Annotated in this window: 46 protein-coding genes and 2 pseudogenes; 17 read left to right on the top strand and 31 right to left on the bottom strand. The window is 68.1% G+C overall.

The features are described 5' to 3' along the window. Window positions 1-15 precede the first annotated feature (15 nt). From MRAB57_RS08850 to MRAB57_RS28520, 3 genes are all read right to left on the bottom strand, one after another. Entirely contained in the window at window positions 16-264 is a 249-nt protein-coding gene (locus MRAB57_RS08850) for a hypothetical protein (protein ID WP_077087229.1), read from the bottom strand. Between the two features lie 171 nt (window positions 265-435). Continuing rightward, window positions 436-1,587 (bottom strand): BTAD domain-containing putative transcriptional regulator, encoded by a 1,152-nt coding sequence (locus MRAB57_RS08845; protein ID WP_077087228.1) that lies wholly within the window; start codon window positions 1,585-1,587, stop codon window positions 436-438. A 108-nt stretch (window positions 1,588-1,695) separates the two neighbouring features. Continuing rightward, a complete protein-coding gene (locus MRAB57_RS28520) occupies window positions 1,696-1,851 on the bottom strand; it encodes a hypothetical protein (RefSeq protein WP_157900584.1) in 156 nt (51 codons plus the stop codon). Between the two features lie 169 nt (window positions 1,852-2,020). Between MRAB57_RS28520 and MRAB57_RS08840 the strand changes: the two genes are divergently transcribed. After that, window positions 2,021-5,341, top strand: coding sequence for an arabinosyltransferase domain-containing protein (locus tag MRAB57_RS08840; RefSeq protein ID WP_077087227.1), 3,321 nt, complete (start codon window positions 2,021-2,023; stop codon window positions 5,339-5,341). Further along, a complete protein-coding gene (locus MRAB57_RS08835) occupies window positions 5,338-8,556 on the top strand; it encodes an arabinosyltransferase domain-containing protein (RefSeq protein WP_077087226.1) in 3,219 nt (1,072 codons plus the stop codon). Before MRAB57_RS08840 ends, MRAB57_RS08835 begins: the two co-directional genes overlap by 4 nt. On the opposite strand, the gene MRAB57_RS08830 is transcribed toward MRAB57_RS08835, so the two are convergent. Then, window positions 8,553-9,839, bottom strand: coding sequence for an Rv2253/PknI dimerization domain-containing protein (locus tag MRAB57_RS08830; RefSeq protein WP_077087225.1), 1,287 nt, complete (start codon window positions 9,837-9,839; stop codon window positions 8,553-8,555). The genes MRAB57_RS08835 and MRAB57_RS08830 overlap by 4 nt on opposite strands. A 236-nt stretch (window positions 9,840-10,075) precedes the next feature. Between MRAB57_RS08830 and MRAB57_RS08825 the strand changes: the two genes are divergently transcribed. Further along, entirely contained in the window at window positions 10,076-10,582 is a 507-nt protein-coding gene (locus tag MRAB57_RS08825) for a hypothetical protein (protein WP_077087224.1), read from the top strand. On the opposite strand, the gene MRAB57_RS08820 is transcribed toward MRAB57_RS08825, so the two are convergent. The 5 genes from MRAB57_RS08820 to MRAB57_RS08800 form a co-directional block, all read right to left on the bottom strand. After that, window positions 10,547-11,608 carry an NAD(P)H-dependent amine dehydrogenase family protein gene (locus tag MRAB57_RS08820; protein WP_077087223.1) on the bottom strand — a complete coding sequence of 354 codons (1,062 nt, stop codon included), beginning with the start codon at window positions 11,606-11,608 and terminating at the stop codon, window positions 10,547-10,549. The genes MRAB57_RS08825 and MRAB57_RS08820 overlap by 36 nt on opposite strands. A 10-nt stretch (window positions 11,609-11,618) precedes the next feature. Then, window positions 11,619-12,164 carry a nuclear transport factor 2 family protein gene (locus MRAB57_RS08815; RefSeq protein WP_077087222.1) on the bottom strand — a complete coding sequence of 182 codons (546 nt, stop codon included), beginning with the start codon at window positions 12,162-12,164 and terminating at the stop codon, window positions 11,619-11,621. After that, entirely contained in the window at window positions 12,154-13,035 is an 882-nt protein-coding gene (locus tag MRAB57_RS08810; protein WP_077087221.1) for an SDR family NAD(P)-dependent oxidoreductase, read from the bottom strand. Before MRAB57_RS08810 ends, MRAB57_RS08815 begins: the two co-directional genes overlap by 11 nt. Continuing rightward, window positions 13,028-13,591, bottom strand: coding sequence for a nuclear transport factor 2 family protein (locus tag MRAB57_RS08805; RefSeq protein WP_077087220.1), 564 nt, complete (start codon window positions 13,589-13,591; stop codon window positions 13,028-13,030). The genes MRAB57_RS08810 and MRAB57_RS08805 overlap by 8 nt, the downstream gene beginning before the upstream one ends. Window positions 13,592-13,745: 154 nt before the next feature. Next, entirely contained in the window at window positions 13,746-15,035 is a 1,290-nt protein-coding gene (locus tag MRAB57_RS08800) for an aromatic ring-hydroxylating oxygenase subunit alpha (protein ID WP_077087219.1), read from the bottom strand. Between the two features lie 152 nt (window positions 15,036-15,187). Here MRAB57_RS08800 and MRAB57_RS08795 point away from each other — a divergent pair, with 152 nt between their 5' ends. The 4 genes from MRAB57_RS08795 to MRAB57_RS08780 all read left to right on the top strand — a co-directional run bounded on the left by MRAB57_RS08795 (window position 15,188) and on the right by MRAB57_RS08780 (window position 18,615). After that, window positions 15,188-15,775, top strand: a complete 588-nt coding sequence (locus MRAB57_RS08795) for a TetR/AcrR family transcriptional regulator (RefSeq protein ID WP_077087218.1) — start codon at window positions 15,188-15,190, stop codon at window positions 15,773-15,775. Window positions 15,776-15,800: 25 nt separating this feature from the next. Further along, complete coding sequence (locus MRAB57_RS08790; RefSeq protein ID WP_077087217.1) at window positions 15,801-16,514, top strand: SDR family NAD(P)-dependent oxidoreductase; 714 nt, start codon at window positions 15,801-15,803, stop codon at window positions 16,512-16,514. Between the two features lie 71 nt (window positions 16,515-16,585). Further along, window positions 16,586-18,367, top strand: a complete 1,782-nt coding sequence (locus tag MRAB57_RS08785; protein WP_077087216.1) for an acyl-CoA dehydrogenase family protein — start codon at window positions 16,586-16,588, stop codon at window positions 18,365-18,367. Then, entirely contained in the window at window positions 18,364-18,615 is a 252-nt protein-coding gene (locus MRAB57_RS08780; RefSeq protein WP_077087215.1) for a hypothetical protein, read from the top strand. The genes MRAB57_RS08785 and MRAB57_RS08780 overlap by 4 nt, the downstream gene beginning before the upstream one ends. 2 nt (window positions 18,616-18,617) lie before the next feature. Here MRAB57_RS08780 and MRAB57_RS08775 read toward each other — a convergent pair whose 3' ends face one another. From MRAB57_RS08775 to glf, 12 genes are all read right to left on the bottom strand, one after another. Further along, the gene (locus tag MRAB57_RS08775; RefSeq protein WP_077087214.1) at window positions 18,618-19,988 is read right to left on the bottom strand and encodes a tetratricopeptide repeat protein; all 1,371 of its coding nucleotides are present in this window, start codon (window positions 19,986-19,988) and stop codon (window positions 18,618-18,620) included. A gap of 36 nt (window positions 19,989-20,024) precedes the next feature. Then, a complete protein-coding gene (locus MRAB57_RS08770; protein WP_077087213.1) occupies window positions 20,025-21,599 on the bottom strand; it encodes an acyl-CoA carboxylase subunit beta in 1,575 nt (524 codons plus the stop codon). Then, window positions 21,599-26,947 carry a polyketide synthase Pks13 gene (gene pks13, locus MRAB57_RS08765; RefSeq protein ID WP_077090488.1) on the bottom strand — a complete coding sequence of 1,783 codons (5,349 nt, stop codon included), beginning with the start codon at window positions 26,945-26,947 and terminating at the stop codon, window positions 21,599-21,601. Before pks13 ends, MRAB57_RS08770 begins: the two co-directional genes overlap by 1 nt. 92 nt (window positions 26,948-27,039) lie before the next feature. Further along, a complete protein-coding gene (gene fadD32, locus MRAB57_RS08760) occupies window positions 27,040-28,932 on the bottom strand; it encodes a long-chain-fatty-acid--AMP ligase FadD32 (RefSeq protein ID WP_077087212.1) in 1,893 nt (630 codons plus the stop codon). Window positions 28,933-29,181: 249 nt separating this feature from the next. Then, window positions 29,182-30,222, bottom strand: a complete 1,041-nt coding sequence (culp6, locus tag MRAB57_RS08755) for a carboxylesterase Culp6 (RefSeq protein ID WP_077087211.1) — start codon at window positions 30,220-30,222, stop codon at window positions 29,182-29,184. 132 nt (window positions 30,223-30,354) lie between these two features. After that, a complete protein-coding gene (locus MRAB57_RS08750; protein ID WP_077087210.1) occupies window positions 30,355-31,266 on the bottom strand; it encodes an esterase family protein in 912 nt (303 codons plus the stop codon). 159 nt (window positions 31,267-31,425) lie between these two features. Next, a complete protein-coding gene (locus MRAB57_RS08745) occupies window positions 31,426-32,460 on the bottom strand; it encodes an esterase family protein (protein ID WP_077087209.1) in 1,035 nt (344 codons plus the stop codon). A gap of 330 nt (window positions 32,461-32,790) precedes the next feature. Beyond that, complete coding sequence (gene aftB / locus MRAB57_RS08740; RefSeq protein WP_281254370.1) at window positions 32,791-34,755, bottom strand: terminal beta-(1->2)-arabinofuranosyltransferase; 1,965 nt, start codon at window positions 34,753-34,755, stop codon at window positions 32,791-32,793. Next, the gene (locus MRAB57_RS08735) at window positions 34,742-35,653 is read right to left on the bottom strand and encodes a decaprenyl-phosphate phosphoribosyltransferase (RefSeq protein ID WP_077090487.1); all 912 of its coding nucleotides are present in this window, start codon (window positions 35,651-35,653) and stop codon (window positions 34,742-34,744) included. The genes aftB and MRAB57_RS08735 overlap by 14 nt, the downstream gene beginning before the upstream one ends. A gap of 13 nt (window positions 35,654-35,666) precedes the next feature. Next, a complete protein-coding gene (locus tag MRAB57_RS08730; RefSeq protein WP_077087207.1) occupies window positions 35,667-36,188 on the bottom strand; it encodes a phosphatase PAP2 family protein in 522 nt (173 codons plus the stop codon). Further along, complete coding sequence (locus MRAB57_RS08725; protein WP_077087206.1) at window positions 36,181-38,097, bottom strand: glycosyltransferase; 1,917 nt, start codon at window positions 38,095-38,097, stop codon at window positions 36,181-36,183. The genes MRAB57_RS08730 and MRAB57_RS08725 overlap by 8 nt, the downstream gene beginning before the upstream one ends. Then, a complete protein-coding gene (gene glf, locus MRAB57_RS08720) occupies window positions 38,094-39,293 on the bottom strand; it encodes a UDP-galactopyranose mutase (RefSeq protein ID WP_077087205.1) in 1,200 nt (399 codons plus the stop codon). Before glf ends, MRAB57_RS08725 begins: the two co-directional genes overlap by 4 nt. Window positions 39,294-39,541: 248 nt before the next feature. Here glf and MRAB57_RS29120 point away from each other — a divergent pair, with 248 nt between their 5' ends. Together MRAB57_RS29120 and MRAB57_RS08705 are read left to right on the top strand one after the other, a co-directional pair. Further along, window positions 39,542-40,495 carry a PirG gene (locus MRAB57_RS29120; protein WP_245835880.1) on the top strand — a complete coding sequence of 318 codons (954 nt, stop codon included), beginning with the start codon at window positions 39,542-39,544 and terminating at the stop codon, window positions 40,493-40,495. A 138-nt stretch (window positions 40,496-40,633) separates the two neighbouring features. Next, entirely contained in the window at window positions 40,634-42,307 is a 1,674-nt protein-coding gene (locus tag MRAB57_RS08705; protein WP_245835879.1) for an LGFP repeat-containing protein, read from the top strand. Here MRAB57_RS08705 and MRAB57_RS08700 read toward each other — a convergent pair. Genes MRAB57_RS08700 through MRAB57_RS08685 form a run of 4 tightly spaced genes read right to left on the bottom strand, consistent with a single transcriptional unit; the run spans window position 42,304 to window position 45,508 of the window. After that, on the bottom strand, window positions 42,304-43,134 hold the full coding sequence (locus tag MRAB57_RS08700; RefSeq protein WP_077087201.1) for a Cof-type HAD-IIB family hydrolase: 831 nt from the start codon (window positions 43,132-43,134) through the stop codon (window positions 42,304-42,306). The two genes, MRAB57_RS08705 and MRAB57_RS08700, sit on opposite strands and share 4 nt — an antisense overlap. A 46-nt stretch (window positions 43,135-43,180) precedes the next feature. Continuing rightward, on the bottom strand, window positions 43,181-43,966 hold the full coding sequence (locus tag MRAB57_RS08695) for a lysophospholipid acyltransferase family protein (RefSeq protein WP_077087200.1): 786 nt from the start codon (window positions 43,964-43,966) through the stop codon (window positions 43,181-43,183). 15 nt (window positions 43,967-43,981) lie between these two features. Further along, entirely contained in the window at window positions 43,982-44,734 is a 753-nt protein-coding gene (locus tag MRAB57_RS08690) for a lysophospholipid acyltransferase family protein (protein WP_077087199.1), read from the bottom strand. A 6-nt stretch (window positions 44,735-44,740) separates the two neighbouring features. Further along, entirely contained in the window at window positions 44,741-45,508 is a 768-nt protein-coding gene (locus MRAB57_RS08685) for a lysophospholipid acyltransferase family protein (RefSeq protein WP_077087198.1), read from the bottom strand. Window positions 45,509-45,605: 97 nt separating this feature from the next. On the opposite strand from MRAB57_RS08685, the gene MRAB57_RS08680 reads away from it, so the two are divergent. Then, window positions 45,606-47,156, top strand: a complete 1,551-nt coding sequence (locus tag MRAB57_RS08680; protein WP_077087197.1) for an MBL fold metallo-hydrolase — start codon at window positions 45,606-45,608, stop codon at window positions 47,154-47,156. Next, window positions 47,153-47,491 carry a hypothetical protein gene (locus MRAB57_RS08675; protein ID WP_077087196.1) on the top strand — a complete coding sequence of 113 codons (339 nt, stop codon included), beginning with the start codon at window positions 47,153-47,155 and terminating at the stop codon, window positions 47,489-47,491. The genes MRAB57_RS08680 and MRAB57_RS08675 overlap by 4 nt, the downstream gene beginning before the upstream one ends. A gap of 10 nt (window positions 47,492-47,501) precedes the next feature. Here MRAB57_RS08675 and MRAB57_RS08670 read toward each other — a convergent pair whose 3' ends face one another. Both MRAB57_RS08670 and MRAB57_RS08665 read right to left on the bottom strand, forming a co-directional pair. Continuing rightward, window positions 47,502-49,064 (bottom strand): phytoene desaturase family protein, encoded by a 1,563-nt coding sequence (locus MRAB57_RS08670; protein ID WP_077087195.1) that lies wholly within the window; start codon window positions 49,062-49,064, stop codon window positions 47,502-47,504. Between the two features lie 48 nt (window positions 49,065-49,112). Then, window positions 49,113-49,736 carry a TetR/AcrR family transcriptional regulator gene (locus tag MRAB57_RS08665; RefSeq protein WP_077087194.1) on the bottom strand — a complete coding sequence of 208 codons (624 nt, stop codon included), beginning with the start codon at window positions 49,734-49,736 and terminating at the stop codon, window positions 49,113-49,115. Between the two features lie 69 nt (window positions 49,737-49,805). Between MRAB57_RS08665 and MRAB57_RS08660 the strand changes: the two genes are divergently transcribed. Beyond that, entirely contained in the window at window positions 49,806-50,291 is a 486-nt protein-coding gene (locus tag MRAB57_RS08660; protein ID WP_077087193.1) for a DUF2834 domain-containing protein, read from the top strand. On the opposite strand, the gene purT is transcribed toward MRAB57_RS08660, so the two are convergent. Both purT and serS read right to left on the bottom strand, forming a co-directional pair. Beyond that, window positions 50,288-51,493: a formate-dependent phosphoribosylglycinamide formyltransferase gene (gene purT, locus MRAB57_RS08655; RefSeq protein WP_077087192.1), complete on the bottom strand. Its 1,206-nt coding sequence runs from the start codon at window positions 51,491-51,493 to the stop codon at window positions 50,288-50,290. The genes MRAB57_RS08660 and purT overlap by 4 nt on opposite strands. Beyond that, entirely contained in the window at window positions 51,490-52,752 is a 1,263-nt protein-coding gene (gene serS, locus MRAB57_RS08650) for a serine--tRNA ligase (RefSeq protein WP_077087191.1), read from the bottom strand. Before serS ends, purT begins: the two co-directional genes overlap by 4 nt. Before the next feature lie 112 nt (window positions 52,753-52,864). On the opposite strand from serS, the gene MRAB57_RS08645 reads away from it, so the two are divergent. From MRAB57_RS08645 to MRAB57_RS08635, 3 genes and pseudogenes are all read left to right on the top strand, one after another. Beyond that, window positions 52,865-54,343: a septum formation family protein gene (locus tag MRAB57_RS08645; RefSeq protein WP_083743345.1), complete on the top strand. Its 1,479-nt coding sequence runs from the start codon at window positions 52,865-52,867 to the stop codon at window positions 54,341-54,343. After that, window positions 54,283-54,676 (top strand): annotated as a pseudogene (locus MRAB57_RS08640) (metallopeptidase family protein). Before MRAB57_RS08645 ends, MRAB57_RS08640 begins: the two are co-directional and overlap by 61 nt. Window positions 54,677-54,696: 20 nt before the next feature. After that, a complete protein-coding gene (locus MRAB57_RS08635; RefSeq protein WP_077087189.1) occupies window positions 54,697-54,888 on the top strand; it encodes a hypothetical protein in 192 nt (63 codons plus the stop codon). Between the two features lie 3 nt (window positions 54,889-54,891). Here MRAB57_RS08635 and MRAB57_RS08630 read toward each other — a convergent pair whose 3' ends face one another. Together MRAB57_RS08630 and pheA are read right to left on the bottom strand one after the other, a co-directional pair. After that, window positions 54,892-55,587 (bottom strand): histidine phosphatase family protein, encoded by a 696-nt coding sequence (locus tag MRAB57_RS08630; protein ID WP_077087188.1) that lies wholly within the window; start codon window positions 55,585-55,587, stop codon window positions 54,892-54,894. Next, the gene (gene pheA, locus MRAB57_RS08625; protein WP_077087187.1) at window positions 55,584-56,540 is read right to left on the bottom strand and encodes a prephenate dehydratase; all 957 of its coding nucleotides are present in this window, start codon (window positions 56,538-56,540) and stop codon (window positions 55,584-55,586) included. Before pheA ends, MRAB57_RS08630 begins: the two co-directional genes overlap by 4 nt. Window positions 56,541-56,632: 92 nt before the next feature. Here pheA and MRAB57_RS08620 point away from each other — a divergent pair, with 92 nt between their 5' ends. Continuing rightward, complete coding sequence (locus MRAB57_RS08620) at window positions 56,633-57,424, top strand: DUF2470 domain-containing protein (protein ID WP_077090486.1); 792 nt, start codon at window positions 56,633-56,635, stop codon at window positions 57,422-57,424. Between the two features lie 58 nt (window positions 57,425-57,482). Continuing rightward, a pseudogene (locus tag MRAB57_RS28910) lies at window positions 57,483-57,671 on the top strand (hypothetical protein); the annotation flags it as partial.

The following is a 57,671-nucleotide window of genomic DNA, read 5'->3' as shown; positions in this document are numbered from 1 at the left end:
GCAGCACCGGCCAATCTACGGGACCAGCGCACGAAGGGGATGCGACAGAGCCCAGGCCGGGTCGATGACGTTGGCCGCGTAGTGGCGGAACGGGTGCAGCGGTCCGCTCCACGGAACATACGGGTCCGCGGACGCGACGGCCGGCAGCAGTGAGCCGGCGATCGACAGGCCGATGGTGGCCAGCCCGACGCCCGCAGCGATGCGGAGCTTGGACACCTTCTGCGGCTTGGTGTCTGCTTTGGTTTCGGTGACGTTCTCGTTCATGGCGTGCTTCCTTACCTTTGACCGTAGGTATCCCGAGCCAGGGGAAGTTCGAACCTGAGGGGATCCCTGGTTGGGGCCGGTCGCGCTGGCCGGCTTACTTAGACTCGCTTAACGCCCTTGCCGGACGGTCGAGGAATTCTTGCGAAATTCTTGCGTTTGCGCCAAGGGCGCTCAGTGCGAGCGGATTTCGAACATGAACTCGTGGGCGCCGATGCGGATACTGTCGCCGTCGGCCAGCACCGCGGTGGGGCGGATGCGCCTGCGCTGCACCTTGACGCCGTTGGTCGAGCGCAGGTCGGTGATCACGAAAGACGTTCCGGTGTCGGCGATTACGGCGTGGTGCCGGCTGACCTCGGTGTCGTCGAGGACGATGTCGTTGTCGTCGAGCCGACCGATCCGGGTGGTCGCGCCGTTGAGCCGGTACAGGCGCCCGGCCTCGTCCCGCAGCCGGGCGACCACGGGTTCGCTGACGACGGCGATCTCCAGCGAGGCCGACTTGGGCCCGGCGGAGCGCTGCGCGCGGGTGGTCAGCGGCGTCGCCCGGGTCCGCCGGCCCGCGATCGGCTCCTGTCGCAGGATCCGCTCGTGCAGCGCGTTCACCGTCGGGCCGGGATCGATGCCCAGCCCGTCGGCCAGCTCCGTCTTCAGCCGCCGGTACGCGCGCAGCGCGTCCGATTGGCGCTCGGTGACGTAGTAGGCGGTGATCAGCTGCGCCCACAACGGTTCGTGATGCGGATAGCGGGAGACCAGCACCTCCAGCTCGCTGATCACCGCGCCCGGCCGGTCGCACGCGATCTCGGCCTCGGCCCGCGCGGTGTGGGCCGCCAGCCTCTCCTCCAGCAGCGCGGTGGCGTACGCGTCGACGAACGAGAAGCCACTCAGGTCGTCGAACACCGGCCCGCGCCATTCGCTCAACGCGGCCGACAGGCGGCTGCTGGCCTCCTCGCAATCGCCCGCCGCGGCGGCCGCAATGCCCGCGGTCTTCGCGGCAAGGAACCGGCCGACGTCGCATTCGGCGTCGGCGACGTTGAGCTGATATCCCGGCGGCGCGCTCGCCAGCACGGTGTTCGGGTTGCCGCCGGCGTCCCGCAGCAGCCGGCGCAGCGTCGACACGTAGGACTGAATGCTGGTCCGCGCCGCCGGCACGGGATCGCCGTCCCACACGGCATCGATCAACGCCTCGACCGACACCGGCCGATTGCGCCGGATCAACAGCATGGCCAGCACCGCCCGCTGCTTCGCCGGGCCCAGCGGCACCGCGGTTCCGTTGGCGGTCAACAGCAACGACCCCAAAGCGCCAAACCCGAGACCTGGGGTTTTCATCGCGCTGGCCAGCCTTCCGGGGGTGCTCGCGGCCGCGTTGCGGGCCTTCGCCCCTTATTTTGAACGCACCACCTGTACGCAGCCTGTTACGACAGGCGGGCCGGGCGGTCAGAACGCGGGCAGCGCGCCCTCGGCGACGATCTCGTTGAGCGCGTGCACCAGCTGATCGAGCCGGTTGGCCTGCGCGCTGGACCGCTTGGCGCAGACCCAGTCGAGAAGGCTGACGACACCAACCTCGGACGGGTGCTCCGTCGGTGCGCTCACGGCTGGCCTCCCCGTTCAATGCGCAGGCGCGCAGTGAAATTGTCCGGCCTTGACGGAGTTTTCGTGCGCGAATGGCAAACGTCGCCAAGACGCGGGGCACCGGGCCGACGGCCGTCGCGCGGCCCCGCGTCCGAACCGCGCTCACCCCCGTCGCTTACCATCGGACCCCGTGCCCCACGACGAAAGCGAGCGATCGCAGCGGTTGCCGCGGCTGGTCGCCCTCGTCGCAGGAACCGTGGGCCTGTTGCTCTGCGTCCTGGTCCCGCTGCTGCCCGTTCGGCAGACCACCGCGACGGTGCTGTGGCCGCAGGGCACCGTGGACGGGCACGTCAGCCAGATCACCGCTCCGCTGGTGTCCGGGGCGCCCCGCGCGCTGGACATCTCCATTCCCTGCCCGGCCATCGCCACCCTGCCGGCCAGCGGCGGGCTGGTGGTCTCGACGCTGCCGACCGGCGGCGTGGACCCCGGCAAGAACGGGCTGTTCGTCCGCGCCGACAAGGACGTCGTCGTCGTCGCGTTCCGCGACACCGTGGCCACCGTCGCGCAGCGCTCGGCCGTCACTGCGGGGGCCTGCAGCGTGCTGCACGTCTGGGCCGACGCGGGCGCGGCAGGCGCGGACTTCGTCGGCATCCCCGGCGCCTCCGGGGTGCTGCCCGCCGAGAAGAAGCCGCAAGTCGGCGGGATCTTCACCGACCTGAAGGTGCCCGCCCAGCCGGGCCTGTCGGCCCGCGTCGACATCGACACCCGCTTCATCACCGCGCCCACCATGCTGAAAAAGCTGGGGATGACCGTCGGTGTGCTGGCGGTGGTGGTCGCGATCTTCGCGCTGGCCGTGCTGGACCGGCACAGCCGTGGCACCACGCTGATCAACTGGCGCTCCCCGGTCGGCTGGCTGTCCCGGTATCGCCAGCGCGGTGACCGCGGCCGGCGGCGGATCGGCGCCGCGACCCTGCTGACCGACACGGCGGTGATCGGCACGCTGCTGCTGTGGCACGTCATCGGCGCCACCTCGTCGGACGACGGCTACAACCTGACGATCGCCCGGGTCGCGCCGAAGGCCGGCTACGTCGCCAACTACTACCGCTACTTCGGCACCACCGAGGCGCCGTTCGACTGGTACTTCGCGGTGCTGGCCAAGCTGGCCGCGGTCAGCACCGCCGGCGTGTGGATGCGGCTGCCGGCCCTGCTCGCCGGCATCGGCTGCTGGCTGATCATCAGCCACTGCATGCTGCGGCGGCTGGGCCCCGGCAAGGGCGGCCTGGCCGTCAACTGGGTCGCGATCTTCACCGCGGGCGCGGTGTTCCTGGCCGCGTGGCTGCCGTTCAACAACGGCCTGCGGCCCGAGCCGCTGATCGCCCTCGGCGTGATCGTCACCTGGATCCTGGTCGAGCGGTCGATCGCGCTGCGGCGGCTGGCCCCGGCCGCGATCGCCATCGTGGTCGCGATGCTGACCGTGACGCTGGCGCCGCAGGGACTGATCGCCGTCGGCGCGCTGCTGACCGGCGCCCGGGCCATCGCCGGCACGATCCGGCGTCGCCGCGACACCGACGGGCTGCTGGCCCCGCTGGCCGTCCTGGCCGCCTCGCTGTCGCTGCTTCTGGTCGTGGTGTTCCGCAGCCAGACGCTGGCGACCGTCGCCGAATCGGCCCGCATCAAGTACAAGGTCGGCCCGACGATCGCGTGGTACCAGGACTTCCTGCGCTACTACTTCCTGACGGTCGAGTCCAACGCGGACGGGTCCATGACGCGGCGCTTCGCCGTGCTGGTGCTGCTGCTATGCCTGATCGGCGTGCTGGTGGCGCTGCTGCGGCGCGGCCGGGTGCAGGGGCTGGCGCGCGGCCCGGTGTGGCGGCTGATCGGCACCACCGCGCTCGGCCTGCTGCTGCTGCACTTCACGCCGACGAAGTGGGCCATCCAGTTCGGCGCGTTCGCCGGGCTGGCCGGCGCGCTGGGCGCGGTCACCGCATTCGCCTACGCCCGGATCGGCCTGCACAGCCGCCGCAACCTGACCCTGTACGTGACCGCGTTGCTGTTCGTGCTGGCGTGGGCCACCTCGGGCATCAACGGATGGTTCTACGTCGGCAACTACGGGGTGCCGTGGTTCGACATCCAACCCGTCGTCGCCAGCCACCCGGTGACGTCGATGTTCCTGGCGCTGTCGATCGCGACCGGCCTGCTGGGCGCCTGGCAGCACTTCCGGATGGACTACTCCGGGCACACCGAGGTCAAGGACAGCCGGCGCAACCGCGTGCTGGCGTCCACTCCCCTGCTGGTGGTCGCGACGATCATGGTGCTCGGCGAGGTCGGCTCGCTGGCCAAGGGTGCGGTGTTCCGCTACCCGCTATACACCACCGCCAAGGCCAACCTGACGGCCCTGGAATCGGGCCTCGCCCCGACCAGCTGCGCGATGGCCGACGACGTGTTGACCGAACCCGACCCGAATGTCGGCCTGCTGCAACCTGTTCCGGGCCAGACGTTCGGGCCCGACGGCGCGCTCGGCGGGGTCAACCCGGTCGGCTTCAAGCCCGACGGCGTGGGCAACGACCTGCGGTCGTACCCGGTGGTGACCAAACCGGGCGTGGTCAATTCCGACGCGTCGCCCAACAAGCCGAACGCCGCGATGAGTGACTCCGCGGGCACCGCCGGCGGCAAGGGCCCCGTCGGGATCAACGGGTCCAACATCGCGCTGCCGTTCGGCCTCGACCCGGCCCGCACGCCGGTGATGGGCAGCTACGGCGAGAACTCGCTGGCGGCCACCGCCACCTCGTCCTGGTACCAGCTGCCGCCGCGCACCGCCGACCGTCCGCTCGTCGTGGTGTCGGCGGCCGGCGCGATCTGGTCGTACAAAGAAGACGGCACCTTCACCTATGGGCAGTCGCTGAAACTGCAGTGGGGTGTCGCCCGACCCGACGGGACCACCCAGCCGCTCGGCGAGGTGCAACCCATCGACATCGGACCGGAGCCGGCGTGGCGCAACTTGCGGTTCCCGCTGACCTGGGCGCCGCCGGAGGCCAACGTGGCGCGCATCGTCGCCTACGACCCGAACCTGAGCGAGGACCAGTGGTTCGCGTTCACGCCGCCGCGAGTCCCGGTGCTGCAGACCCTGCAGCAAACGATGGGATCGCAGACACCCGTGCTGATGGACATCGCGACCGCCGCGAACTTCCCGTGCCAGCGGCCGTTCGCCGAACACCTTGGCGTTGCCGAACTTCCGGGCTTCCGCATCCTGCCCGACCACAAGCAGACGGCGGCGTCGTCGAACGGGTGGGAAGCCAGCGAGACCGGCGGCCCGTTCCTGTTCACCCAGACGCTGCTGCGCACCTCGACGATCTCGGCGTACCTGCGCGGCGACTGGTACCGCGACTGGGGATCGGTCGAGCAGTACTACCCGCTGGTGCCCAGTGATCAGGCCCCCGACGCCGCCATCGAACAGGGCGTGATGACCATGTACGGCTGGAGCCGCCAAGGACCGATTCGGGCACTGCCATGACCGTCACTGAAGAACAAACAGTCACCCGCACCCGGGACAGGGTCAAGGTCACCCGGTGGGTCGCCACGATCGCCGGGCTGATCGGCTTCGTGCTGTCGGTCGCGACTCCGCTACTGCCGGTGGTGCAGACGACCGCGACGCTGAGCTGGCCGCAGAACGGCCAGCTCAATAACGTTACGGCCCCGCTCATTTCGCTGAGCCCCGTCGACGTGACGGCCAGCGCGCCGTGCTCCGTGGTCCGCGGCCTGCCGGCCGACGGCGGCGTCGTGCTGAGCACGGCGCCCAAGAAGGGCAAGGACGCGGCGCTCAACGCGCTGTTCGTCGTGGTCAACGGCAAGCGCGTCGACGTCACCGACCGCAACGTGGTGATCGCGAGCGTGTCACGCGAGCAGGCGGAATCCGCGCAGTGTCAGCGCATCGAGATAACATCTACGCGCGCTGGCACTTTCGCGACGTTCGTCGGGCTGACCGACGCGGCGGGCAAGCCGCAGTCCGGCGGCTTCAACGACCCCAACCTGCGCCCGCAGATCGTCGGGGTGTTCACCGACCTGACTGGTCCGGCGCCGCCCGACCTGAAGTTCTCGGCCACCATCGACACCCGGTTCTCCACCACCCCAACCACATTGAAGCTGCTGGCGATGGTGGGCGCGATCCTGTCGACCATCGTCTCGCTGGTCGCGCTGTGGCGGCTGGACCAGCTCGACGGCCGCCGGATGCACCGGTGGATCCCGACCCGCTGGAAGAAGTTCACCCTCGCCGACGCCACGGTGACCTTCGGGTTCGTGCTGTGGCACGTGATCGGGGCGAACTCGTCTGACGACGGCTACATCCTGGGCATGGCCCGCGTCGCCGACCGCGCCGGCTACATGTCCAACTACTTCCGCTGGTTCGGCAGCCCCGAGGACCCCTTCGGCTGGTACTACAACCTGCTGGCGGTGATGACCCGCGTCAGCGACGACAGCCTGTGGATTCGCTTGCCCGACTTGATCGCCGGGCTGGTGTGCTGGCTGCTGCTGTCGCGCGAGGTGCTGCCCCGGTTGGGACCGGCGGTCACCAAGAGCAGCGCCGCGAACTGGGCCGCGGGCCTGGTGCTGCTGACCGCGTGGATGCCGTTCGACAACGGCCTGCGGCCCGAACCCATCATCGCGCTCGGTTCGCTGATCACCTACGTGCTGATCGAGCGCTCGATGTGCGCCTCACGGTTGACCCCGGCGGCCCTGGCGGTGGTGACCGCGGCGTTCACACTGGGCGTGCAGCCCACCGGCCTGATCGCGGTGGCCGCGCTGGTCGCCGGTGGCCGCCCGATCCTGCGCATCCTGGTCAAGCGGCATCGCCTGGTCGGGACCTGGCCGCTGGTGGCCCCGATGCTGGCCGCCGGCTTCGTGATCCTCACCGTGGTGTTTGCCGACCAGACGTTGTCAACGGTGTTGGAGGCCACCAGGATTCGCACAGCGATCGGGCCAAGCCAGGCGTGGTACACCGAGAACCTGCGCTACTACTACCTGATCCTGCCCACCGTCGACGGTTCGTTGTCGCGGCGGTTCGGGTTCCTGATCACCGCGCTGTGCTTGTTCACGGCGCTGTTCATCATGTTGCGGCGCAAGCGAGTTCCGGGTGTGGCCCGCGGCCCGGCGTGGCGGCTGATGGGCGTCATCTTCGGCACCATGTTCTTCCTGATGTTCACCCCCACCAAGTGGGTGCACCACTTCGGGCTGTTCGCCGCGGTGGGCGCGGCGATGGCCGCGCTGACGACGGTCCTGGTGTCGCACGAGGTGCTGCGCTGGTCGCGCAACCGGATGGCGTTCCTGGCGGGGCTGCTGTTCGTGCTGGCGCTGTGCTTCGCCACCACCAACGGTTGGTGGTACGTCTCGAGCTACGGCGTGCCGTTCAACAGCACGATGCCGAAGATCGGCGGAATCAGCGTCAGCGCAATGTTTTTCGCGCTGTTCGTGATCGTCGCCGGCTACGCCGCGTATCTGCATTTCGTCTCCCGGGACCACGGCGAGGGCCGGCTGGCCCGGGCGCTGACGGCGGCGCCCGTCCCGCTGGCGGCCGGGTTCATGGCGCTGGTGTTCGTCGGGTCGATGACGGCGGGCATCGTGCGCCAATACCCCACCTACTCCAACGCCTGGGACAACCTGCGCGAGTTCAGCGGGGGCTGCGGCCTGGCCGACGACGTGCTGGTCGAGCCGGACAGCAACGCCGGTTTCATGCCGCCGCTACCGGACAATTACGGCCCGCTGGGGCCGCTGGGCGGCGTCAACCCAACGGGCTTCAGCCCCAACGGTTTACCGGAGCGCACCCTGGCCGAGGCGGTCCGCGAGACTTCCGTCCCGCAGCCCGGCACCGACTACGACTGGTACGGGCCGACCAAGCTGGCCGCGCCGGGCGTCAACGGGTCGACGATGCCCCTGCCCTACGGCCTGGACCCCGCCCGGGTCCCGGTGGCGGGCAGCTACACCGCGGGCCCGCAGCGGCAGAGCAGGCTGGCGTCGGCGTGGTACCAGTTGCCGAAGGCCGACGCCGGGCATCCCCTGGTGGTGGTGACCGCCGCGGGCACGATCGCCGGCAACAGCGTCCTGCACCACCACACCGACGGGCAGAACGTGGTGCTGGAATACGGCACGCCCGGTCCCGGCGGCGAGGTGGTGCCTGCCGGTCGCATCGCGCCCTTCGACCTGTACGGCGAGCAGCCGAAGGTGTGGCGCAACCTGCGCTTCCCGCGCGCCCAGATGCCCGCCGACACCGTCGCGGTCCGGGTGATCGCCGACGACCTGTCCCTGACACCCGACGACTGGATCGCGGTGACCCCGCCGCGGGTGCCGGAACTGCGCTCGCTGCAGGAGTACGTCGGCTCCACGCAGCCGGTGCTGATGGACTGGGCCGTCGGGCTGGCCTTCCCGTGCCAGCAGCCGATGCTGCATGTCAATGGCGTCACCGAGATCCCGAACTTCCGCATCACGCCGGACTACAACGCGAAGAAGATGGACACCGACACCTGGGAGGACGGCGTCAACGGCGGCCTGCTGGGCATCACCGACCTGCTGCTGCGGGCCCACGTCATGTCCACGTACCTGTCGCATGACTGGGGCCGCGACTGGGGCTCGCTGCGCAAGTTCGACACCATCGCCGATGCCCACCCGGCGCAGCTCGACCTGGGCACCGCGACGCGCTTCGGCTGGTGGTCGCCGGGGCAGATCCGGATCAAGCCCTAATCGCCTGTGCGCGTGAACCTTTGGTCGTAGGCCTGGCTATGGCAGCGCACGCCCGTGCCGGATATCACCGCTTGATAGCCGTGGCCTAGCAGCGACGCGACGGGATTCTGCGGCGGTTGGGGCAGGCCCAGCGTGGCGGTGTAGGTGGACAGGTTGGAACCGCCCAACGAGCAAGGGGTGTCGAAGGTTTCGTTGCGGTTCCATCCGCCGTTCGCGAAGACGTAGGCCTGCTCACTGCCGTTGGCTTTGATGAACATGCTCATGCAGCGGTCGCCGGCGCGCAGGCAGTCGGTGCGCACACCGTAACTGGCGACCGCCGCCTGATAGCCGTTCGCATAGGTGATCTGGCCGGCGTACCTGCCGTGCAGGGCCTCGGCCGGCGACACCGTGCGCGGGTCGAGGTGGGTGGGGTCGGGCAGCTTCGTGACGTCGGTGTCGCCCGTTTTGGTCAGCGTCGCAATGCGTCTGGTGAAGCAGCCGTTCGCCGTCGCCCGGGTCACCTCGCCCGACATGGTCCCGTCCGGCTGCTGCGTCAGCGAAACCACATTCCACGCCTCGTCATTCGGCCGGTCGCACTCGATGTGTGAAATGGCGACGCCGTACCATCGAGCGCCGACGTTGTCGAACACCATGTCGGAGACCTCGAAGTTACCCATCGTCGCGGTCGCGACACACCCGTTGGCGCTGCATGCCGAACGCAGATTCCAGGTGTCCGTGTAGGCCCTCGCGTCGGAACCCTGCATGGGGCCCCCGCCCGTGAGGGTGGCGGCGGTGACCTTCACCGCGAAGGTTCCGGTGAAGGGGCCCGAGCTTGCCGGGTTGGCGGGCGCCGCACTGCTGGAAGCCGCCTGCGGCGTCCCGCCGTGCTTGCCCTGCCCCGCCAGTAGGTAGCCGGCGACGACGGCCGCGACGACCACGATGGCCCCGGCGCCGGACAATGCGATCAACCGTTTGCGGGATTTCTGCACCGGAGCCGGCGTCGGGTCGTCCCGGTTCGCCTCCTGGCCCTGGCCGGTCGGGAAAGAGCCGCTGGCCCACTGCACCGGATATTCGACGACGAAGCCGGATTCCGGTGCGTGCGCCGGGTATTCGAGCGCCGGGCCGGATCCGCCGTAGCCCTGGGGAATCGGCTTGGCCAGGGTGGCGCCGCCGTCATCGGCCACCACCGTGATGGCGACTTCGCGTTGGGTGACGGTGTCAAAGGCGCGCCAGGTCTCACCGTTTTCGTTGTGGCCGATCGCCTCGATTAGTCGATACCGCCCATACGGCGTCCCGTCCTGCACAGCACCTCCCGGGGGCCTGTCGGAGAACCGTCTGGAGGCACGATAAACCCCCGGCGACCTCCGTGGCGGCCGAAACCGCCGACAAATCCAATTGGCCGCCCTAGAGCAATTCGGCAACGGTCGAATAGTTCCGCTTATTTACGTTCGAGTAATTCCTTGTCAGCGGTTTATTTCTGGCGAATTCGGGTCAATACTTATTCCGCTGTGATGCAGCTAACACCAAGAGAGGTGACCCGATGCAGACGTGGACGCGCATAGGCGCATACGGGGCCGCACTTGCCGCGGCGATGATGCCGGTGACGAACTTCGAAATCACCAGGGCCGCGGCTGAATCGGGGATGATCGTGGTGCTGGACAGCAGCATACGGCGCTGCGATTTCAGCCTGGTCACCACCGGCCCGAGGGTGCCGCAGACCGGTCTGGGCACCGGCACCGCGATCGTCCGGCACTCCGGATCGACCGCCAGCGCCGAGGTGCACCTGTCGGACAGCCCCGACCCCGGGACGCACTTCGACGTCGGCCTGATCCAGGAGCCCCGCCCGCAGGCGGCGACCTGCGGGCCGGGCGACCCCGGTACCGCCTTCGGCGGCCTCGACCTCGACGGGGCAGGCAACGGGACCGTGACCGTCACCGAAACCCTGCGCCCCGGGACGACGGGCGTCTGGGTGTTCGTCGAGCGCGGCGACCCACGGCCGAAAGCGCGCGCGTTAATTCGGGCCAAGGTGGGCGATGATGGGCGGTAGGTCGAAGATCGTGACGATTCCGGGTGTCGCCTCCACGACGTAGGGGATCGCGTTCACCGCGGGGTGCGCGGTGTAGCCGGCGAGGTGTTCGGAGTACCCCTCGTCGGTGCGCCCGTAGGTGACGCGGACCTGCATTGGCGCGTCTCCGGTGGTGGTGAACAGCCAGCCCTCGCCGTCGATGCCCCAGTCCGGGTCAAGATGCTGAGTGCAGAACCAATGCGCTCGAAAGGAGATGAACGCCTTGCCATTTCGCATGCCCGCGACGGTCAACCGCTGGGCGGCCATCGTTCCTTGTTCGATTACGAAGCCGTCGGACAGGGTGTGCGGCTGGGTGGCCCGGGCGATGTCTCCGCGGACCTCGAACCCGTCGAGCGGGCAGCCGATCGCGTCGGCCAGCGCGACGATGGACTGTTGGTAGCCGATGACGGCGGGGGCGAGCATCGCGGGGTCCAGGGTGGTGCCGGTGACCGGGGCGCCCATACCCATGCGTTTGATCATCGGGGGCTCTACGGAGGCCGGGATGTCGGCGTATTCGTCGATGGTGAGTTCGTCGAGCCGGCGCATCGGGTTGAGCAGGGTCAGTGGCATCGTGGTGGTGCTGAAGCCGGGGCTGCTGCCGGTCGCATGGATCGAGGTGCCGCCGGTGTGGCAGGCCGCCTCGATGCGCGCGCGGATCGCGGGGTCCATGGCGGGGCCGTAGAAGAACTCGTTGCGGGTGGTGATGACGTTGACACCTGCCCCCAGCAGTCGCGTCAGGTCGTCAAGGTCGAAGCCTTCCTGCATGTAGAGCACGCAGTCCGGGGCCAGCGCCACGACGTCCTCGATATCGCGGGTGGCCGCGATCCCCAGCGGCTCGATGCCGGCCAACGTTCCCGCGTCCACACCCTCTTTATCGTCGGAGTAGACGTAAAGACCCACCAGCTCCAGATAGGGATGCGCCACGACGCCCCGGATGGATTTCTTCCCCATGCGGCCGGCCGACCATTGCACCACCCGATAGGTCCTCGCCGTCTTCCCGGCAGTCATCGCGTTCCTTTCACGGCAGATTGTGTCGTCGGTGGTTGGTCAGTGGGCGTTGGTAGGACGGATCTGTGGTGTCACGTCGAGGCGCGCCGTTACGGTTGATGTCTGGAACGTCGGCGAACGGTATCGGCATGCTGGGAACCGTGCCGGACCATTCGATTACGTTGGTTCTCAGGAGAATTCGCCATTGTTCGTCACGCCTTTGTAGACGATCGAAATATCGACCGCCCGCGAGCCAATTGGTGTCGTCACGGTTTCGGGCGGCGAATAAGTAGTAGGTTTCGCAGTGCGCGGTGTCGTCCGCGATGTCGCAGGTGTTGTTCAGCAGGTTGTGCTGGGTAGCGATCTGATCCCTCTCGTGCATGGCCGATGCCCAGTCGTAGAGATCGGCTGGGCCACCCACGAATGCGCCGGCCGCGATGACGGCATCGGGGTGGAAAGCGGACAGGAACAGGTCCCTATCGAACCTGTCGATGCCGCGGCTGAACCTGGCCAGGCAATCCAGGATATCCCGCTGGTCGAGGAGCCGGTCGAGTCGTGCCTGTCGGTCACTGTTCATATTGGTTCTCCGCGATGGGTTTCCAAATGGGGGCGCCTCGCTCGGCCCGGAGCGACGGGATACGCCGGCCATCCACGTCGGTGATTCCGTACTCATCGGCGAGCTCTGCGGTGATAAAGGTCCCGCCGGAGCGCTTGATGATCGCGGGATCAGCGGCGAGTGCGGCGATGACGCGGCCGGGGAACTCGGGCGAGCATCCCACTGCGGGGTTCGTGACGGTCGATCGGGTCATTTCAGGGTTGTCGGCAAGGTTGCGTTGGGCGCGCTCGGTGAATGTCAAGCCTTGCCATAGGGATAACGACGCGACATTGTGCGGTTGAAGTTCGATAGCCATGTCGCGTGCCATGCGATCCACTGCGGCCTTGCACAGCCCGAACACGACGCCGTAGGTGTAGGTGACACCAACATGGCCGGACGTGGCCACGATCAATCCCGACTGTTGGGACACCATAATGCGAGCGGCATGATGCGCGGCAACGAAACTCGAGCGTACACCGACCTCAACCATCGCCCAGTCAGTGAGCGGCCTGTTCCAAAACGGCTTGGCGTCGGTGAGGTCCTCAGGCAACGCGAAGGCGTTGTTCACCAGGATGTCCAACCTGCCCCGTTCATCGCGGACCCTGTCAAAAAGGCTCGCGACTTGCGTATCGCTGGCGTGGTCGACTTGAACCGCGACACCGACACCACCGCGGCGCGCAACCTCGCTGGCGGTGTGCGTGATAGTGCCCGGCAGCGGATGTGAACCCGGAGTCACGGTGCGGCCCGTGACATAGACGGTGGCACCCGCAGCGCCGAGGGCGACGGCGATACCCTTGCCGATGCCGCGGCTGGCACCAGTAACGACGGCGACTTTGCCTGCCAGGTCAGTCATTGCGTGACAGTGCCTTTCGGGTCCAGCAGTCGCCCAAGAAATCCTCGCTCGGATCGGCGATTGCGCGGCCGGTATAGTGAGCATGGCCGAAGGGCATCCCCATCAAACCCATTGCCCAATCCGCGGACTCACCGAAGTCTTGCCACCAGTCGTAGACGATGGTGCGTTGCGCGATTCGCCATTCTCCGCTGACGCTTTCCATCCAGTCCAGATAACGCCCGCCGATGACGACGTCTCGATGGTGATCAGGCCCGGCGATGCGGTGATAGGCGAACATATGGGTCTCCGCGAATGCGGTGTCGGCATGTAAGTCGATGAGGCTTTGACCTAAAAAGTGTTGTGTCACTGGAATATCCGGCGAACCCGGAACGACCCAAGCAAGGTACTGCTCCAACGTGCCGCTAAAGATGCCATAGTCAATGACGGCCGCCGGCCAGTACGCTCCTGTGATCAGTTCCGAATTTCGCCGATCCTCACCACGGGCCAACCGAGCGAGGCAGTCGCGGATCTGATCGCGGTCCAACAGCCGCTTGAGTTGCTGAGTATGGTTCGTCATCTCAGACAAACGTCGCGCAGGTGCTGACTTCGGCGCATTTTGCGAACTGATCGCCGAGCTCTACGTACTGTTTGGAACCTTCTGTGCGCAAACGCTTGTCGCGCTCGAAGCGGTACCTGGCCCGTGGAGCTTGCTGGTAATCCTGCGGTAATGGTCATGACACGGGTACCGGCGAACCCGCTGTGTCCCGCTGGTACGCGGCGACCTCGTCGGCGACGGACTTATGCAGGACGCGGATCATGATCTCCTGATCATTGATCGGGAATCGCTTGACACGGCGCGATTCCAGCATGGTCTGGGTTGCTTCCAAGGTGTTGCAGTCCTGTAGCCCGAACTCCTTGAACGTGACAGTGGTCAGTTCCTGGCGCAGCCGATCGCCAACCGTCTTGGCCGGTGCGAAGTACAGTGAGCTTTCGAAGATATGCTTGTTGTAGGCGGTGGGCCAGTAGTTGTAGGTGAGGTACCAGCCCGGCTCCCACACCACGATCATGAAGTTGGGGAAGAACAAGAACGAGTCCAGCCCCCACTGCTTGTGGCGCCCGGGGTTGATTCCGCGCGGTAGATTCTGTAGGGCTGGAATGTCGGGTTTGTCCCATGCGCCGAAATTGCCGCTCCTCAAGGCTCTTTCGATGGGCTTGACCATCATCGGATCTTTCGGCGGGGCCATCCCACCCCAGGACGACTGCATCGCGTGTAAGCCGTGAATCGCGTAGTGCAGCCCCTCGTACCCATAACCGGCCAGCTTGCGTGATTCCTCGGGGGTGTATTGCTTCGCATGCAGGATCGGCGCGTGGTAGAACTCCGTGAAAGCGTCGATGTAGAGCTTCCAATTGCTGTTGACGTCCGCACGATACGAGTATGTGTCGGTCATCTCCCCGAAGGGATAGCCCGCCAGGCCCTGCGCGAGCGGCCCGAGGAAATCGATCAGCGACGTGGTGTTGGCGGGGTTCAGGTTGACGAAGACAAAGCCTTCCCACACATCGACCTGCACGGGCATCAATCCATAGTCAGACTTATCGAGCTCGAAGAACTCCGACTCCTGCTGCACGAACGTGAGGTCTCCGTCCAACGAGTAGCGCCAGGCGTGGTACTTGCAGACGAATTGGCGGCACGTGCCCCTGGTCTCCTCCCACGGGTGGTCGTCCCAGACCAATTTGTTTCCCCGATGCCGGCACATGTTGTGGAAAGCGCGGATCCGCCCGTCGCCGCTGTTGACCACGACCACTGAGGTCTGCGCGGCGCCGATCTCCTTGGTGAAGTAGCTCCCCTTCTTTGGCAGTTGCTCGACCCGGCCGACGTTGAGCCAGGCGCGCTCGAAGATCGCTTTGCGTTCCAGCTCGAAGAATTCGGGGTCGATCGAATCCTCGAAGGACAGTGGCCCGGTGCCCAGCTCCGGATAGTGCTGAGTCCACGATCCCTCGCTCGGCTTGGGGAAATGGGCCATCCTCAGTCCTCCTGTCCTGTGTCCGCAGCTACTCGCAAAATAACTCCTGGCCGATCAGAAAGTAAAGGCTTCTTGACCGTATAATTCAAAATTACTTTACGATCAGCTAGTATTCCTGTGGGATGCATGCCGTCGGGTCGAGAGGGGCATCGATGAACACTACGGTCGCCGACACCGCAGCTTTGCCGATGGCCACCCGGCGCCGCCTGCTGATCGCGGCGATGAGCCTGTTCAACCAATACGGATTCGCGGGCACTTCGTTGCAGATGATCGCCGACGAGCTCGGCCTGACCAAGGCAGCGATTTACTATCACTTCCGCACGCGCGATCAGCTGTTGATGGCACTGATGGACCCTGTTCAGCGAGAGATCGGTTCGGTCGTCGACGCCGCAGAAGCGCAGCGTGGAGCGCGCGCCCGCGCCGAGGCCATGCTTGCCGGCTACGCCAGCGTTGTCGCACGCAATCGTGCCCTGACCGCAGTGACCACGTTCGACCCCAGCGTGCGTGGGGTCCTACGAAATCACCCGCTATGGAACGCCCTTATTGACCGACAACTCGCCTTGCTCGGAGCAACACAGCAGGGAACCCAGGCGACCCTCTATGCCACGATGGTGCTGACCGGAATGGCCGGTGCCGCGTCCACCGCGCCGGCAGACCTTGACGATGATGCCCTGTGTCGGCAGCTTATTGACGCCGGCCGCCGCACACTCGATCTGCGCGGCCCCACACCAAAGCGCTAATGCCGCAAGTCAATCAGGAGAAGGAATGGCCACACGCGTAGCTCTCGTCACCGGTGGAGGCTCGGGCATCGGCGCAGCGATCGCCGCGCGCCTCATACGAGACGGGCATCGAGTCGCGACACTCGACGTCAAACCCGCGGACAGCGGGCATTCCCACACCGTCGACGTCACGGATCCAGGCCAAATCGGCGACGCGGTACATAACATCCAACGGACGCTCGGACCCATCGCCATTCTGGTTAATGCCGCAGGCGCAGAAGGCTTTTCGCGGTTCCTCGACATCAGTTTTACAGAATGGCAACGCGTCATCGACGTCACCCTCAACGGAGTCTTTCACTGCACCCAAGCAGTACTACCTGGCATGATCGGGTTGGGCTGGGGTCGCATCGTCAACATCTCGTCCTCGAGTACTCACTCCGGCACCCCGATGAAATCGCACTATGTCGCCGCCAAATCAGCCGTCAACGGGCTAACAAAATCGCTAGCCCTCGAATACGGCCCCATGGGTATCACCGTCAACGCTGTTCCCCCCGGATTCGTCGACACACCCATGCTGCGCAACGCCCAACGGCGCGGCGACTTCGGGACTTACACCTTCGACGACATCATCGCCGCCACCCCCGTGCGTCGAATTGGCCGCCCGGACGACATCGCAGCCACCTGCTCCTTTCTCATCAGCGAAGAGGCGGGGTACATCACCGGCCAGATCATCGGCGTCAACGGCGGACGCAACACCTAGGGTCGGGTGAGATGCACGCCGCGGTCGCCCGGCGTCTTCACGCGGGGCCGTCGCTGTAATACCGTCGCATCATGAGCGAGTACGGGCAGGAGGCCTTCGAGCGGCCGCGCAGGCTGCCCTTCTCCACCGCGGACAAGGCGCAGCGGTATCAGACCGATAGCTATCGCGGCGCCGTGGGGATGAATTGGTATCGCACCGACCCCACCCTCCAGTTCACCATGGCCTACTACCTGCGGCCTGACGAATTGGCCGTCGTGGAGCCGCATTTGGAGCGCATCGGCGAACTGATGGGCGGTCCGGTCGCCCGCTGGGCCGACGAAACCGACCGCAACCCACCCCGGCTGGAACGCTACGACCGGTGGGGACACGACGTCAGCCGGGTCGTCATGCCCGACTCGTTCACCCAGTCGAAGCGGGCCGTCCTGGAGGCGCAACAGGCGCTGCGCACCGACGCCCGCGCGGCAAAGGTGAGCTCGGGGCTGGCGTTGTTCGCGTCGAATTACCTTCTCAATCAGGCCGATATCGGCATGGGCTGCGCGCTGGGCACCGGCGGCGGCATGGTGCAGTCGCTGGTCTCCGCGTACGCGCCCGCCGACGTGCGCGAGCATGTGCTGGCGAAGTTCGCGTCCGGCGAGTGGGCAGGCGAGACGGCGCAGCTGCTGACCGAGCGCACCGGCGGCTCCGACCTCGGCGCGCTGGAGACCACCGCCACCCGCACCGGCGACGCGTGGCTGCTCAACGGCTTCAAGTGGTTCGCGTCCAACTGCGCCGGCGAGGCGTTCGTCGTGCTGGCCAAACCCGAAGGCGCCCCGGACTCTTCGCGCGGGGTAGCGAACTTCCTGGTGCTGCGCACCCGCCGCGACGGCTCGCGCAACGGGGTGCGGGTGCGCCGGCTCAAGGACAAGCTCGGCACGAAGTCGGTGGCCTCCGGCGAGGTCGAGTTCGTCGACGCCGAGGCGTTCCTGCTGTCCGGCGAGCCCAGCGCTGACGGCGGCCCGTCCGACGGCAAGGGCCTGGGCCGGATGATGGAGCTGACCAACGCCGCGCGCCTGGGCATCGCGCTGTTTGGCCTGGGCAACGCGCGCCGCGCGCTGGTCGAGGCGCTGTGCTACGCGCGGCAGCGCCACGCGTTCGGCGGGGCGCTGATCGACAAGCCGCTGATGCGCCGCAAGCTGGCCGAGTTGGTCGTCGACGTAGAGGCCGCGCAGGCAATGGTTTTCGACGGCATCGGGGCCACCAACCATCGCCAGCCCCGCGGCCTGCGGCAGCGCATCGCGGTGCCGGTCACCAAGCTGCGGGTGTGCCGGCTGGGCATCACCGCGGCGTCGGACGCGATCGAGATCCACGGCGGCAACGGCTATATCGAAACCTGGCCGGTGGCAAGGCTTTTGCGCGACGCTCAGGTCAACACGATCTGGGAGGGACCCGACAATATCCTGTGCCTGGACGTGCGGCGCGGCATCGAGCAGACCCAGGCCCACGAGACGCTGCTGGCGCGGCTGCACGACGCGGTGTCGGTCTCCGATGATGACGGGACCACCGCGCTGGTGGCGCGCCGCATCGAGGATCTCGACGCCGCGATCACGGCCTGGACCAAGCTGGACCGCACGGTGGCCGAGGCGCGCCTTTTCCCGCTGGCCCAGTTCATGGGCGACGTCTACGCCGCCGCGCTGCTCACCGAGCAGGCCGCCTGGGAGCGGACCGAGCGTGGCGGCGAACGCAAGGCGCTCGTCGCGCGGCTGCACGCCCAGCGCTACCTCGCCGACCGCGGGCCGCTGCGCGGCATCGACGCCGAATCCGACGAAGCGCAGCAGAAATTCGATGAGCTGGTGGACGGGGCGCTGGCGCTATGAGAAGGCTGGGGATCATCATGGCGGTGGTGGCGGCGCTGCTGGGCTGCACACCGCGGCCGAAGGCCGCCGCCACGCCGGTCGCCGCGGTGTTCGGCCGGCACGCGGCGATCTACCGGTTGGTTCGCGACGACCCGAATTTCGTTGCGTGGCTTGCGATTTTGCAGCAGAGCCGCAATGACGGGACCCCGGTTCGGTTCTCCTACGATGTGGTCGGGCCGCGGCTCACCATGGTCGAGCCCGCCCAGTAGCGCTACACCTTTGCGCTGCCATCCCAGAACAGGGGCAGGCCGGTCCAGGTTTGGGTGTCGACGAAGTGCAGCATCGTTCGCGATGCCTCGGTGAGCTCGTGGTCGCCGCCGAGCAGCCGCGTGCAGTCGTCGATCAGCCGCCGGGTGCGCTGTCCTGCCGTCTCGAATTCGTGCCCCTCCCAGAACTGCCAGGCCAAAAAGTAGCGCCACAGCAGGGTCTCGTGAGCGTCATTGCCCGCGGCACGGACACTTCGCGACAACGCCTTCTTCGCGGCCACAACGTTTTCCATCAAGTCGGCGCGCTGGGAGCGCTCGTCGTCGGCGTCCTCGGTCACCTTGTCGACCGCGTCGTCGTCGAGGTTGCCCGGTTCCCCCCAGTCCCGCCCCGGGGGCTGGTCGACGTCGCGCTCCTCGGATTCCATGTCGACGAACAATTCGAACGCGAGGCTGCGCACCTCGTCGAGGTCCTGCTCCCACTCGGTGCGCACCGCCGCCAGTTGCTCGCGGGCGGCGGCGGTCAGTGGGTGCTCGTCGCCGAGGCCGCGGGCCAGGTCGTCGGCCAGCGGCTCCCACTCGGAGATCCAGTCCACGTCGTTGCCCGCGGTCCTCGGCGTCCACAGCGCCAGAATGTAACGCGCCTGCAGGGTGATCTCGTTGTCCTGGCCGAGCGCATTGCCGGCCGCCGTGATCAACTCGTCGAGACTCTTGAGCACGAAAGTGGTTGCGCCCGTGGCTTCGCCGAGCCACGCCAGCCGCGTTAGTTGGGTGGCCAGGGTCTCGGGGTGGTGTTCGCCCAGGCGTTGTCGGCGGTACATGACCACGGACACCGCATCCGAGCTTGCGCCGAACGGGTCGCCGAGATCGTAGCGCGCCTGCGCCACCATGTAGGCCGCCGAAAGCGTCACCTCGTGCTCGACGCCGAACGCGCGAGTCTCGGCCCCGCACAACCGCACCCAGCGCACCAGCCTGCTGCCGGGATCCTCGTCGGGATACTCGACGTAGGCCACCACATGGATCGCGCGCAGTGTGTCGGTGTGCTCGACGCCCAGCGCGTGAACCATGGCCGGAAGCAGTTGGCGCAGTTGGTCAACCGCCGCGGGGTCACCGAGCAAGAAGCGCCACCGCGCCACCGCGCCCGCCACCACGAGGGTCTCTGGGTGTTCAGGTCCGAGTGCTTCGCGACGAACGTCCAGCACCGCGGCGGCGTCACGGACGGCGCCCGGGGTGTCGCCGGCGTTCTGCCGCGCCTCGGCCAACGCCAGCAGCGCGGTCAGCGTCGTTTCGTGTCGTGGTCCCAGCGCGTCATGCGCCGACTGCCAGGCCTGTAGGGCTCCCGCGACGGGATCGACTGCGTCCCCTGGGTTTTCGGACATGCGTTTCCCCCTACGCGCAGGACCGGCGCCGGGTCCTTAGATCGGGATCAGCCCGTGCTTGCGTCCGACCCGGAACCAGAGTTGCTTGTCCCGCAACAGCTTCAGCGACTTGCGGATCAGCAGCCGGGTGTCGTGCGGGTCGACGACCGCGTCGATGAAGCCGCGCTCGGCGGCGGTCCACGGGATCGCCATATTCTCGTTGTAGCCCTCGATGAAGTCCTTCTTGATCTGCTGGGCCTCGGGCGTGGTCGGGTCCGGGAAGCGCTTCATCAGCAGCTGGGCGGCACCCTCGGCGCCGATCACCGCGATGCGCGCGGTGGGCCAGGCGTAGTTGAAGTCGGCGGTCAGCTGCCGCGAGCCCATCACGGCGTAGGCGCCGCCGTAGGACTTGCGGATGGTGATCGTCACCTTCGGGACGTCGGCCTCGACGACGGAGTACAGGAACCGGCCGCCGCGCTTGATGATGCCGTTCTTCTCCTGCTCGGCACCCGGCAGAAATCCGGGCGTATCCACCACAAAAACCAGCGGGAGCTCGAACGCGTCGCAGAACCGGATGAACCGGGCGGCCTTGTCGGAGGCCTCGTTGTCGATGGACCCGGCCAGGTACATGGGCTGATTGGCGACCACGCCGACAGGACGCCCGTCCACCCGGGCGAACCCGGTGATGATGGCCGGCCCGTGCTGCGCGGCGACATCCAGGAAGTCGCCGTCGTCGAAGATGCGCAGCAGGATCTCGTGCATGTCGTAGGCCGCGTTGTCGGAGTCCGGGACGATCGCGTCGAGCTCCAGGTCGGTGGGGGTGATCTCGGGCTCCAGCCCGGGATTGATGGTCGGCGGTTTGTCGAAGCAGTTGGACGGCAGGAACGACAGGAAGTCGCGCACGTACTGGAACGCCCCGGCCTCGGAGTCCACCACCTGGTGGATGTTGCCGTTGCGGGCCTGGGCATCGGAACCGCCGAGCTCGTCGAGCGTCACGTCCTCGCCGGTGACCTCGCGGATCACGTCGGGCCCGGTGACGAAGAAGTAGCCCTGATCGCGCACCGAGACCAGCAGGTCGTCCTGGATCGGCGAATACACCGCTCCCCCAGCGCATTTGCCGAAGATCAGGGAGATCTGCGGCACGATGCCGGACAGCGCCTCGTGGCGGCGGCCCAGCTCGGCATACCACGCCAGCGAAGTGACCGCGTCCTGGATGCGGGCGCCGCCCGAATCCTGGATGCCGACGATCGGGCACCCGACCATCGCGCACCACTCCATCAGCCGGGCCACCTTGCGGCCGAACATCTCGCCCACCGTGCCCTGGAACACCGTCTGGTCGTGCGAGAACACCCCGACCGGCCGGCCGTCGATCATGGCATGCCCGGTGATGCAGCCGTCGCCGTAGAGCGCGTTGGGGTCGTTCGGCGTCTTGGCCAGCGCCCCGGTCTCCAGGAAGGTCCCCGGGTCGACCAGTGCGTGGATGCGCGAGCGTGCGCTGGGGATGCCCTTCGCGTCCCGCTTGGCTGCGGCCTTCTCGCCGCCGGGCTCCTTGGCCAACTCAAGGCGGCGACGCAGATCGGCCAGCTTCTCGGCGGCGCTGTGGGGGGAGGGAGCCGGGGCGGTGTCCGTCACTACTTGCCTACCTCACTTGTCCGGTGGCGGTCGGCCTCGATGGTGTCCAGCGCCTGGGACATGTGGGCGCCGACCTTCGCGATGATCGGCTCGTCGATGGCCTGGATGTGCTCGCCACCGATCGGCACGACCTCGAGGTCCGCCACGTAGTCGCCCCAGCCACCGTCCGGCTTGCGAATGCCGAAACGAGGCTCGAACTCAATCACGTCGTCATGGTAACGATCGGCCATGTAGAGGGTGACGTGCCCGTCGTACGACCGGTACTCCGCGGTTTCCAGCGCCCGGTTGTCCAGGTACGACGTGCGCTGGTGCTCGATGATCCCGCCGGGGATCTGCACGCCGCTCTGGCTGATGATGTCCAGGATGAACCGGACCTGACCCTCGTCGTCGAGCGACTCGAGGTGCTCGTACGGGATCGCTGGGATCTCCACGTTGAACGTCCGCTCGGCGAACCGGGCGTAGCGGGCCCAGCGCTTGCGGGTCTCCTCCTGGGTCTGCGGGATCTCTTCGCCGGGCATCACGGTGTCGATCAGCCCGACGAATCGGACGTCCTTACCCAGCTGCTTCAGCCCGATCGCGCAGGCGTAGGCCAGCGCCCCGCCCAGCGACCAGCCGGCCAGCAGGTAAGGCCCGTCGCCCTGCATCTCGATCAGCTTCGGCACGTACTGCGTCGCGCGCTCCTCGATGGTGCCCTCGACGCGCTCGAAGCCGTACATCGGTGTGTCCGCCGGAAGCCGGTTGAGCAGCGGCTCGTAGACCACCGTCGAACCGCCCGCGGCGTGGAACACGAACACCGGCGCCTTGGCATCGCCCTCGGCCCGCGGCCGGATCGTGCGGACGAAGCCGTCGATCTGACCGGACTCCAGGTACTGACGGACCTTCTCGCCCAGCGCCTCGATGGTCTCCGAGGTCAGCACGTCCTCGGCGGTGATCGGGCCCTCGGCGCGCTCGGAGAGCCGCTGCGCCATCTTGGCGGCGGTCTCCTCGTTCACCTTGGGCAGCGGGTTGAAGATGCCGCCGGCGGACTTGCCGGTCACGATCGCCCACGTGGCAAACGCGACCCGCTCGGCCGCATCGCGCGGCGGCACATCGGAATTCAGTGCCTTGGCGACGGCCTCCTGGCTGAGCGCATCCGCCGCCCCGGCCAGATTCGGCTGGGTCCCGTTGGCGCCGTTCGTCTTCGGGCCGGACGGATCGGTCGGCGGCGGCGGAATCGGGATGTCCGATGCCGGCGGTGGGGCCGATTGCGGGTCCGGCTCCGCCTGCGGGTCAGGGGCCGGCGCCGCCACCGAGGCCGGCGTCGCGCCGCTGAGCAGTTGCGCCTGCTCCCGGGCGATCTCGTCGGCCGTCTGCGTCTTCTGGTGCTCGGCCAGCTCCTGGACCTCGTCGCGGTGTTCGACCGCGTACTCGATCAGCTGCTCGATGTTGTACAGGTTGGCGTCGCGCACGGCCGTCAATTGGATTGGGGGCAGGTCGAAGTCGTATTCGACGCGGTTCTTGATCCGCACCGCCATCAACGAGTCCAGGCCCAGCTCGATCAGCGGGACCTCCCACGGCAGGTCCTCGGGTTCGTAGCCCATCGCCGCCGCGACGATCATGCCCAGCCGTTCGGGGATCGTCTCTCCCGAATCCGCTGACCACCTTCCTATTCCGGCCGGCATGTAGCGGTTGGTCAGGCTGTCCGACAGCGTCTCGGCGTCGTCATCGTCGACCACACCCGTCGTGATCGGCGCGGCGGGCGCACCGGCGTCGGACGTGCCCTCGGCGATCGCGGTGCCCGCACCGACCGCGGCGGGCAGCACGGCGGCCGAACCGCCCCGGGTGACCAGCGCGTCGTAGACGAGCGTGAAGGACTCGTCGATGCGGGCGTGCACCTGGATCGACGCGCCACCGGGGTGCCGGGTCAGCGTCGTCACCAACCGGGCGCCCACGCCGGGCACCGCCCGCTGCTCCGAGGCGGTCAGCTGCGCGTCCGGCAGCACCGCCGTCGCGGCGGAGCGCACCAGCGCGGCGAGGTCGGTCTTCTCGCGCGGCGCGAACTCCCACACGTGGCGGCCGTCGGGCAGCGCGACGTGGTTGCCCGGCATCAGGACCGAGCTGTCGCCGGCGAAGTGCGCGTCGAGCCAGTGCTCCTTGCGCTTGAACCGGGTCGGCGGGATGTTCGCGTAGTCCTGCGGGCCCATGGCGCGGCTGAACAGCGTCCGGATGTCCAGGTCGTGGCCGAAGACGAAGAGCTGCGCCATGGTCGAGACCATGGACTCGACCTCGTCCTGCTTGCGGGCCAGCGTCGCGATCAGCTGCGCGTCGTGCAGCCCGGCCGACGCGGTGGTCAGTCCAATCTGCATGAGCGCCACCGGGTTTGGTGCCAGCTCGAGGAAGGTGGTGTACCCGCTGTCGACGGCGTTGCGGACGCCGTGGGTGAAGTACACCGAATGCCGCATGCCCTTGATCCAGTAGTCCACGTCGTGGATCGGCTGGCCGCCGGGCTTGACGAAGGTGCCCTCGTGCACGGTCGAGAAGATGCCGATGTTGGGGGTCAGGGCCTTGATGCCCTGCAGCTCCGCGGAGAACTCGCCGAGCAGCGGGTCCATCTGCGAGGTGTGCCCGGCGCCCTTGGTCTGCAGCTTGCGGGCGAACTTGCCCTCGGATTCCGCGCGCGCGACGATCGCGTCGATCTGATCGGGCGGGCCGCCGATGACGGTCTGGCTGGGCGCGGCGTAGACGCACACCTCGAGGTCGGGGAAGTCGGCGAACACCGTCTTGAGCTCGTCAGCGGAGTATTCGACGATCGCCATGAACCGGATGTACTCGCCGAACAGCATCGACTCGCCCTCGCCCATCAGGTGCGAGCGCGAGCAGATCACGCGGGTGGCGTCCTCGAGCGACAAGCCGCCGGCGAAGTAGGCCGACGCGGGCTCACCCAGCGACTGCCCCACCACCGCAGCGGGTTTGGCGCCGTGGTGCTTGAGCAGCTCGCCCAGCGCGATCTGGATCGCGTAGATGGTGACGTTGCTGGTCTCGATGCCGTAGTCGTGCGAGTCGTCCAGGATCAGCTCGAGCACCGAGTAGCCGCGCTCGTCCTGGATCAGCGCGTCGACCTTCTCGATCCACTCCGCGAATACCTCGTTGCGCAGGTACAGGCTTTTGGCCATCTTGCGGTGCTGCGCGCCGAAACCGGCCATCGCCCACACCGGGCCGTTGGTCACCGGGCCGTCGACGCTGAACACGTTCGGCCGCTGCTTGCCCTCGGCGACCGCGCGCAGGCCCTTGACGGCCTCCTCGTGGTCGTGGGCCAGCACCACCGCGCGCGAACGCCCGTGGTTGCGCCGCGACAGCGCGCGCCCGATGGACTCCAGCGACGACGCCTGGCCCTCCGGGCTTTCCATCCAGTCGGCGAGCTCGGCGGCCGCGGCCTTCTTGCGCGACGTCAGGAACGCCGACACCGCGAGCGGGATCAGTGGCTTGGTCGGCTCCGATTCCTCTTGTGCAGCAAGCTCTTCCAGCGCGACTCGTTTGAGTTCCAGCGCCTCTTCGGTCACGCCGGGCAGCTCGTAGGCCGGCTCGGCGGCCGCATACTCGTCGGTGATGATCTCGCCGTATTCGTCGAACCGCAGCGCGTGGCCCTCCAGGGCGGGCGCGTCGGCCGGGTCCGCGGCGGCATCGCCCGGCGCGATGATCGCGGCCTCGGGCTCCGGCTCGCGTTCGATGACGTCACGCGGCAACACCTCGCGCACCACCAGGTGCGCGTTGGCCCCGCCGAAGCCGAAGCTCGACACCCCGGCCACCGCGTAACCGCCGTAGCGCGGCCAATCCGTCGCGGTGTCAATGACTTTCAGGTGCATGCCGTCGAAGTCGATGTACGGGCTGGGCCCGGCGAAGTTGATGGACGGCGGCAGCTTGTCGTGCTGCAGCGCCAGCACCACCTTGGCCATGGCGGCCACCCCGGCGGCGGACTCCAGGTGGCCGATGTTGGTCTTGATCGCGCCGAGCAGCGCCGGCCGATCGGCGGGGCGTCCGCGGCCGACCACCCGGCCCAGCGCCTCGGCCTCGATCGGGTCGCCGAGGATGGTGCCGGTGCCGTGCGCCTCGATGTAGTCGACGGTGCGCGGGTCGATGCCGGCGTCCTTGTAGGCCCGGCGCAGCACCTCGGCCTGCGCGTCCTGGTTGGGGGCGATCAGGCCGTTGGACCGGCCGTCGTGGTTGATGGCGCTACCGGCGATGACGGCCAGGATCTGATCGCCGTCGCGGCGGGCATCGTCGATCCGCTTGAGCACCAGCATGCCGGCGCCCTCGGAGCGCGTGTAGCCGTCGGCGTCGGCGGAGAAGGACTTGATGCGGCCGTCGGGGGCCAGCACCGCGCCGATCTCGTCGAACCCGAGCGTGACCGCGGGAGTGATCAGCGCGTTGACGCCACCGGCGACGGCCACGTCGCACTCGCCGTTGCGCAGCGCCTGCACCGCCTGGTGCGTCGCCACCAACGAGCTCGAGCAGGCGGTGTCGACGGCGACCGACGGGCCGCGGAAGTCGTAGAAGTACGACACCCGGTTGGCGATGATGGCCGTCGAGTTACCAGTGATCGCGTAGGGGTGCGCGATGGTCGGGTCCGAGATCGCAAGGTAGCCATAGTCGTTGTTGGTGAAGCCGACGTAGACGCCCACGGCCTCGCCGCGCAGGCTGGACGCCGGGATGCGCGCGTGTTCGAGCGCCTCCCACGTCAGCTCCAGCGCCATCCGCTGCTGCGGGTCGATGTTGTCGGCCTCGGTCTTGGCGACCGCGAAGAACTCGGAGTCGAAGCCCTTGATGTCCTTCAGGTAGCCGCCGCGGGTGCGGGCGGCCGCGACGCGGGCGGCCAGCCGGGGCTCTTCGAGGAACTCCGACCAGCGCCCCTCGGGCAGGTCGGTGATGGCGTCGCGGCCCTCCATCAGGGCCTGCCAGGTTTCGTCCGGGCTGTTCATGTCGCCGGGCAGCCGGGTCGACAACCCGACGATCGCGATGTCGACACGCTCGGCCGGGCCGGTGCGCGTCCAGTCGGCGCCGTCGAGATCGTCGTCGGGGCGATCGGGTTCGCCCTCGATGATGCGGGTGGCCAGCGACTCGATGGTCGGATGCTGGAAGGCCACCGCGACCGACAGCGTGACACCGGTCATGTCCTCGATGTCGGCGGCCATCGCCACGGCGTCGCGCGACGACAGGCCCAGCTCCACCATCGGAACGGACTCGTCGATCGCGTCGGGCGACTGCCCGACGGCCCTGCCCACCCAGTTGCGCAACCACTGCCGCATCTCGGGGACCGTTAAAGTGCGCCGCTCCTCCTCATCGCTTCGCTCTGCATCGTCGCCGGCGCGCATGTCGGTCTTGCTGGCGGGCACCTCGCCGTCTGCGGGCGCGTCTTCGAAGTTGTCCGGCAGGTCAGATTCTGTGTCAGACATGGTTCCTGAATTCAGTCAGTGGACTTGGCAAAGGTGTCCGGGGAGCCGACACCGCTGCGCAGGCTGCCGTCGAGGTAGGCCGCCCGACAGGCGCGACGGCCGATCTTGCCGCTGGAGGTACGGGGAATCGACCCCGAGGACACCAGCAGCAAGTCACGGACGGTGACCCCGTGCCGAACGGCGACGGCCGCGCGGATGTCGTCGGCGATGGGTTGATAGTCGAGCTTGTGCGTACCTGCGGCGCGCTCGGCGACGATCACCAGCTGCTCGGAGGTGTCGTCGGGATCGAACTTGAGCCCGGCGTGCGGGTTGTCGAACACCGCCTGGGGAAGCTGGTTGGCCGGGACGGAGAAGGCTGCCACGTATCCGGTGCGCAGCGCCTTATTGGCCTCCTGCGCCGAGTACTCGACGTCCTGCGGGTAGTGGTTGCGGCCGTCGATGATGACGAGGTCTTTGATGCGGCCCGCGATATAGAGGTGGCCGTCCTGGTAAGTGCCGTAGTCGCCGGTGCGAACCCAGAGCCCGTCGTCCGCGGCACCCTCCGCGTGCGATTGGCCGACGCGCGACTTCAGGATGTTATGGAAAACCTCGGCGGTCTCCGCTTCCTTGCCCCAGTAGCCACCGCCCAGGTTGTTGCCGTGCAACCAGATCTCACCGACCTGCCCATCCGGCAGCTCGCTGGCGGTGTCGGGGTCGACGATGACAGCCCATTCGTCGACGCCGACCTTTCCCGCGGATACCTGAGCGACGGCGTTCGGTGCGTCGGGAGCCACCTCGACGAAGCGTTGGTTGTTCAGCTCGTCGCGGTCGACGTGGATGACCTTTGGCTCCTCTTCCGGCGGGGTGGTGGAGACGAACAGTGTCGCCTCGGCCAGACCGTAGGACGGCTTGATTGCCGTCTTCGGCAAACCGTAGGGCGCGAACGCCTCGTAGAACTTACGCATCGATGCCGGCGACACCGGCTCGCTGCCGTTGAGGATCGCCTTGACGTTGCTCAGGTCCAGGGGCGGCTCGTCGTCGCGGGGCAGGCCGCGGACGGCTGCGTGTTCAAAGGCGAAGTTGGGGGCGGCCGAGAAGACGCCGCCGGTTTCGCCGGGCTTGCGGGCGAGTTCGCGGAGCCATCGGCCGGGCCGGCGCACGAACGCGGCGGGCGTCATGAAGGTGAAGCTCTGGCCGAGCACCGGGGCGCACAGCGCCGTGATCAGGCCCATGTCGTGGAAGAACGGGAGCCACATGAGGCCGCGGTCGCCTTCGGCGCCTTCCAGGGCGACCAGCGTCTGCAGCACGTTGGTGGGCAGGTTCAGATGGCTGATCTGCACGCCGGTCGGTGTGCGGGTGGAGCCGGACGTGTACTGCAGGTAGGCGGTGGTGTTCTCGCCGGCCTCGGGCTCCACCCAGGTCGAGGCGACCTCGGTGGGCACCGCGTCGACGGCGATGACGCGGGGCCGTTCCTTGGCCGAACGGGCCCGGATGAACCTGCGGACGCCTTCGGCGGAGTCGCTGGTGGTCAGGATCGTCGACGGGGTGCAGTCGTCGAGCACGGCGTGCAGCCGGCCGACGTGACCGGGCTCGGCCGGGTCGAACAGCGGCACCGCAATCCGGCCGGAATACAGCGCGCCGAAGAAGGCGACGAGGTAGTTCAGGTCCTGCGGGCACAGAATGGCGATGCGGTCACCGGGCTGGGTGACCTGCTGCAGGCGAGCCCCGATGGCGCGGTTGCGGGCACTGAATTCGGACCAGACGATGTCGCGATAGACACCGTCGCGCTCGGTCGAGTAGTCGATGAACCGATAAGCCAGCTTGTTGCCGCGAACCTTGGCCCACTTCTCGACGTGACGAACCAGGTTCGTGCCCTCCGGGAACTTGATTTTTCCGTTCACGATGAATGGGTTGTGGTACGCCATTGCCGCCCTCTCCTGTTAAAACCGCCGGTCAGCTACACCGACGGTCCTGGTGTCGGCGTCGCCGACGATCTCCCCGCGCGCGATCCCTGCACGGCACAGCTTTGCGCAGGCCGTGAGACCTCTACCCGATCGGGAACCACCAAACTCTGATGCTCTTAATTTTCTCTTAATGTTAAGGGGCGGTGCGCGGCAGACCAAATCACAAGGTACCGCTGATTTCCCCCGGTACCGGCCTACCTTGCGGCCATGTCACCCATGTTTGGGATGCGGTGCGTTCTCGATGAGCCCGCGCGCCCAATTCAGCGCCCAATCCGTCGCCGGAGCCCCGTCCAGGGCCCAGCATTGTGTCGTGGCATACAGCGCGTGCACCGGCTGCGCCGCGCCGCCTGCCAGCGTATTCAGCGTGTTCGGCAGGTTCGCGATGCTGAACGCCTCCTGCGGGGCCGCGCAGATGAGGTCGCCCGGTGCGCAGATCTCGTTGGTCTTGTCGTTGAGGTCACCGAAACCACCGGGACGCGGGCCGGACATGGTCAGGCCGAGCCCGGCCAGCACCGGCACCTCGTGCAGGGTCACTTCGGCGCCCTCGCCCGGCGGGTTGGGGCCGACGTCTTTGCCCACGCCCTCCTGGCGACGGCCGTCGGCGATCACCGTCACGCCGAGCACCAGGTCGTCGTCGACGGGCCCACGCCCGTTGCCGATGTCACTGGCGATGTCGCCGGCGATCACCGCGCCCTGCGAAAACCCCAGCAGCACATAGCTGGTCAGCGGGCACTTGGTGTTCATGTCCGTCAACGCCTGGACCGCAGCCTTGGTGCCCTCGGCGCGGCTGTCGTTGTACGACATCTGCTTGACGCCGCCCAGCGGATTGTTGAACTGCGCCGTGTAGGGCACCGTGTACGTCTGCACGCGCGAGGACGGGAACTGCTGGGCGATCGCCAGAGTGTCCTTGTGCAGCAGCGCATTCGGGAACTGCACCGGGTTGAGCGGATCGTCCTGCGGCGACGACTCCCAGGTGCCGGGGATGATGATCATCTGCACGTCGGGGCAGGACGCGTCCTGCGACGCCGGGCGCGGCTTGTGCGGGTGGCTGGATGACGACGACGGCGGGATGATGCTCGACGGCACCGCGCTGGGCGGCGCCTCGGTGCTGCGCAACATGGTCACCACCGCGACGATCACCAGCAGTACGACGGCGGCCATCGACAGCGCCGCTCCCCACGCCAGGACCCGGCGCTGTTTGTTTCGGGCTTTCGCCGTCTTCGTGCTTCTGCCGGTTTTTGGGGTGGGCATGTTCTCCTGCTAGCAGAGTCGGTGGGTCGCAGCTTCGATAGCAGTCAAGCGGCCGTGATGCCCTCTGCTGCACTGCCTACACGGTACCGGCTCGGCGAATGTCGCCGTCCGGCCTGCTAGCGGGGTCGCGCGCTACCGGATGGCGCCGACGATGTCGCCGGACATAGCGCCCAGCTGACCCGACCACGAGCCCCAGTCGTTGCCACCGCCGCCCGGGAAGTCGAAGTGCCCGTTGTGCCCGCCGTTGTTGCGGTACTGCTGGTAGAACTCCCGCGAGCTGCCCATCGCCGCGCCGGCCTGGCCGATCATCGCGGCGTCGTCGCCGCCCATGTTGGTCGGGCTCCACACCCACAGCCGGGTGTTGTTCTGCGCCAACAGCGACGCGTGCACGTACGGGTCGTGCCACTTCCACCGACCCAGCTGCGGCGCGCCCCACATGCCGTTGCCGTCGACGCCGCCGAACTGCTGCAGGCCGGCCAGGATCGCGCCGTTGTAGTTGGTGCTCGACGGGTAGAGGAACCCGGACAACGAGCCGGCGAAGCCGAAGCGGTCCGGGTGGAAGGCGGCCAGCGCCATCGCGGCGTAGCCGCCCTGCGACGCGCCCACCGCGGCGTGGCCGCCGGGCGCCAGCCCCTTGTTCGCCGCCAGCCAGTCCGGCAGCTCGCTGGACAGGAAGGTGTCCCACTGCTTGCTGCCGTCCTGCTCCCAGTTGGTGTACATGCTCCACGCGCCGCCGGCCGGGGCCACCACCGAGATCCCCTTGCCGGCCATGGTGTTCATCCCATTACCGGCGGTGACCCAGTTGCTCACGTCCGGGCCTGCGTTGAAGGCGTCCAGCAGATACACCGCATGCGGCCCGCCGCCCAGGAAGGCCACCGGGATGGACCGTCCCATGGCGCCCGACGGCACCATCAGCGTCTCGTACCCCGCCGCCCTGGCCTTGCCGACCGTTCCCGCGCCCACCGCGACGCCGCCCACTCCGAGCGAGAGCGCGGCAACGCAGAACATCCGCAGCAGTATCGACAGACTCCGTACACCCCTCATGTCCACCCTCCATCGTCTGATCGCTGTCAGAACGATAACCAGGCGCGCAACCGGGCAGATCCGCAGGGTAGTGAAATAGGCCACACTCGGCGCAGCAACGGCCAACGGCGGCGCCCCTAGGGGACGCCGCCGTTGGCGGTAATGCTTTCGGCTACCGGTTTAGGTGCCCTGGGCGGGCGCGGCGGCGGCCGTGGCCGGGCCAGCGCCCGGCGTGGCGCCCAGCGCCGACTGCAGGTCAGGCAGCATGGCGTGCAGCTGCGCGCCCCAGTACGGCCAGTCGTGCGTGCCGTTGGCGTCGAAGTTCCACACGGCGTTGTGGCCGCCGGCCGCGTTGTACGCGTCCTGGAACTTCAGGTTGCTGGTGCGGACGAAACCCTCCAGGAACTTGGCGGGCAGGTTGTCGCCACCGAGGTCGGACGGCTTGCCGTTACCGCAGTACACCCAAATGCGGGTGTTGTTCGAGACCAGCTTGGCCACCTGCAGCGACGGGTCGTTGCGCTGCCAGGCCGGGTCCTCCTTGGGGCCCCACATGTCCTTGGTCTTGTAGCCACCGGCGTCGCCCATGGCCAGGCCGATCAGCGACGGGCCCATGCCCTGCGACGGGTCCAGCAGCGCCGACAGCGAGCCGGCGTACGGGAACTGGTCGGGGTGGAAGGCGGCCAGGATCAGCGCCGACGACCCGGCCATCGACAGACCGACCACGGCGCTGCCGTTCGGCTTGACCTGCTTGTTGGCCGACAAGTACTGCGGCAGCTCGCTGGTCAGGAAGGTCTCCCACTTGTAGGTGGTGCAACCGGCCTTACCGCAGGCGGGCGCGTACCAGTCCGAGTAGAAGCTGGACTGGCCACCGACCGGCATCACGACCGAGATGCCCGACTGGTTGTACCACTCGAAGGCGGGGGTGTTGATGTCCCAGCCGTTGAAGTCGTCCTGGGCGCGCATGCCGTCCAGCAGGTACAGGGCGGGAGAGTTGGCGCCACCGCTCTGGTACTGGATCTTGATGTCGCGACCCATGGCGGCCGACGGAACCTGCAAGTACTCAACCGGCAGACCCGGGCGAGAGAACGCCCCTGCGGTCGCCGGACCACCCACGACGCCGATCAGACCCGAAAGCAGGGCCGCGCCGGCGGCTCCAACCAAGAGTCGGCGTGGCGTGCGTGCCACGGCGCCGCGAAACCTGTCAACAAACGTCATTCTTTGCTTCCTCATCCTTTCGGCGCACCCTTCATGAAGGCGCGTCGTTGATTTAGGTCGAACTGCATGCGATCTGTGCGCAGCAGCGTTCGTGAGTCAGAGTCAACCACACGATCGGCCGTCGCCTCGCATCGAGGAGACCGGGCAAAGACCCAATGGCCTCACGTACCCAATGGATTTCATTTCAAACATTGCCGAGCAGAACGACATTTCCGCATGTACCCGGGGGTCATCACCAGTGGTGAGCACCGAAATGTGATGTTTCTGTCAATATTTGGTCACGGCGCTGAAATGCGCACGCGGCTGTTTGCCCAAATTTCCCTTGCAACCTCATTCGCGGGGCGGCGGCGGGCTCGGTTCGGGTATCGGCAGCCCGCACCGGGCGAGCTCGTAAAGCGGCACCCGATCGATCCGATAGCCGGTGAATGTGAAGGAGTGCAAGAAGTTTGACACGAACCTGTGCACGCTCATCGGCGCACGTACCGAGGCCAGCATCGACTTCGTCTCGGGGCATTGCAGCGCGGCGACGGCCTGGGCCACCCAGTTCGCGTCCAAATAGCCCGGGATGCCCGGGTACACCTTCACCCACGGACCGTCGGCGATCACCCAGTCCGGGAACAAGTTTTTGTCATGCCCGATCCGGCCGTGCGTCAGCCGTTGAGTGTGCTGCGCAAGGGGATTCGCGAGGCCGATCTGGTCGATCACGCGCACGTCGAGCCCAACGTTCATGCCCAGCATTCCGAGATTGGTGAAAAACACTGCGTGCTGCGGCTTTTGGGGGCTGCCCGGCGCGGGCTGCGCCATCGGCACCAGATCCCACTGGGTGTAGTTGCCCGACGGCAGCAGCAACGCGCCCTCGGGGGTGTTGTCCAGCGCGGTCAGGACGGCTGCCATCCTCGGGTAGTCGAGGTAGTCGGCCGCGGTCAGCGGGTGGGCGTGCCCGGTCGCCTGCGAGTAGAAGCGCCGCTCGTCGACGATGCCGGAGTAGCTCACGTGGGTGGCGTCGTCGCCCATGCCGGGCGAGTTCGCCGCCCACAGCGACCAGCCCGCGATCCCCAGCCAGAGCACGCCGGCCGCGGCCGCCAGCAGACCGTCGGAGTCGCGCCGGAAGTCCATGCGTTGCGGCAGCACCACCGGGATCACCGCGACTGGAGCCAGCAGGCAGAACAGCGGCGCCAGCAGCACCCGGGCGTGCATGAAGTCGCCGCCCTGGCGCGTCCAGTACAGGGCCTGCAGCAGCCCGCTGACCAAGACGAAGGCCACCGCCGCCGACGGGGACTGCACTGCGCGGGCCAGCCGGCCGTAGTTGGGCGACTCGGCCGGGCGCAGGAACGACGGCCGCCGCCGAGTCGCCATCAACAGCAATCCCAGTGGCACGAGGAGCACTACCGGCGCCCACAGCGCGTAGGGCCCGTTGAAATTCGCGAGATAGATCATTCCCTGCGACCACTTGTCGCCCGCGGCGTCCTTGGCCAGGGCGGTGCCGGGCACCAGCAGGCCGTAGTAGCCCATCCGGAAGATCTGGTAGGCGACCGGCAGGAAGCCCCCGGCCACCACGATCAGCACGCGGCGGCGCAGGGTCCGGGCCGCGACCAGCATCATGATCAGCGCCAGGCCGCCCATCAGCGCCAGCTCGGGCCGGACCAGGACGCTGCACCCCGCGACGAAGGCCAGCACGCCGTTGAACACGTCGTTGTCCGGACGGTTGCGCACCGGCTGCGACCAGCGGACCATCAGCCACCACAACAAGCCCAGGTAGGCCAGCGCCAGCCCGCTTTCCAGGCCCGACGTGGCGAAGTCGCGCGCCGGCGGCAGCGCGATGTAGACCAGCGCCCCGGCCGGCAGCATGATCGCCTTGCGACCGCGCAGGCTGGGCGCGTACAGGCGGCCGGCGCCCAGCATCAGCAGGGCCACGCCCAGCAGAGACAGCACCAGGGCCAGCGTCAGCGCCACGTATTCCATCCGGATCGGCCCGCCGACCCAGCTGCCGAAATACATCAGGTAGGTCCACGCCGTGGAGGTGTTGGCCTCGACCCGCTCGCCCTGATTGAAGACGGGCCCGTTGCCGGCCAGCAGGTTGCGCACCGTGCGCAGCACGATCAGCCCGTCGTCGGCGATCCAGCGGCGCTGCCACGCGCCCCAACCGAACAGCAGGACGATCAGCGCCACGCTGATGCCCAGGCTGATCCGGACCACCCGGTCGTACGGGAACGGCCGCCGCGCCCGCCGAACCACCGGCCGGCGGCGCATCACCTCGCGCTTGATGGCCTCCAGACCGGGGTTAGCCGAAGGCAACGGCGGCACCAATGGTCGCGACCCACGTCAGCGCCAGCAGTTGGAAAACCCGGTCGCGCAGCACGATGTCCTCGGGCTCGCCGGCCAGCCCGCCGTCCACGTCGACCGCGTAGCGCAGGATCGCGATCGTGAACGGGACCATCGACACCACGAACCAGCTCGCCTCGCCGTGCTCCTTGTCGAAGGCCCACAGCCCGTAGCAGACCACCACCGCGGTGGCCGACAGCGTCCAGACGAATCGCAGGTAGCTGCTGGTGTAGCTCTCCAGCGACTTGCGGATCTTGGCGCCGGTGCGCTCGGCGAGTTGCAGCTCGGCGTAGCGCTTGCCGGCCGTCATGAACAGCGAGCCGAACGCCATCATCAGCAAAAACCATTGCGTCAGATGGATATTCGTCGCCGCACCCCCGGCGATGGCCCGGATCAGATATGCCGACGACACGATGCAGATGTCCATCACCGCTTGGTGTTTGAGCCCGAAGCAGTAGGCCAGCTGGATGGCGAGGTAGACGGCCATCACCAGCGCCAGGTTCGGCGTGAGCCACCAACCGATGGCCAGCGAGGCCACCCCCAGCAGCGTCGCCAGCGCGTAGGCCAGCCATTCGGGCACCACGCCGGCCGCGATCGGCCGGAACCGCTTGGTGGGGTGGGCGCGGTCGGCCTCGACGTCGCGCGCATCGTTGATCAGGTATATCGACGACGCGCCTAGGCTGAACACCACGAAAGCCACCGAGACTTCGATCAGCACCTTGGCGTAGTCGTAGTGGACCGGGCCGCCCAATGCGGCCACCGGCGCTAGCAACACCAGGACGTTCTTCACCCACTGGCGCGGGCGCATCGCCTTGACCACGCCGACGATCAAATTCGCCGGGGGTTGTCCGGTCGCCACGTCTTCACTCATTTCGGCCATACCTCTATCTGGACTTCCTATCGAGCCAGAGTGCAAGCCGAGCGACCCCGGCGCCGAGCGCCACGCCGAAGACGACGTCACTGGGATAGTGAACGCCCAGCACCAGCCGCGACAGCGCCATCGGCGGAACCAGCACCGGGGTGAGCGGCACCCCGATGGCGCGGCCCATCAGAATCGCCGCGGCCGTGGTGGACGTGGCGTGCGCGGACGGGAAGCTGAGCGCACTCGGCGTGCCGACGTTGACGGCGACGGCCGGGTCATGCGGGCGTTTGCGCCGCACGATCCGCTTGACCACGACGGCGGCCGCATGTGCGGCGAAGGTGCCTGCCGCGGCCAGCAGCCACTGGCGGCGACGGCGTTCGTTCAGCAGCGCCCCGAGCAGCGCGACGATGACCCAGCCGATGCTGTGCTCGCCGAAGTGCGACATGCCGCGCGCGGTCGACAGCACCCCCGGGCGGCCGGCCAGCGACGACTGAACGGCCACCAGCGCGGCGACTTCGCCGCGCGGCCCCGCCGGTTCAGGCATGTCGCGACTCGGCGGACGGCTGGGGGCACCGCCCGCTTGCGGGGGACAGCACCGTCTCCCACTTCTGCTGGCTGGACAACACCGGCAGCGCGTCGCGGTAGACCCGCCGCATCTCGTCGAACCGGCCCAACAGCTGACGCTGGCGGCGCAGCGACTGCAGCAGCAGCGTGACCATCTTGCGCCGGTCGCGCTGCCGGTAGACCACGCCGCAGCCGTCGGCCGTGGTGACGGTGACACCGTCGACGGTGCACAGCCGGAACCAGCGCGCGTCCTGCGTCGGCACGTTGAACTCCGGGCGGTCGTGGCTTTCCGGGTCGGCCTTGGTCATGTTGTGCAGGATTCCGCGGGCCAGCCGGTAGCCGATGGACACCGGGTTCACGGGTGGCTTCATCGCCTTGGTCTTGTGCGATGGCGCCGGCAGCTCGGAAGCCGCGGGCAGCACGACGGCGTCCGGGTATTCCTTGCGCAGGCGATGCACTTCCGGCAGGCCCGATTCCAGGATCGAGAAGATGTGCTCCGGCCCGGCGAGGAAGTCGTCGATGGCCCGGTTCTGGATCGCGACCGTCGAATATTCAAGGCAGGCAAGGTGTTTCAGCGTCGCCTTGAGATGGCTGCGAACCAGGCCGGTGATGTCGCCGTCCCAGTGCATGGCCGCGACCACCAGCCGGTTGCGCAGATGGAAGTAGGCCTGCCAGTCGATCGCGTCGTCCTTGTCGCTCCAGGCCATGTGCCAGATCGCTGCGCCGGGCAGCGTGACGGTCGGGTAGCCGTGCTCGCCGGCGCGCAGGCCGTATTCCGCGTCGTCCCACTTGATGAACAGCGGCAGCGGCTGGCCCAGCTCCTCGGCGACCTGACGCGGGATCATGCACGTCCACCAGCCGTTGAAGTCGACGTCGATGCGCCGGTGCAGCAGCGCGCTGCGATCGTTCTTGTCGCCCAACGGATATTCGGCGAAGTCGTGGTCGTACTCGGCGTGCGGCGCGGCGGTCCACATGAAGTTCGCCTGGTTGACGACCTCGCCCATAATGTGCAGGTGCGACGGCTCCTGCAGGTTGAGCATCTGGCCGCCGATCAGCGTCGGCGTCTTGGCGAACCGGTTCATCGCCAACACCCGCAGGATCGTGTCCGGCTCGATGCGGATGTCGTCATCCATGAACAGGATCTGTTGGCAGTCAGTGTTTTTCAGCGCCTCGTACATCACCCGGCTGTAGCCGCCGGAGCCGCCGAGGTTGGGCTGGTCGTGAATCGACAGGCGATTGCCCAGGCCCGCCGACGCCGCCGCGAAGTCCGGGTGGTCGCGCACCTTGCGGGTGCCCTGATCCGGCACGATCACCGCGCCGATCACCTTGTCCACCAACGGATCCGCGGTGAGGTCGGCCAGCGCGTTGACGCAGTCGCCGGGCCGGTTGAACGTCGGGATGCCGACGGCGATGTTGGCCGTGCCGGGCGCGGCCTCGGGCGCGTACCAGCCGCCACTGACCAGGTTGACCGCGGTGTCGCTGGTGATGTCGAACCAGATCCAGCCGCCGTCCTCGAACGACTTCAGCGGCACCTCGATCTCGACGACGGCCGGCTGCTCGTCGGTGCCGACGAATTGGCGGCCCTCCACCGAGATCCGCACCCCGGTGGCCTTGGTCCGGTACAGGTCGACGCGTCCGGTCCCGGTCAGCTCGACGCGCAGCACCACCGATGTGCAGATCGACCAGCGGCGCCAGTAGCTCGCCGGGAAGGCGTTGAAGTAGGTGCCGAACGAGACCTCGGACTCTTTGCCGATCTCCAGCGTGGTGCGGCTGGCCGCGTGCGCACGCCGGGCGTTGGTCGTCGACTCCTCGAGGTACAGCTTGCGTACGTCGAGCGGTTCACCCGGCCGCGGCAGGATGATTCGGGACAGCAGGCTCACGGCAGTCATCCGCGCGGCCCTTCCTCTTCGGCGAGCGCGGCGCCGTCGCGCAGGTGTGGCGCGAGGGTGTTGTCGTACATGCTCAGCGCGCTCGCAATGGCCATGTGCATATCCAGGTATTGGTAGGTCCCCAGCCGTCCACCGAAAAGCACCTTCGAAGAACCCGTCTCGGTCTTCGCCCGTGCCCGGTAGGCGGCCAACAGGGCGCGGTCCGCCTCGGTGTTGATCGGATAGTAAGGCTCGTCGTCGTCCTCAGCGAACCGGGAGTACTCCCGCATGATCACCGTCTTGTCGGTCGGGTAGTCGCGCTCGACGTGGAAGTGGCGGAATTCGTGGATACGGGTGTACGGCACGTCGGGATCGTTGTAGTTCATCACCGGCGTGCCCTGGAAATCCCCGGTGGGCAGCACTTCGGTCTCGAAGTCCAGTGTGCGCCAGCCCAGCCGGCCCTCGACATAGTCGAAGTAGCGGTCGATCGGGCCGGTGTAGACCACCGGGGCGTCGGGGTTCTCGGCGCGCAGCTGGTCGCGGACCTCGAACCAGTCGGTGTCCAGCCGGACCTCGATGCGGTCGTCGGCGGCCATGTTCTTCAGCCACGCGGTGTAGCCATTGACCGGCAGGCCCTCGTAGGTGTCGCTGAAGTACCGGTTGTCGAAGGTGTAGCGCACCGGCAGCCGGGTGATGTTGGCCGCGGGCAGCTCCTTGGGGTCGGTCTGCCACTGCTTGGCGGTGTAGCCCTTGACGAACGCCTCGTAGAGCGGGCGCCCGATCAGCGAGATGGCCTTCTCCTCGAGGTTCTGCGCGTCCGCCGTGTCGATCTCGGCAGCCTGCTCGGCGATGAGCCGGCGCGCTTCGTCGGGGCTGAAGTACCTGCCGAAGAACTGCGACACCAGGCCCAGGCCCATCGGGAACTGGTAGGCCTGCCCGTTGTGCATCGCGAAGACGCGGTGCCTGTAGTCGGTGAAGTCGGTGAACTGGCCCACGTAGTCCCAGACCCTCTTGTTCGAGGTGTGGAACAGGTGTGCGCCGTACTTGTGGACCTCGATGCCCGTCTGCGGCTCGGGTTCGGAATACGCATTGCCACCGATGTGCGGCCGCCGGTCGACGACGAGCACACGCTTTCCGAGTTGGGTGGCCACGCGTTCGGCGATGGTCAATCCGAAGAATCCAGAGCCGACGACGAGGAGGTCATAACGAGCGGTCATCGGTTGCTTAGGGTATCCGACGGCGCGGGCGACACCCATTTGGCGAGGCTGGGGACCCGAGGTTCGGGCACGTGAAGGTTGGTTTGCGGCGGTTCGAATCGCACGTAACGCGCAGGGTCGCAATTACCTCACGATTCAATATCACCACTCTGGTAACAGCTACCTCACTCGTACCATCGAGTCTGTGGATCTCACCGGATACGACCGGCGGGACACACGGACAGAACACACAGATTGAGGAGACTTCCGTGCCGAACCGACGCCGTCGCAAGCTTTCGACAGCCATGAGCGCCGTCGCCGCCCTGGCCGTGGCGAGTCCTTGCGCGTACTTCCTTGTCTACGAATCGACTTCGGCTCCCAAGCCGCCCGAGCACCACGAGTTCAAGCAGGCAGCGGTCATGACCGACCTGCCCAACGAACTGATGGGCGCGCTCTCGCAGGGCCTGTCGCAGTTCGGGGTCAACCTGCCGCCGATTCCCGCCCTGGCCGGCGGTACCGGGACCACGGGGCTGACCAGCCCGGGCCTTGGCACGCCGGGGCTGACCAGCCCGGGCCTTGGCACGCCGGGGTTGGCAAGTCCCGGCCTCGGCGCCAGCCCGGCGCTGGGTGCCCCGGGGCTCACCAGCCCGGGCCTTGGCACGCCGGGGCTGACCAGCCCGGGTCTGTCGAACCCGGGTCTGCCCGGTACACCGGGGATGCCCGGTACCCCCGGCCTGACCACGCCCGGTGCGATGCCGACAATGCCCGGTGCCGGGCTGAACCCGGCGCTGGCCAACCCGGGGCTCACCAGCCCGGCCGGCCTCACCCCCGGTGGCACTGGGTTCGGGCCCAGTGAGGTGCCCATCAGCGCCGACCCGGGTGCCGAAGGCACTTACCCGATCCTTGGCGACCCGTCGACGCTGGGCGGCGCCTCGCCGATCGGCACGGGCGGCGGTGCCGGCAGCGGAGCAAGTGGCGGTCTTGTCAGCGACGTGATGCAGGCCGCCAACCAGCTGGGCGCCGGGCAGGCCATCGACCTGCTCAAGGGCCTGGTGATGCCGGCCATCATGCAGGCTCGCGGTGGCGCGGCCCTGCCGGGTGCTGTGGGTGCCCTTCCGGGTGCCGCCGGCGCTCTGCCGGGTGTCGCGGGTGCCCTGCCGGGTGCCGCTGGCGCCCTTCCGGGTGCGGCAGCGGCCCTGCCGCCGGCGCTGCCTCCCGTCTAACGCTTCGGGGGTCCTGTCACCTGACGGCACCGCAGAGTCCCGATCTCTGCGGTGCCGTCGAACATTTCCCAGGACTTTTGTCAGGTAAACGACGTGTCACCTCATATACACCATTAGAAACACACGTAACATCAGCTGGTGTCGTCCCGTAGTCGTGCCCCGACGATGTTGCTCACCGCCGTCGCGGCGACCGTGGTCATCGTCTCGGCGGTGGCGGACCTGACGCGCGATCGCGAGGTGCACAGCTCGGCGCCGGCCCGCGACACCCAGCTTGCCGAGCAGCCGCTGGTCGGGCTCGGGCCCGGCGTCACCGTCCGCGAGATCACCCAGAACACGCCGTTCTCGTTGGTCGCGCTCACCGGCGACCTGGCCGGCAGCTCCACCCGGGTGCGCGCCAAGCATCCGGACGGGTCGTGGGGGCCCTGGTATCAGACCGAGTACGAGACCGCCGCGCCCGACAGCGTGCGCTCCGGCGGCCAGCCGGTGGCCGCCCCTGCCGGGCCGACCGAAGGCCCGCGCAGCACCGATCCGGTGTTCGTCGGCACCACCACCATCGTGCAGATCGCGGTGACCCGCCCGCTGGACGCCACCCCGACCGCGCCGCCTGCATCGCTGCGCCCCACACCGCAAGGCCCCGATCTGGGCTACAAGCCCGCCTCGCGGGAACAGCCCTTCGGGCAGAACATCTCCGCGATCCTGATCTCCCCGCCACTAGCCCCGAACGAGACGCATTGGACGCCGCCCGCGGGCGTGCTCATGCCCGGCCAGCCGCCGGCCATCATCAGCCGGGCCGAATGGGGCGCCGACGAGTCGCTGCGCTGCGGTTCTCCGCAGTACGACAATGGGATTCGCGCCGCCGTCGTCCACCACACCGCCGGCAGCAATGACTACTCACCGCTGGAATCGGCCGGCATCGTCAAGGCGATCTACACCTACCACGCCAAGACGCTGGGGTGGTGCGACATCGCCTACAACGCACTGGTCGACAAGTACGGCCAGGTGTTCGAGGGCAGCGCGGGCGGCCTCACCAAGGCCGTCGAGGGCTTCCACACCGGCGGGTTCAACCGCAACACCTGGGGTGTGGCGATGATCGGCAACTTCGACGACACACCACCGAGCCCCATCCAGCTCCGCATGATGGGCCGGCTGCTGGGCTGGCGCCTGGGCATGGACGGCGTAGACCCCAAGGGCATAGTGCAATTGGAGTCGGCCGGTAGCCACTACACCACCTTCCCGGCCGGCGCCATCGCCACGCTGCCGACCATCTTCACCCACCGCGACGTCGGCAACACCGACTGCCCGGGCAACGCCGCCTACGCGTTGATGGACGAAATCCGGGACATCGCATCGCATGTCAACGACCCGCCCGAGGAGCTGATCAACGCGCTCAAGGGCGGGGCGATCTACGAACACTGGCAGGCACTCGGCGGCATGAATAGCGTTCTGGGAGCGCCTACTTCGCCGGAGGACTTCACCGAGGGCGACGGCCGCTACGCCACCTTCGCCAAGGGCGCCATGTACTGGTCGCCCCTGACGGGACCGCAGCCGGTCACCGGCGCGATCTACGACGCGTGGGCGTCGCAGAGCTACGAGCGCGGACCGCTCGGTCTGCCCACCAGCGCGGAACTCCAAGAGCCGCTGCAGATTACGCAGAACTTCCAGCACGGCACGCTGAACTACAACCGGCTCACCGGCGACGTCAGCGAGGTGATCGATGGCATCACGACGCCGGTGCTGTCGACGGAATCGCAGAGCGGGCCGACGGTGCCGCCGGAACACTTCTCGCTACCGGCGCACCCGGCCCCGGCCTAGCCGCGGGCCCACCAGCGTTCCAGCACCCGAGCCACGCCGTCGTCGCTGTTGGGCGCGGTGACCTCGTCGGCGACGGCCACCACGTCGGGATGCGCGTTGCCCATCGCCACACCCAGGCCGGCCCACACCAACATCGGCATGTCGTTGGGCATGTCGCCGAACGCCACCACCTCGCCGCTGGAGATCCCCAGCGGCTTGGCGACCTCTTCGATGCCGGTGGCCTTGCTGATGCCCAGCGGCACGATCTCGACCAGCCCGTTGTTCGTCGAATAGGTGATATCGCCTTCAATACCAACGTGTTTGACCAATTCGGCGGCCATATCCGCGCTGCGGGCTCCCGCCTTGCGGATCAGCAGCTTGATCGCCGGGGCGCTGAGCAGGTCGGCAATGGACACCTCGGTGTTGTCCGGGTTGAGCCACGCGTGCTCGTAGCCCGGCGAGCTGACGAACTGGGGAGTGGCCGTGTCGTGGGCGCGCGCGCCGATGCGCTCGACGGCCAGCCCCGCGCCCGGAATGACGCGCGCCGCGATCTCGGCCAGCTCGGCCAGGGTGTCGACGGGCAGGGTGTGCGTCGAGATCACTCGGTCGGTCGCGGGGTCATAGATCACGGCGCCGTTGGCGCACACCGCGATTGGGGTGAATCCGAGTTCATCCACGACGGGGCGTATCCAGCGCGGCGGGCGGCCGGTCGCCACCACGAACTGGGCACCGGCGTCGACGGCGGCCCGCACGGCGTCGCGCGTACGGGGGGTGATGGCTTCGTCTTCGTTGAACAGGGTGCCGTCGACGTCGCAGGCGACGAGCGCCGGGGTTTTTGAGTTGGTCACTGAGCCGTCACTGGGGACGATCCGCCTTCGTTGTGCTGTCTGCTGATCAGTGCAGGCCGCTTTGGTTCTCACCGGGCCGGGTCACGCCGTCGGTGCCGTACTTCTGGATCCGGTCCTGCAACTCGGCCAACCGGATCGCCCGCGAGTCCTCCTGGTTGGGCGCGCTGCCGCCCAGCCGTTGGGGCACCCAGTGCTGCCCCTCCGGATGCGGGTATTCCTCCTGCACCCGATAGAGCATCGCCCTCATCGCGTTGCGCAGCGCGGCGTTGAGATGTTCGGCGTCGCCCTGGGGCAGCAACGGCCGGCCGGCCGCCACGACGATCGGAACCTTGTTGCGGAACACCTTCTTTGGATGATCCTTGGGCCAGATCCGGTGCGCGCCCCAGACGATGATCGGCACGATCGGCACCTGCGCCTCCAGCGCCATCCGCGCCGCCCCGGTCTTGAATTCGCGCAGTTCGAAACTGCGGCTGATGGTGGCCTCGGGATGCATCCCGATCAGCTCGCCCTCACGCATCCGCTGCACGCCCACCGCCAGCGCGTCGTTCCCATGGCGGCGGTCCACCGGGATCAGGCGGGCATGCTTGATGACGTAGTTCATCGCCTTCACCTCGCCCATCTCGGCCTTGATCATGAAGTACATCCGGCGGCGCCGCTCCCGCGCGGCGAAGATCGTCGGTAGCCAGTCCAGGTAGCTGGTGTGGTTCTGGGCAAGCAACGCGCCGCCGTGGGTCGGGATGTTCTCCAGGCCCTGGAACGTGAACTTGGTGCCCTGCATGGCGACGACCGGCGGGACGATCAACTCACCAAATCGGTAAAACGGCTCTGCCATGTCTTGTCCTTCCCCTCATGACTGGTGCGGGGTTCGAGCGGCGGCCTTCGCCGCCGCTTCATCGGCCTCTATCTGGGCCGCCTCGGCCAACGTCGGTGCGCCGCCCCCCAACCGGTGCGGCACCCAGTACGCCCCCGGCGGGTGCGGGTAGCGGTCCTGAGCTTGGTACAGCAGCGACGTCATCGAGTCGCGCAGCGCGTCGTCGGTCCGCGCGACGTCCGTGGCGGCGCGCAACGGCGCGCCCACCTGCACGGTGATCGGCACGTTGCGACGCCCGACCTTCCGTGGATGGTCCTTGGTCCAGATCCGCTGGGCGCCCCAGACGATCACCGGGACGATCGGGACCTCGGCCTCGATGGCCATCCGCGCGGCGCCGGTCTTGAACTCCTTGAGCTCGAAACTGCGGCTGATGGTGGCCTCGGGATAGACCCCGACCAGCTCTCCCTCGCGGAGCCGCTGCACGGCGACCGTGTAGGCACCCGCGCCGGCGTTGCGATCCACCGGAATGGTGCGGGTGCGCTTGATCAGGAAGTTGACGACCTTCACGTCCTGCATTTCGGCCTTGATCATGAAGCGCAGCCGGCGGCCCCGGCGGTGCATGACCAACGCGGCCGGCAACCAGTCGACGTAGCTGGTGTGGTTGATGGTGACCACCGCACCACCGCGGCCGGGAACGTTCTCCTCGCCGCGGTAGGTAACCCGGGTGCCGGTGGCCAGGACGGCCAGCTGGGCCAGGATTTCCAGGGTGCGGAAGGTCGGTTCCCCCATCGACGACTACTCCGGCGCCCCAGTGCCTTCGGCGCGGCGCGCCGCTTTCGCGGCGGCTTCCTCGGCATCCAATCGGGCGGCATCGGCCAGCGACGGCGCACCACCGCCCAGCCGGTGCGGCACCCAGAACTCTCCGGCCGGATGGGGCCCGTACTGCTCCTGCGCCCGCTCGAGCAGGTGTTGCATCCGCGAATGCAGCAGGCCCCTGAGCTCTCCCACCCCCAGCGTCGGCTCGATCGGTTCGCCGACGACCACCGTGATCGGCACCTTCGGCCGGAACATGTTCTTGGGATGGCCCTTGGTCCAGATCCGCTGCGCGCCCCAGACGATGTGCGGGATGATCGGCACGCCGGCCTCCACGGCCATCCGGGCGGCGCCGCCTTTGCATTCTTTGATCTCGAAGCTGCGGCTGATGGTCGCCTCGGGATAGACCCCGACCAGCTCGCCGTCCTTGAGGTTCCTGACGGCCGCCTCGTACGACGCGGCCCCGTCCTGGCGGTCGACCGCGATGTGACGCAGGCTGCGCATGATCGGCCCGGTGATCTTGCCGTCGAAGACCTCTTGCTTGGCCATGAACCGGACCTTGCGGCCGAGGCCCTGCTTGTAGGCCGGCAACCCGGCGAAGGTGAAGTCGAGGTAGCCGGTGTGGTTGATCGCGACGACCGCACCGCCACTGGCCGGGAGGTTCTCGATGCCCGTGACGGTGATCTTCAGCCCTTGGACGCGCCAGATCAGGCGCGCAACCGCAATCGCGGTCCCGTAAGCAGGTTCCACAGCTGCTCAGCCTAGTGGGCCCGGCTGTGAGCCGCCTGCAGTGGTGAAGCGAGACGCTAAGCTTGGACGGATCCCAAGACTCCCCGGAAAGGTATTTGTGCAGGTCACGAGCGTCGGCCATGCCGGATTTCTGATCGAGACCCATGCGGGCAGCATCCTGTGCGACCCCTGGGTCAACCCCGCCTACTTCGCGTCCTGGTTCCCGTTCCCGGACAACAGCACCCTGGACTGGGATGCCCTGGGCGACTGCGACTACCTCTACGTCTCGCACCTGCACAAGGATCACTTCGACGCCAAGCAGCTGAGCGCGCACGTCAACAAGGACGCGACGGTGCTGCTGCCTGACTTCCCGGTGCCCGATCTTCGAAATGCGTTGCAGGAGCTGGGCTTCCACCGGTTCTTCGAGACCAGCGACTCGGTCAAGCACCGGATCAGTGGCCCGCGTGGCGATCTCGACATCATGGTCATCGCGCTGCGGGCGCCCGCGGACGGGCCGATCGGCGATTCGGCCCTGGTGATTTCCGACGGCAGCACATCGGTTTTCAACATGAACGACGCCCGGCCCGTCGACCTGGACGTGCTGGAATCCCAGTTCGGCCACGTCGACGTCCACCTGCTGCAGTACTCCGGCGCGATCTGGTACCCGATGGTCTACGACATGCCGGCCCGCGCCAAAGAATCGTTCGGCACCCAGAAGCGGCAGCGCCAGATGGACCGGGCGCGCCAGTACGTCGCCCAGGTCGACGCGACCTGGGTGGTGCCGTCGGCCGGGCCGCCCTGCTTCTTGGACCCCGACCTGCGTGACCTCAACGACGACCACGACGATCCGGCAAACATCTTCCCCGACCAGATGGTGTTTCTGGACCAGATGCGCACCCACGGGCAGGACGGCGGCCTGCTGATGATGCCCGGTTCGGTCGCGGATTTCACTGGCACGGCGCTGAATTCGCTGACCCACCCGCTACCGACCGACCAGGTCGAGGCGATCTTCACCACCGGCAAGGCGGCTTACATCGCCGACTACGCCGAGCGGATGGCCCCCGTGCTGGCCGGCGAGAAAGCCGGCTGGGCGCCGGCGACCGGCGAGCCGCTGCTCGAACCGCTGCGGTCGCTGTTCGAGCCGATCATGCTGCAAAGCAACGAGATCTGCGACGGCATCGGCTATCCCGTCGAGCTGGTGATGGGCACCGAAACGGTCGTCCTTGACTTCCCCAAACGTGTCGTCCGCGAACGTATTCCCGACGAGAAGGTGCGCTACGGGTTCGCCATCGCGCCCGAGCTGGTGCGCACCGTGCTACGCGACGGCGAGCCGGACTGGGTCAACACCATCTTCTTGTCCACCCGGTTCCAAGCGTGGCGGGTCGGCGGCTACAACGAATACCTGTACACGTTCTTTAAATGCCTCACCGGCGAGCGGATCGCCTACGCCGACGGCTGGTTCGCCGAAACCCACGACGACTCCGCCTCGATCACCATGGACGGCTGGGAGATGCAGCGGCGTTGCCCGCACCTGAAGGCCGACCTGTCGAAATTCGGTGTGGTGGAAGGAAACACGCTGACTTGCAACCTGCACGGCTGGCAGTGGCGACTCGACGACGGCCGCTGCCTGACCACGCGCGGCCACCAGCTGCGAAGCGCGCGCGCATGAGCGCCGCGAAGTCCTACGACGACGGCCTGGTCCAGCTGGACCGCACGGCGATCACGTTGCGCCGCTATCACTTTCCCTCCGGCACGTCGAAGATCATCGCGCTCAGCGCGATTCGCGGCTACCGGGCCGAGTCGCTGGGGATACTCAACCAGCGATTCCAGCTGTGGGGCAGCTCGGATCTGCGCCGCTGGTTACCCCTGGACATGCACCGCCCGTTGCGCTCGACGCTGATCACCCTCGACGTCCCGCGGCACCGGCTGTGCCCCGCGTTCACCCCGGCCCAGCCGGAGGAGTTCGTCGCACTGCTCGACGAGCTGCTCGGTCAGCGCGTGTAGCGAGCGGCGCTCAGCGGCCCGCGTCTTCGAGCGCCGCGTGAGCGGCGTTGTAGCCCGGCGTAAAGGTGATGCCCGGGCCGCCATGGCATCCGGCACTGCCCAGGTACAGCCCCTTGATCGGGATGGGTTGGCCGAGAAAGCCTTTCGGCCCGGGCCGGTTGGGCCCGATCTGGTTCGCGTTCAGCAGCCCGTGGCAGTAGTCGCCGCCGGGCGCGCCGAACATCACCCCCATGTGCTTGGGCGTGAACGTGGTGTGCCGGATGATGCTGCGTTCGAAATTCGGCGCCAATCGGGTGATCTTGTCGATCACCCGCTGACCCATCTCGACCTTGGCCTGCCCGTAGTCCACGTCGCCCTCGATCGGGAAGAACAACGCGAACGCCGACGCGGCGTGCTTGCCCTCGGGTGCGAGGTCCGGATCGTTCTGCGACGGAATCTGCAGCACCACCGTCGGATCCGCCGGAACGATGCCGCGCCGGGCGTCCTCCCACTGCTGCTGGACTTCCTCCGGCGTGCAGAACAGCCCGATGGAGGCCTGCATGGCCCGCTCGTTGAGAACCTCGTAGGGGGAGGCGAATTCGGGGGCCTCGTCCAGGGCGAAGTGCATCTGCAGGTAGCTGCCGCGGTGGTCGATACGCGCATACCGTTCCCGGATGTCGGCGGGCAGCGCGCCGGGATCGATCATCTCGTTGAGCGTGACGTCGGGCGCGACGCCGGAGACGACGATCGGCGCCTCGAACGTCTCGCCCGACTCGATGCGCACTCCGGTCACCTGTCCGTCGGCGACCAGAATCTCGGTCACCTTGGAACGCAACCGGACTTCGCCGCCGTGGCTCTCCAGCACCTGGCGCAGATGCTCGGTAAGCGCGCCGATGCCGCCGCGCAGCTTCTTCATCTGCATGGTGTCGCCCTCGGGAACGCCCAGCCCGAAGGCGAGTGCGGCCGCGCTGCCGGGCGTGGACGGGCCGCGGTAGAGGGTGTTGACCGCCAGCACCGTCATCGAGCCGCGGATGGCGCCGAACTTCTCCCGGTCGGGCAGGTAGCGGTCCAACACGTCGGTGACCGATCCGAACAACATGTCGTCGATCGCCGAACGCTCGAATTCGTTTGTGGCACAGGCATACATCTCGTCGATGCTCTTGGGTGGCGTCCCGGCCTCGAACCGGCCCAGCGCGCGGCACGGCGCCTGAGCCCAGCCCATCAGCCCCGCCATGCCGTTGACGGCCTCGGCCCCGTGGACCTCGTTGAGGTGGGCGAACAGTTTGATCGGGTCGCTGTATTGGATCAGCGGATCGTCACCGACACCGCGTACCGCCACCGACATCACGTCCAGGTCGATCGTCGGCATGGTGTCCAGGCCTAGTTCGCCGACCACCACCGACGACGTCGGGAAGAGCACCGAGCCGGCGATCTCGAATTGATACCCGTCGAAAAGCTCCACGGTGGAGGCCATGCCACCGGCGTAGAGCTTGGGATCCAGGCACAGCGTGCGCAGTCCCGCCTTTTGCAGCAGCACGGCCGCGGTCAGGCCGTTATGCCCGGCACCGATAACTATCGCGTCATATTCAGTCATGTCCTGCCCTCCAGGATGGAGGCTCGCATGGACCCAAAGTTTTGTCAATTATGACGAAACTGCGGTGACCCAGGTGCCGGAGACGCCGCCGCGCAGCGACTCGAGCGCGACGTGGGTGATCCGGGCGAGCTCGCCGAGCGAGCGCTCCTCGCCGACCATCCAGGCCTCCATCGCGCCGAACACCGCGGCCGCGATGCACCGGGCGGTCACCGTGACGCGCAGCGCCGCATCCGGAGTTCCAACGGCCGCGCCGCTGCGCCGGCGGAGCTGTTCCTCGATGGCGCCTGCGAGGTCGGCCTGGACGTCGCGAATGTGCCGGACGATGCGGCCCTGATCGAGGTCGCCGCCCCGGAGCGCGGCGATTTTCGTCACGGCCTCAACGTCATACGGGAAGGCGAACACGGCCGCCTGCACCGAGTCGATGACCGGCTCGTCGACCGGCCGGGCGTCCAGCGCCCCGCGAAACCAGTGCAGCCCGGTGTAGTCGGCGAACAGCAGTTCGTGCTTGGAGCTGAAGTGGCGGTAGAAGGTGCGCAGCGAGACGCCGGCGTCCGCGGCGATCTGCTCGGCCGAGGTGTCCTCGACGCCCTGAGCCAGGAACCGCACCAGCGCGGCCTGGCGCAGCGCCTCGCGCGTGCGCTCGCTGCGTGCCGTCTGGGCGGGCCGAACCATGGCAGTAACGTATCAAGAAACTTTTTGACAATATTGACAAAACTTTGCGCCAGGGGTGAGACTGCGCCAATGGTCTCGCTTCTCACGCACGCGGTACTCGGACTCGCGGTCATCATCTGGATCGTCAGGTCGAACTCGAACGTCTTCGCCCGGCCGTCCGTCGGCCCGATGTTCTCGCCGATGGAAATCGTGTACTACCTCGTCGGCATCGCCTCGGTGGCGCTGGGGTGGTACTTCAACATCACCTATGTGCAGGAGTACTCACACGGCTCCACCAACCCGCTGTGGGGCGAACACGGCAGCTGGGCCGAATACATCAAGCTGATGTTCACCAACCCCGCCGCCAGCTCGGCCAGCCAGGACTACACGATCGCCAATGTCGTTCTGCTGCCGATCTTCACGATCGTCGACGGCTACCGCCGCGGGTATCGGCGGCCCTGGCTGTACTTCGTGTCCAGCCTGTTCACCAGCTTCGCCTTCGCGTTCGCGTTCTACTTCGCCACGATGGAACGCCAGCGCAGGCACGAGCAGGACCGCGCCACCGTCGACGCCTAGGACGCGCCTTCGCGCGGCCTGACCCGGCTGGCCGCCTCGACCGCGTTGCGCCGCGCGGTGTCCAGGTCATCGTCGTAGGCCAGCGCGACACCCATGCGCCGTTTGGCGAAGCTTTCCGGCTTTCCGAACAGCCGCAGGTCCGTTCGCGGCACCCGGAGCGCTTCGTCCACGCCGTCGAACACCACACCCTCGGCGTCGAGGACGCCGTAGATCACCGCGCTGGCGCCCGGCGTCCTGCAGGTGGTGTCGACCGGAAGCCCCAGGATGGCGCGGGCATGCAGCTCGAACTCGTTCTGCCACTGGCTGATCATCGTGACCATGCCGGTGTCGTGCGGGCGCGGGCTGACCTCGCTGAACCACACGTAGTCACCCTTGACGAACAACTCGACGCCGAAAACTCCTTGCCCGCCAAGGCTTTCCGTGACGGTGCGCGCGATTCGCTGCGCGTTGTCCAGCGCGGCCTCTGACATCGGGTGCGGTTGCCAGCTCTCGACATAGTCGCCGTCGACCTGCTTGTGACCGATCGGGGCGCAGAATCGGGTGTCCACCTCACCGTCGTCGCCGCGCGCCCGGACGGTCAATAGCGTTATCTCGTAATCGAAGTCGATGAAGCCCTCGACGATCACGCGGCCGTGGCTGACGCGGCCGCCGGCCATCGCGTAGGTCCAGGCCGCCGCCACGTCGCCGGGCCCGTCGAGCTTGCTCTGGCCCTTGCCCGAGCTGCTCATCACCGGCTTGACCACGCACGGGTAGCCGATGGCGTCGGCGGCGGCCTGCAATTCGGCCAGTGCGCCGCAGAACTGGTACGGGCTGGTGGGCAGGTCGAGGGTCTCGGCGGCCAGGCGGCGGATGCCCTCCCGGTCCATCGTCAGCCGCGCCGCGAGCGCGGTGGGGATCACCCGGACCGCGCCGGCCGCTTCCAGTTCCTCGAGCGCCTCGGTGGCGATGGCCTCGATCTCCGGGACCACCAGGTCGGGCTTTTCGGCTTCGATCAACGCCTTGAGCTGGTCGGGGTCCGACATCGAGATGGTCCGCGCGTGGTGGGCGACCTGGTGGCCCGGCGCATTGTCGTAGCGGTCGACGGCGATGGTCTCCACGCCGAGGCGCTGCAGCGCGATTACTACCTCGCGGCCGAGTTCGCCGGCGCCGAGCAGCATCACCCTGGTCGCGTTCGGCGACAGCGGCGTTCCGATGGCGGTCACGGGGCGGCCGGTTCCAACACCTCGGTACCAACGAAGGGCACCAGCGCGGCGGGCACCCGCACGCTGCCATCGGCCTGCTGATGGTTCTCCAGGATCGCCACGAGCCAGCGGGTGGTGCCCAGCGTGCCGTTGAGCGTCGCGGCGGTCTGCGGCTTGCCTCCTGCGTCGCGGTAGCGGGTGGCCAGCCGGCGCGCCTGAAACGTCGTGCAGTTCGACGTCGAGGTCAGCTCGCGGTAGGTCTGCTGCGTCGGCACCCACGCCTCGCAGTCGAACTTGCGGGCCGCCGAAGAGCCGAGATCGCCTGCGGCGACATCGATCACCCGGTACGGCACCTCGATGCGCGCCAGCATCTCGCGCTGCCAGCCCAGCAGCCGCTGGTGTTCGGCCTCCGCCTCGTCGGGCGTGCAGTAGACGAAGCCCTCGACCTTGTCGAACTGGTGCACCCGGATGATGCCGCGGGTGTCCTTGCCGTAGCTGCCAGCCTCGCGGCGGAAACACGACGACCACCCCGCGTACCGCATCGGGCCGCCGGACAGGTCCAGGATCTCGTTGGAGTGGTAGCCGGCCAGCGGCACCTCGGAGGTGCCCACCAGATACAGGTCGTCGGCTTCCACCCGGTAGATCTCGTCGGCGTGCGCGCCCAGGAATCCGGTGCCGGCCATCACCTCCGGGCGCACCAGCACCGGCGGGATCATCGGGATGAAGCCGTTCTCGACGGCGAGTTGCAGGGCCAGCTGCAGCAGGCCGAGCTGCAGCAGCGCGCCGCGGCCGGTCAGGAAGTAGAACCGCGACCCGGACACCTTGGCGCCGCGCGCCATGTCGATGAGGCCCAGCGATTCGCCGAGCTCCAGGTGGTCCTTCGGGTCGTCGATCGCCGGGGTCTCGCCGACGACGTCGAGCACGGCGAAGTTATCCTCCCCGCCGGCCGGCACGCCGTCGATGACGACGTTCGAGATCGCCATGTGGGCGGCGGTGAAGGCGGCCTCGGAGTCAGCCTGCGCCGTCTCGGCGGCCTTCACCTGCTCGGCCACCTCCTTGGCGCGCGCCAACAATGCCGGCCGGTCGTCGGGCGACGCCTTGCCCACGCTCTTGCTGGCGGCCTTCTGCTCGGCGCGCAGCCCGTCGGCGGTCGATATCGCCGAGCGGCGGGCGGCATCGGCCGTCAGCAGCGCGTCCACCAGCGCCGGATCTTCGCCGCGGCTGACTTGGGAACGCCGCACGGCATCGGGGTCTTCGCGCAGCAGCTTCAAGTCGATCACGGCCGCAAGATTACTTTTTGCCCGCCGGGCGGTGTGCGGTGCATCCGGCTCATCCGGCTGCAGGACTCACTTCTGCAACGTTTGCCCCATTGACTTAGCTGGCCCTGTCAGAATGGAGCCGATGTCGGACACCCTTGAGACCGAAGCTTCTTCCGCTGCGCCGCCCGCGGGCAAGGCGCAGCGGTCGACGGCCGGTTTTGGATGGCCGAACACCCTGCAGGCGGCGGCAACCCGGCGGGCGCTGCTGCTCACCGCGCTGGGCGGCCTGTTGATCGCCGGGCTGGTTACCGCGATCCCCGTCGACAGCAACGGGGGCCGGCTGGCCGGCTACATGAACAGCGCGCCGGTGCCCAGCACCGGGGCTAAGAGCGACGCCGCCTTCAACCGCGCCACCACCGGCGACTGCCTGATGTGGCCCGACGTCACGCCCGAGTCGGCGCGCATCGTCAGCTGCGCCGACGACCACAAGTTCGAGGTCGCCGAGTCCATCGACATGCGGACATTCCCGGGGGCCGAGTACGGGCCCAACGCCGCGCCGCCGTCGCCCGCCCGCATCCAGCAGATCAGCCAGGAGCAGTGCGAGGCCGCGGTCCACCGCTACCTCGGGCCCAAGTTCGATCCCAACAGCAAGTTCACCGTCAGCATGCTGTGGGCGGGTGACCGCGCGTGGCGCCAGTCCGGCGAGCGGCGGATGCTGTGCGGTCTGCAGCTGCCCGGCACCAATAACACGCAGGCCACCTTCAAGGGCAAGGTCTCCGACGTAGACCAGTCCAAGGTGTGGCCGGCCGGCACCTGCCTGGGCATCGACCCGTCCACCAACCAACCCGTCGACGTTCCCGTCGACTGCGGGGCTCCGCACGCCATGGAGGTCACCGGGACGGTCAACCTGGCCGAGAAGTTCCCCGGCGCCCTGCCCGCAGAACCGGACCAGGACGGTTTCATCAAGGACGCCTGCACCAAGATGACCGACGCGTTCCTCGCGCCGGTCAAGTTGCGGACCACGACCCTGACGCTGATCTACCCCACCCTGTCGCTGCCCACTTGGTCGGCGGGCAGCCGAGAGGTCGCCTGCAGCATCGGCGCAACGCTGGGTAACGGCGGCTGGGCCACGCTGCTCAACAGCGCCAAGGGCCACCTGCTGATCAACGGTCAGCCGCCGGTGCCACCGCCCGACATCCCCGAAGAGCGCCTCACCGCGCCGCTGATCCCGGTCCAGGTGCCGGCCCCCCAGGCGCCGCCCAGCCAGTCCAGCGGCCCACCGGAGATGCCGCCGAACAACCAGCACCTGCCGCAGCAGCAGCCGGTGGTGACCCCGCAGCACTCGCCGGCCTCGCAGGCGCCCCAGGCGCCGCCGCAGGCCCCGCCGCCGCCGGACAACGGGCTGCCGCCGGGGTCGGGTCCGCCGCTGGACGCACCCCCGCCGCCCGCGCCCGGCGGCAGCCCGTTGTCCGGCGGCCCCCCCCCCCCCCGCCCCCGGCGACCCGCCGACGCCACCTCCGCCCGACGCGCCCCCGCCGGGGGGCTAGCCGGGTGGCCGTGCGGATGGAGCCGCAGCGGTTCGACGAGCTGGTCGCAGACGCACTGGACCTGATTCCGACCGAACTGGCGGCCGCGATGGACAACGTCGTCATCCTGGTCGAAGACCGCCATCCGGATGACCCCGAGCTGCTCGGGTTGTACGAGGGCGTGGCGCTGACCGAGCGCGATTCCGACTACGGCGGATCGCTGCCCGACGCGATCACGATCTACCGCGACGCGCTGCTGGACGTCTGCGACACCGACGACGAGTTGGTCGAAGAGGTGGCGGTCACCGTGATTCACGAGATCGCCCATCACTTCGGCATCGACGACGACCGCCTGGACGAACTCGGCTGGTCCTGACAACCCGCTACCCGCTGGGCGCGGCATCCCGAATTTGTCGTGACCCGGTGCTAAGAACGGCTCATGAGCGCTGACTGCCGCCACTGCCGGGCAGGCTTAGATCACTGCCACGGCACGATCATTCATCACACATTGCACCGCTCGGAGTGCACCGAGGCCGACTGCTTCAGCCCCGAGCTGGTGCCGCACGCGTTCGTCATCGACTGCGACGCCGTCGGGTGCTCGTGCACCGGGTCGCTCGCGGTGGCGATCTGAGTCCTACCCCATCGGGTCGCTGCTGGAGTGCACCGCGTCGGCGACCGGGGCAGCTTCGGCTTTATCGGGGTCCGGGTAGAACGGCGGCGTGAGGCTGCCCCAGCGCAGACAACTCCAGCGGCCGTCGGTGATCGGGGCCAGCACCACGGATTCGGTGTTGCTCAAATGGTTGTCCAGGGCGAAGGTCGCGTCCACGCCCGCCAGCACCGCCGACGCCAGCCGGATCGCCGCGCCGTGGCTGACAACAACGATGTCGCCGTCCCAGTCGTCGTTGTCCAGGTAGCGCATCCGCAGGTCGGTGAGCACCGGCACATAGCGGTCCAGCAGGTCGTTGCCCGTCTCGCCGCCGGGGAGCGGCACGTCGAGTTCGCCGTGATGCCACCTCTCGTAGATGGCGTTGAATTCGGCGACCGCCTCGTCGTCGTTGCGGTTTTCCAGCTTCCCGACCTGCACCTCGTGAATGTTCGCGACCTGGTGGGTGGCCAGGTTGACCGCGCCGCCGATCACCTCGGCCGTCTGCGCCGCCCGCACCGCCACCGAGTGCGCGAGCAGCGCCGGCTGGCCCGCGGCATGCGCGAACGTCAGGGCCTGGTCGCGGCCCAGCGGGGTGAGGTCGGCGCCCGGTGGCCGGGTGTCCAGGCGGCGCTCGACGTTGCCGTAGGACTGGCCGTGCCGCACCAGCACCAGACGACCGCTCATCGGCCGGCACCCCCGGACGCGTCGCCGTGGGCCGGCTTGCCGTCACGCAGCCGCTCGAGCCAGCGCGCCGCGTCGTCCGGGGGCGGTGCCCCCACCGGCGCAGCCGCACCCGTCGGCCAGGAACCCAGGTATCTCACGTCAGCACAACGACGGTGCAGCGCCTTGAGTGCCTCGGCGACGGCGAAATCGTCGATGTGGCCGACGCAGTCGGCGAAGAACAGGTACGTGCCGAGCTCCGTGCGCGTCGGCCGGGACTCGATGCGGGTGAGATCGATGCCGCGGATGCCGAATTCGGCGAGCGACGTGACCAGCGCGCCGGGCTCATTAGGGATGCGCAGCACCACCGACGTGCGATCGTTTCCGGTCCGCACCGGCGGCTGCCCGGGCAGGCCGACCAGCACGAAGCGGGTGCGGGCGTTGGCCTCGTCGACGACGCCCTCGGCCAGGGCGGCCAGCTTCCACCGCGCAGCCGCCAGCGGCGAGGTCACCCCGGCGTCGGCGTGGCCCTCGGCGACCTGCCGGGCCGCGTCGGCGTTGGAGTAGGCGGGCAGCGGTTCGGTGCCGGGCAGGTTGGCCGCGATCCACTGCCGCACCTGGGCCTCGGCCACCGGGAAGGCCGCCACCGTGCGCACGTCGGCGGCGCCGCGCCCGGGCTGGACGACGATGGTGAACGCCACGTCCAGCGTCGTCTCGGCGAAGACCTGCAGCGGCGACCCGATCGCCAGGCTGTCCAGCGTGGGCATCACCGAACCGTCGATCGAGTTCTCGATCGGCACACACGCGTAGTCGGCCTCGCCGTTGCGGACCGCGTCCAGCGCCACCGGCGTGCTGTCGACGGGGAGGCGCTGCACCGCGTCCGCCCCCTGGTCGGGGATCAGCCCGGCGGCCGTCATCTGCAGCAGCGCCGCATCGGTGAACGTCCCCTCCGGACCGAGGTAAGTGATGCGGGCCACGCAACAACCCTAACGGCGTCGATCCGCAACGGGCCTTGCAGCGTCTCGCGATCTAAGTTAACTTAGGCTTGCCTAATGAACTAAGGAGAATGATGTTACCGCTGACCAGCGCCGCGCCGACGACTGCCGAACGCATCCGCAGCGCCTGTCTCCGGGCCGGCGGCGCGTTGCTGGCCGTCGAGAACGAGGACCCGGTCGCCGCCCCCGTGCACCACTTGCTGGGCGACGGGACGTTCGCGGTCACCGTCCCCGTCGAACGCGGCGGCGACGCGGGCTGCCTGGTCGCCGGGTCCCAAGCGCTGCTCGAGCTGACCGACTACGCGCCCCTGCCGCTGCGCGAGCCGGTGCGTTCCCTGGTGTGGGTACGCGGGCGCTTGCAGCAGGTCCCGCCGACCGCGGTGAGCGAGACCCTCGACCTGATCGCCTCCGAGTGCCCGAACCCGGCGTTGCTGCAGGTCGATACCCCGCGATCAGCGCCGAGCGGCCCGCGGGACACCCGCTACGCCCTGCTGCGGCTGGAGATCGATTCCATCGTGGTCACCGACGCCACCGGCGCCGAGCCCGTCAGCGTGGCCGACCTGCTGGCCGCCCGGCCCGACCCGTTCTGCGAGATCGAGTCGAGCCTGCTGTGGCACCTGGACAAGGCGCACGGCGACGTCGTCGCCCGGCTGGTATCGCGGCTGCCCGCCCAGCTGCGCCGCGGACAGGTCCGGCCGCTGGGCCTCGACCGCTACGGCGTGCGGTTTCGCATCGAGGGCGACGACGGCGACCACGACATCCGGCTGCCGTTCCACAAGCCGGTCGACGACATGACGGGCCTGAGTCAGGCCATCCGCGTGCTGATGGGTTGCCCCTTCATCAACGGCCTGCGCGCGCGTCCCTGACCGCGGGTCCCCGCGTTTCGCACCGGCCTCGCCGAGGCGGGGCACGTAAGTTGTTCCGGTGAACGGCGACCGATCATCCCGACGCGGACGGCCCCGACAGCCGGGTCCGCCGCCCGGCGCCCGTCCCGAGCCGCCGCAGGCGATCAGCCGCCCGACCGGCCCGCCGTCCCCGCTCGACGAAACCGTCCCGGCCCAGCGACGCACGCCGCCCTTGCGCTTCGGGCGCACCCGGCGCGGCGGCGTGCGT

The organism is Mycobacterium rhizamassiliense (genome assembly GCF_900157375.1).
Classification (GTDB): domain Bacteria; phylum Actinomycetota; class Actinomycetes; order Mycobacteriales; family Mycobacteriaceae; genus Mycobacterium; species Mycobacterium rhizamassiliense.
The sequence above is the reverse complement of the archived record's forward strand: the minus strand, read 5'-3'. Positions and strand labels throughout refer to the sequence as shown.

What these genes read in the sequence shown, in the direction of transcription:
- MRAB57_RS08850 (WP_077087229.1), bottom strand. Translation starts at nt 264, where the DNA reads ATGAACGAGAACGTCACCGAAACCAAAGCAGACACCAAGCCGCAGAAG.
- MRAB57_RS08820 (WP_077087223.1), bottom strand. Translation starts at nt 11,608, where the DNA reads ATGACTGCCGGGAAGACGGCGAGGACCTATCGGGTGGTGCAATGGTCG.
- MRAB57_RS08800 (WP_077087219.1), bottom strand. Translation starts at nt 15,035, where the DNA reads ATGGCCCATTTCCCCAAGCCGAGCGAGGGATCGTGGACTCAGCACTAT.
- MRAB57_RS08660 (WP_077087193.1), top strand. Translation starts at nt 49,806, where the DNA reads ATGGTCTCGCTTCTCACGCACGCGGTACTCGGACTCGCGGTCATCATC.
- MRAB57_RS08845 (WP_077087228.1), bottom strand. Translation starts at nt 1,587, where the DNA reads ATGAAAACCCCAGGTCTCGGGTTTGGCGCTTTGGGGTCGTTGCTGTTG.
- MRAB57_RS08635 (WP_077087189.1), top strand. Translation starts at nt 54,697, where the DNA reads ATGAGCGCTGACTGCCGCCACTGCCGGGCAGGCTTAGATCACTGCCAC.
- MRAB57_RS08735 (WP_077090487.1), bottom strand. Translation starts at nt 35,653, where the DNA reads ATGAGTGAAGACGTGGCGACCGGACAACCCCCGGCGAATTTGATCGTC.
- MRAB57_RS08815 (WP_077087222.1), bottom strand. Translation starts at nt 12,164, where the DNA reads ATGAACAGTGACCGACAGGCACGACTCGACCGGCTCCTCGACCAGCGG.
- MRAB57_RS08730 (WP_077087207.1), bottom strand. Translation starts at nt 36,188, where the DNA reads ATGCCTGAACCGGCGGGGCCGCGCGGCGAAGTCGCCGCGCTGGTGGCC.
- MRAB57_RS08690 (WP_077087199.1), bottom strand. Translation starts at nt 44,734, where the DNA reads ATGGGGGAACCGACCTTCCGCACCCTGGAAATCCTGGCCCAGCTGGCC.
- culp6 (WP_077087211.1), bottom strand. Translation starts at nt 30,222, where the DNA reads ATGCCCACCCCAAAAACCGGCAGAAGCACGAAGACGGCGAAAGCCCGA.
- MRAB57_RS08805 (WP_077087220.1), bottom strand. Translation starts at nt 13,591, where the DNA reads ATGACGAACCATACTCAGCAACTCAAGCGGCTGTTGGACCGCGATCAG.
- MRAB57_RS08810 (WP_077087221.1), bottom strand. Translation starts at nt 13,035, where the DNA reads ATGACTGACCTGGCAGGCAAAGTCGCCGTCGTTACTGGTGCCAGCCGC.
- MRAB57_RS08750 (WP_077087210.1), bottom strand. Translation starts at nt 31,266, where the DNA reads ATGAGGGGTGTACGGAGTCTGTCGATACTGCTGCGGATGTTCTGCGTT.
- MRAB57_RS08785 (WP_077087216.1), top strand. Translation starts at nt 16,586, where the DNA reads ATGAGCGAGTACGGGCAGGAGGCCTTCGAGCGGCCGCGCAGGCTGCCC.
- MRAB57_RS08665 (WP_077087194.1), bottom strand. Translation starts at nt 49,736, where the DNA reads ATGGTTCGGCCCGCCCAGACGGCACGCAGCGAGCGCACGCGCGAGGCG.
- glf (WP_077087205.1), bottom strand. Translation starts at nt 39,293, where the DNA reads ATGACCGCTCGTTATGACCTCCTCGTCGTCGGCTCTGGATTCTTCGGA.
- MRAB57_RS08795 (WP_077087218.1), top strand. Translation starts at nt 15,188, where the DNA reads ATGAACACTACGGTCGCCGACACCGCAGCTTTGCCGATGGCCACCCGG.
- MRAB57_RS08630 (WP_077087188.1), bottom strand. Translation starts at nt 55,587, where the DNA reads ATGAGCGGTCGTCTGGTGCTGGTGCGGCACGGCCAGTCCTACGGCAAC.
- MRAB57_RS08675 (WP_077087196.1), top strand. Translation starts at nt 47,153, where the DNA reads ATGAGCGCCGCGAAGTCCTACGACGACGGCCTGGTCCAGCTGGACCGC.
- MRAB57_RS08620 (WP_077090486.1), top strand. Translation starts at nt 56,633, where the DNA reads ATGTTACCGCTGACCAGCGCCGCGCCGACGACTGCCGAACGCATCCGC.
- MRAB57_RS08695 (WP_077087200.1), bottom strand. Translation starts at nt 43,966, where the DNA reads ATGGCAGAGCCGTTTTACCGATTTGGTGAGTTGATCGTCCCGCCGGTC.
- MRAB57_RS08745 (WP_077087209.1), bottom strand. Translation starts at nt 32,460, where the DNA reads ATGACGTTTGTTGACAGGTTTCGCGGCGCCGTGGCACGCACGCCACGC.
- MRAB57_RS08780 (WP_077087215.1), top strand. Translation starts at nt 18,364, where the DNA reads ATGAGAAGGCTGGGGATCATCATGGCGGTGGTGGCGGCGCTGCTGGGC.
- MRAB57_RS08775 (WP_077087214.1), bottom strand. Translation starts at nt 19,988, where the DNA reads ATGTCCGAAAACCCAGGGGACGCAGTCGATCCCGTCGCGGGAGCCCTA.
- fadD32 (WP_077087212.1), bottom strand. Translation starts at nt 28,932, where the DNA reads ATGGCGTACCACAACCCATTCATCGTGAACGGAAAAATCAAGTTCCCG.
- pks13 (WP_077090488.1), bottom strand. Translation starts at nt 26,947, where the DNA reads ATGCGCGCCGGCGACGATGCAGAGCGAAGCGATGAGGAGGAGCGGCGC.
- MRAB57_RS08670 (WP_077087195.1), bottom strand. Translation starts at nt 49,064, where the DNA reads ATGACTGAATATGACGCGATAGTTATCGGTGCCGGGCATAACGGCCTG.
- MRAB57_RS08645 (WP_083743345.1), top strand. Translation starts at nt 52,865, where the DNA reads ATGGAGCCGATGTCGGACACCCTTGAGACCGAAGCTTCTTCCGCTGCG.
- MRAB57_RS08825 (WP_077087224.1), top strand. Translation starts at nt 10,076, where the DNA reads ATGCAGACGTGGACGCGCATAGGCGCATACGGGGCCGCACTTGCCGCG.
- MRAB57_RS08725 (WP_077087206.1), bottom strand. Translation starts at nt 38,097, where the DNA reads ATGACTGCCGTGAGCCTGCTGTCCCGAATCATCCTGCCGCGGCCGGGT.
- MRAB57_RS08835 (WP_077087226.1), top strand. Translation starts at nt 5,338, where the DNA reads ATGACCGTCACTGAAGAACAAACAGTCACCCGCACCCGGGACAGGGTC.
- MRAB57_RS08790 (WP_077087217.1), top strand. Translation starts at nt 15,801, where the DNA reads ATGGCCACACGCGTAGCTCTCGTCACCGGTGGAGGCTCGGGCATCGGC.